We start from the raw sequence: 55,215 nt of genomic DNA, 5'->3' as shown, positions 1-55,215 counted from the left end.
GGGCGGCGGGACCCGGAGTCCGCCGAGGTCCAGCGAGCCGGAGTCGCGGCCGCCGGCCTCGTGCGCGCCGTCGGCGTACGCCGGTTCGGCGTACGCGGGTTCGGCGTACGCGGACTCCGTGTAGGCGGGTTCGGCGTAGCCCTCGACCGGGTAGGACGGGACCGGGGGCACCAGCTGCGGGTCGCTCCAGCTGCCCTGCCCGCTGGGCATCAGCAGCAGTTCGTCCTCGTCCTCGCCGGGGTTGTCCGCGAGGTCCTGGAAGGCGTAGCCGCCCGGTGCCGGGACCGGCGCGGGGATGCCGTGCTGATCCACCATGCCCGCCTCGTCCGGAAGGCCCTCGCCCGGAACCTGGCCGGTGTCGGTCATGCGTACCCCTCGCCCATCGGTTGTGCTTCTCCCTGGCCCGGCGGTGCCGTGCGGCGGCGGGACAGCTCGTGTGCCGCCGCCGACGACAACCACTAAGCATTGTCGCGTCCGTTCGCCTCCGTGGCGGCCATTACCGACCGGGTCAGCTGTGGACTGCGCCACGTCCTCCGCGCCGGGGTTCGGATGGGCCCGGGCAGTACGACGATCGGCCAGCCTACCCCGGGTGGCGGCGTCAGCGGGGCGCGGGGCGCTCGGCGGCGAGCAGGAAGACCACGGAGCGGTCCAGTTCCTCCCAGGTGCGGGTGTCCAGGCCGACGGACTGGAGCAGGGCGCAGTCGACGGTGTAGCCGCGGCCGGCGAGGGTGCGGCCGAGGGCTTCCGCTTCGTCGCGCGTGGAGGCGTGGGTGACGATCCGTTCGGGGCGGCGTTCGGCGCAGGCCTCGACGACCGGGACGCCGCCGCCGGCGACGCGTACGACGTCGGGTTCGGGGAGGTTCTCCAGGACGTGCGGGGCGCGGCCGTGGACGGTCTGGAGCTGTACTCCGCGGTTGCGGGCGGCGGTGGTTGTGCGTTCGCAAGCGCCGGGGTCGGCGTCGACGGCGATGACGGCGGCGCCGAAGGCGGCGGCGTCCGCGGCGAAGGCTCCGGAGCCGGAGCCGATGTCCCAGACGAGGTCGCCGGGGCGGGGGCCGAGCCGGGCCAGCTGGGCGGCGCGGAGCTGCGGGGACTCGCCTTCGCCGGTGCGCGGGCCGGGGTGGGCCCAGCCGCGGGGTGCGCTGCCGGGGGTGCCGCCGAGGAGCCAGCCGGCGTCGGTGGCGGGGTGTCCGGCGCCGCCGATGACGATGACGACGTTGGGGTCGCGCCAGCTGTGGTCGGCGGCCTTGTCGGAGGTGAGGACGGTCACCTGTTCGCGGTCGGTGCCGAGTTCCTCGCAGATGACGAAGGTGCGGTGCACGCCTTCGAGGAGGAGGGCGAGTTCGGCGGGTCCGGCGCCGGGCGAGGTGAGGACGGCGACCTTGGGGTGGGCCCGGCAGACGTTGACGGCGCGGCGCAGGGTTCGGCGCTGGGCGACGACGACCTGGGCGTCGTCCCAGGGCATGCCGGCGCGGGCGAAGGCGGCGGCGACGGAGGACACGGCGGGGACGACTTCCACTTCGAGGCCGTGTTCGGGGGCGCGGAGGGTGCGTACGACGCCGAAGAAGCCGGGGTCGCCGTCGGCGAGGACGACGGCCGTGCCGCGGTGGGCGGCGATGCGGCGGGCGGCCAGGCCGAGGCTGCCGAGGCGGATGCGTTCGGCGGCGGGCGGGATCTCGGGGAGGGCGAGGTGGTGCGCGGCGCCGGCCACCAGGGTGGCGGCGGAGAGGGCGGACCTGGCGGCGGCGGTGAGGGGCGAGCCGTCCCAGCCGATCACCGTGACCCGGTCGGCCATCGTCGTCAGTCTCCAGATCCTGGTGTGGGGGGAGGCGTGGGCAAGTGAGACTACCCGGTGATCGGGTCAGTTCCAGTTCGCGGTGACGGGGTATCCGCCCGCTTGGGCCGGATGGCCGGTCAGGTGGTGGAAGCCGTCGGCGTCTTCCGGGTCGTCGAGGTCCTCGGGGAGCAGGCTCCAGACGATGAGGTCGGTGCGGACCTCGGTCCACTCCCCGTCGGCCGTCTGGGTGCGGACTATCCACGCGTTGCGCAGGACGCCTTCGCTGATGCAACCGATCTTCTGGGCGACCTGCTGGGAGGCGGTGTTGTCGGCGGCGGTGCGCAGTTCCAGCCGTTCGAAGCGCTGGTCGTGGAAGAGCCACTGGGCTACGGCGAGGACGGATTCGCTGGCGTAGCCCTCGCCGCGGGCCCAGGGGGCGGTGACGTAGCCGACCTCGGTGGCGCGTGTGTGCCAGTTGGTGTTGCGGAGGTGGACGATGCCGACGAGGCGCTGGGTGAGGAACTCGGTGACGGCGAAGACGATGCCGCGGCCCTCGGTGCGTTCGGCGTGGGACCGCCGGGTGGCCCAGTCGTGGGCGTCGGCGCGGGTGTAGGGGTGGGGTGCGGAGGTCCAGGCGGTGATGAGCTCGTCGTTCATCATCTCGGTGAGCGCGTCGGCGTCCGCTTCCTCGAAGGGGCGCAGCACCAGCCGGTCCGTGCTGATGGAGACGTCCGGGAAGGTGGTAGTCATGCTCAGCTCCATGCCTGAAGACGGTGGTGCGGGACCGTTTGTGCGGGCCGTAGAGCCACAGCATGCAGCATGATCCGTCCGATGTGCATGGCTGGGCCCCGCACCCCTGGCTCGTGGGGTGCGGGGCCGGTCGCGGGCCCCCGGGGGGCGGTGGGTCAGGCCTGCGGCTTGCCGAAGGCGGGGATGACCGAGCCGTCGTACTTGTCCTCGATGAACTTCTTGACCTCCGGGGAGTTCAGGAGTTCGGCGAGCTTCACGACGCGCGGGTCCTTCTCGTTGCCCTGCTTCACAGCGAGGAAGTTGGCGTAGGGGTTGCCCTCGCCCTTCTCCAGGGCCAGTGCCTGCTCCTTGGGCTTGAGGTCGGCTTCCAGGGCGTAGTTGCCGTTGATCACGGCGGCGTCGACCTCGCCGAGGGCGCGGGGCAGGGTGGCGGCCTCCAGCTCCTTGAACTTCAGGCCCTTGGCGTCGGTGATGTCGGAGAGCTTGGCGGTGGCGCCGACGCCCTCCTTGAGGGTGATGAGGCCGTTGGCGGCGAGGAGGTGGAGGGCGCGGCCCTCGTTGGTGTTGTCGTTGGGGACGGCGATGGTCTGGCCGGCCTTGATGTCCGTGAGCGCCTTGACCTTCTTGGAGTACAGGCCCAGGGGCTCGAGGTGGACGTCGGCGACCGGGACGATGTGGGTGCCGTTCTTGGCGTTGAAGTCGTCGAGGTAGGGCTTGTGCTGGAAGTAGTTGGCGCCGACCTGGCCGTCCTCGGTGGCCTTGTTGGGCAGGACGTAGTCGGTGAACTCCTTGACGTCCAGCTTCAGGCCGGCCTTGGCGGCGAGGTTGTCCTTGACGAACTTCAGGATGTCGGCGTGCGGGGTGGGGGACGCGGCCACGACGAGCGTGGCGTTGGTGTCCGTGGAGCCGTCGGCCTTCTTGGCGGAGGCCGGGTCGGACGAGCTGCCGCAGGCGGTCAGGCCGAGGGCGAGGGCGGCGGAGGTGGCGGCCACTGCGGTGAGCTTGGTGTTCTTGCGCACGAAGAGTGCCTCTTTCTTGGTGGTGCGGACGACGCCCGAGCACGACAAGTGCGGGCTGTTGGGGGGTGAGGTCGGTTCAGGCCGTCCTGCCGCGGCGCGCGAGGAGCCGTACGGCGCCGTCGCCGATCAGCTGGATCGCGGTCACGATGAGGATGAGCAGGACGACGGTGGCGAGCATGAAGTCGCCTTCGAAGCGCTGGTAGCCGTAGGTGATGGCGAGGCTGCCGAGGCCTTCGCCGCCGACGGCCCCGGCGAGCGCCGAGTAGCCGATGAGGGCGATGACGGTGGTGGTGAGGCCGGCGACCAGGGAGGGCAGGGCCTGCGGGAGCAGCACCTTCCACACGATGGTGGGGATGCCGCCGCCCATGGCCTGCGCGGCCTCGACGAGGCCGTGGTCGACCTCGCGCACGGCCGTCTCCACCAGGCGGGCGAAGAAGGGGATGGCACCGATGGACAGCGGCACGATCATGGCGGTGGGCCCGATGTAGGTGGGGATGCCGGTGAAGACGCCGATCACCCACTTGGTGACGGGGATCAGCCAGATCAGCAGGATGATGAAGGGCATCGAGCGGCCGATGTTCACGACGACGCCGAGGGCCTTGTTGAAGGGACGGTTCTGCAGCAGGCCGCCCTTGTCGGTGAGGACCAGGAGCACGCCCAGCGGGAGTCCCCCGAGGACGGTGACCACGGTGGCCCACAGCACCATGTAGAGGGTGTCGTAGGTGCCCTGGGTGAGCAGGGGCTGCATTTCGGTCCAGGTCACCGGGCACCGTCCTTGATGAGTTCGGCCTCGGCGACCGTGGCCGCGGCCGCGGCGTCCTCGTCGACGAAGTCGACCTGGAGGCCCTGTTCGCGGAGGAAGCCGACGGGCACGACGTTGTCCTCGTAGCGGCCGGGGAGCTCGATGCGCATCCGGCCGATCTGCTTGCCGCCGACGGTGTCCATGGCGGCGCCGAGGATCGAGATGTCGATGTTGTACGTGCGGGAGAGCTGGGAGATCACCGGCTGCGTGGCGGACTCTCCGTGGAAGGTCACGTCGACGACGGTGCGCTCGGGGCCCGTGGCGGCGCCGCTGACCGGGAAGAGTTCGGCGGCGAGCTGGGAACCGGGCGTGGCGAGCAGTTCGGCGACGGTGCCGGACTCGACGATCCGGCCCTTCTGCATGAGGGCCGCGGAGTCGCAGATGGTCTTGACGACGTCCATCTCGTGCGTGATGAGGAGGACGGTCAGGCCGAGCTGGCGGTTGAGGTCGCGCAGCAGGGCCAGGATGGAGCGGGTGGTCTCGGGGTCGAGGGCGCTGGTGGCCTCGTCGGAGAGGAGCACCTTGGGGTCGCCGGCCAGGGCGCGGGCGATGCCGACGCGCTGCTTCTGGCCGCCGGAGAGCTGGCCGGGGTAGGCCTTGGCCTTGTCGGCGAGGCCGACGAGGTCGAGGAGTTCGAGGGCCTTGCGGGAGCGTTCGCGGCCACTGACGCCGAGGATCTCCAGGGGGAGCTCGATGTTGGCCTGGACGGTGCGCGAGGAGAGCAGGTTGAAGTGCTGGAAGACCATGCCGATGCGGCTGCGGGCCTCGCGGAGCGCCTTGCCGGCGCGGGGGCCGTTGCCGGCGAGGGCGGTGAGGTCGACGCCGTCCACGGTCACGGTGCCGGAGGTGGGGCGTTCCAGCAGGTTGACGCAGCGGATGAGGGAGGACTTGCCGGCGCCGCTCTGGCCGATGACTCCGTAGACCTCGCCCTCGCGGACGTGGAGGTCGACGCCGTCCAGGGCGGTGACCTCGCGGCCACGGGACTGGTAGACCTTGGTGAGGCCCGATGTGGTGATCACAGGATTTCCGTCGCTGTCGAGTGCGCGGCGCGGACGTACGGCGCGCACGGGGCAAACAGTCTGGGGGGCACGGGCAGGAGCGGTCCGGGACGCGGACGGGCTCGGCCCATGGCTCGCTTCGGGGCGCGAGGAGTGCGGGAGAAGGGGCCCTCAGAAGGCGCACATTCGACACATACAACGAGCACCGGGCGTCATCATCGCCTCGGTCGCAAGGGTGCGGCTGCTCGTCGTGGTCATGGGCCCCAGTAAAGCAGAAGGGTTCCCTCACCGATCAAAGACGTCCGGTATCCGGACACGAGGTGGCCGCATGGCGGACGTCCGGGGCGAGGTCACCCCTCCGCCGCGAGCTCGGTCCCCTCGGCCCCGACCTGCGCGGACAGCGCCGGGAGTCCGTGCCGGAGGGGCCCGCGACGAGGTCCGCGACGGGCTCCCCGGTCGCGTCCGTTGTGGTCAAGACCACGGTCCGCGCAGCGTCCGCCCGTCCCGCCCCCGGGCAGCGGATCCACTCCCCCGGGGACGTCCGCCGGCTCCGGCACGGAGGTCGTCCTGCGGCGGAGCGGGGGTCGAGGGGTGCGCGCACCGGGTCTTCGGGCCCGTAATACCCTCGCTGCATGTTCACCGCCCTGACCGTCGCCATCGGCGCGGCCTCCCTCGCGCTCGCTGCCTGGTGCGGGTTCGCCGCCTTGCGGGACCAGCCCACCAAGGACTGGCACTTCATCGGCATGGCCGTGGTGACCGTGCTGGCACTGGCCCAGCTGGTGATCGGGCTGGTGCGGCTGGCACAGGGTGAGAAGCCGGACGAGGGCGGTGTGATCTTCACCGCCTACCTGGTCGGCGCGTTCGCGGCGGTCCCCGCCGCCGGGCTGCTCTCGCTCAGCGAGCGCACGAAGTGGGGCTCGGTGACGGTGGCCGCGGGCGCGGTCGTCCTGGCCGTCCTCGAAGTGCGCCTGCACGACATCTGGGGAGGCTCCGGTGCCTGACACCACCACGGCCGAGGACGCGGGGGCCGGCCGGAGGCGTCTGGTCTCCGGCCCCGGACTGCTGCTGGTCTGGCTGTACGGGGTGATGGTGGTCGGCGCGGTCTCCCGCTCGGCCTACCAGATCTCCACCGACTTCGGCCGGGCGCCGCTGGCCTACTCGCTGTCCGCCGCGGCCGCCCTGGTCTACGCCTTCATCACGTACTCGCTGGTCCGCGGCGGGGAGACGGCCCGCCGCGCGGCCCTGGTGTGCTGCGCCGCCGAGCTGGCCGGCGTCCTGGTCGTCGGTGCCTGGACCATGGTCGAGCCCGGCGCCTTCCCGGAGGCGACGGTCTGGTCCGACTTCGGCATGGGCTACCTGTTCATCCCCGTCATCCTGCCGGTCACGGGCATGCTCTGGCTCCGCCGCGAGCGCTGACGCGTGCACGCGTGGACACGCGTAGGCGCGGACACGCGGACGCCCGCGCCCGCCCCGTCGGGCGGCGCGGGCGCGGGCGTCCGGGCGGCGGGCGTCAGGCGCTGACGGCGTAGTCGTCGGGGGTCCGGGCGTCCTTCTCCAGGATGACCAGCTCGACGCCGTCCGAGGCGGTGCGGCCGCCGACCGCGGTGTAACCGGCCTTGCGGTACAGGCGCAGGTTCGACTCGCTCTTGCGGCCGGTGTGCAGCCGGTAGCGGGTGGTGGTGCCGTCGGCGAGGGCCTCCTCCACGGCGCGCAGCAGGCGGGCGCCGAGGCCGTGGCCCTGGAGGCGGGGGTGCACGCAGAGTTTGGCGATGCTGCCGGTGCCCTCCTCGTCGGTGGAGCCGCGCACGGTTCCGACCACCTCTTCGCCGAGGCGGGCCACCAGCACCGTGTCCCGGGCGAGTTCCGCCTTGAGGGAGTCGAGGGACTGGGTGAGGGGCTGGATGAGGTAGTTGCCGTAGATCTCGGCCTCGCGTTGGAAGGCCAGGTACTGCAGCTTGAAGATCTGCTCCGCGTCGTCGGCGGTCGCCGACGTGATGGTCACGCTCATGCCCATGTGCGCATGCCTCCCGCAAACCCGTCTAACCCGCTGGTCTACCGCTCCCTTCCCCGACGGGTGGGAGCCGCAACCTCTGTAGCGAGCATTCTGCGCAGACATCCCAGGCAACGGGAACGTACGGGCCCTAAACTTCCTTGTGAGATACCCAACTCTCCTGCGATTTCACGGTAGGTGAGGTCCCGGGGCGAAAGAAGTGCCCGTATCAACTCGGGGCAGCGTCCGGGCAATCGGGCGACCGCCGAACGGAGGGCCCGCTGCTCCTCCCGGGCCACCAGCCCTTCCTCGAAGGCGGATCCGCCGGCTGCGAGGGCGCGGTACGGGACCTCGCGGCGGGCGCGCCGCCGGGCGCGCCGGGCTTCGGCCCGGACCGCGCGGCGCAGCCAGCGGGCGGCGGGTTCGCGGGGGGCGGGGCCGGCCTCCAGCCAGCGCACCCAGACGGCTTGTTCGAGGTCGGCGGGTTCCTCACCGGTGCCGGGGGCCTCCGCGGCGGCCTCCGCCGACAGCAGCGGGGCGAGTTCCGTGAGCAGGTCCATGCCGGGCGGGACGCGGGGTCCGCGCCCGGCGGTTTCGGTGCCGGGCGCGGCCCACCCGTACGGGGTGTCGCGGTGGCCGGTTGACCGTCAGCGGCCGCGGGCCGCGCGGAAGGCCTCGGCGGCCAGCGCCCCGGTGTCGGGGTTGTCGGTGAAGATGCCGTCGATGCCCTGCTCGAAGTACGTGCGGTAGGCGGCGAAGGCGTCGCCGTACGCGGCGGGGTCGGTGCCCTTGCGGAAGTCGGCGGGCAGGAAGGCGTTCTCGTTGCGCGCGGTGTAGGGGTGCAGGACCAGTCCGCGGTCGTGGGCGTCGCGGACCAGGGTGGTGGGGGTCCCGAGCCGGCCCGCGGAGTCCCTCGGGATGACGAGGTCGAGGGTGGGGCCGATGCCCTGGGCGAAGCCGGCGATCCACGCGAGGCCCTCGGGCTTGACGAGGTCGGCGACGGTGCGCGGGTCGCCGGCCTGCTCGAAGTCCCAGGGCCGGGTGTCCGCCGCGGACAGCAGGACGACCCGCGGGCTGGCGACCAGCCGGGACAGCCGCTGGATGCTGGAGGGCTCGAAGGACTGCAGGAAGACGGCGGAGTCGCGGCGGTCGCGGCCGTAGCGGCGCAGCAGCCGGGCCAGGGGCTCCTCCAGGCCGAGGCCGAGGGAGCGGAAGTAACTGGGGTGCTTGGTCTCGGCGTGCAGCCAGATCCGGCGGCCGCGCCGGCGGCCCTCCTGGTCGGCCCAGCGCAGCACCTCCTCGAAGGTGGGCACGGTCCAGCGGCCGTCGTAGAGGGTGTTGCGCTGGCGGACGGCGGGGATGCGTTCCTTGGCCCGCAGGGTCTTGAGCTCGGCGAGGGTGAAGTCCTCGGTGAACCAGCCGGTCATCGACACGCCGTCGACGGACTTGGTGGTGCGGCGGGACGCGAACTCGGGGTGGTCGGCGACGTCGGTGGTGCCGCCGATCTCGTTCTCGTGACGGCAGACCAGGTGCCCGTCCCGGGTGGGGACGAGGTCCTGTTCGACGACGTCGGCTCCGAGGTCGAGGGCCAGCCGGTAGGCCTCGATGGTGTGCTCGGGCCGGTAGCCGCTGGCTCCGCGGTGGCCGATGACGGTCGGCACGGGCAGCTGCCGGTAGCCGCCCCCGCCGTGCCCGCCACCGTGACCGCCCGCTTCGGCCGCGCCGCCGGCCGGGCCGGCCGCGGCGGCCGGGCCCGCGCCGAGTCCGGTCAGCTGGCTGCCGGCGGCCAGTACGGCCGCCCCGAGTACCGTGCGGCGTGCCGCCCCGCCCTGCGTCATGAGTCGCTCTCCCCGTCGTCGGTGGGCGCGGGCGATCCCGGGATCTCCGGGTGCGCGGGCCCGAATCGGCGCAGCGATGGTAGGCAGCGGAACGTTTCACCGGGGCGTTGTCCGGCGGAACATGGCGGAAACGTACGTCAACACGGCGTATCCATCCCGTGAACCCGATGTGCGTCGCGACACGACCCGCGAGTATCGTCCTCACCTGCACCGTGCCGCACCGTCGCCGCGCGGCGCGCACCCGCTTGTCGACGCCGGAGGGCTCACGTTGTTCCGTACCGCGCTCATCAAGGCCACTGTCGGTCCCGTCATGCGCATGATGTTCCGCACGCGCGTGGAGGGCGTCGAGAACATCCCCGGCGACGGCCCGGTGATCCTCGCGGGCAACCACCTCACCTTCATCGACTCCATGATCCTGCCGCTGGTCTGCGACCGCACGGTGCACTTCATCGGCAAGGACGAGTACGTCACCGGCAAGGGCCTCAAGGGCCGGCTGATGGCCTGGTTCTTCACCGGCTCCGGCATGATCCCGGTCGACCGGGACGGCGCCAACGGCGGCGTCGCCGCGCTGATGACCGGACGCCGGGTACTGGAGGAGGGCAAGGTCTTCGGGATCTACCCGGAGGGCACCCGCTCCCCCGACGGCCGCCTCTACCGCGGCCGCACCGGCATCGCCCGGCTGACCCTGATGACGGGCGCGCCGGTGGTCCCCTTCGCCGTGATCGGCACGGACAAGCTGCAGCCGGGCGGCGCGGGCATGCCCCGCCCGGGGCGGGTCACGATCCGCTTCGGCGAGGCCATGGAGTTCTCCCGCTACGAGGGCATGGACCGCGACCGGTACGTGCTGCGCGCCGTCACCGACTCGGTGATGGCCGAGGTCATGCGGCTCTCCGGCCAGGAGTACGTCGACATGTACGCGACCAAGGCGAAGGCGGCCTGAGGACCCCTCGGCCGGACCGTCACACGGCGGGCGCCGGCCGCTCCCCCGCCGCCGGCTACTGCCGGCGCAGGGAGCGGCTGACGCCCGCCGCCGTCGTGGTGGCGAGGACCCAGCCGGTCACGATCAGCAGGTACGAGAGCCACTGCTGCCAGCCGGACGGGGCGAAGGCCTGCTCCTGGCCGAAGCCGATGATCGGCAGCATCAGGTCCAGGGTGTAGAAGACGGGGTTGAAGTCGGGCGCCTCGCCGCGCTTCAGCGGGCGGGGGTTTTCCAGCGCGTACGCGACCGAGCCGGTGAGCAGCAGCGCGAACAGCCAGCCGGCCGCGCGCAGGGGCCGGAAGCCGTAGCCGACGGTGGCGTCCTGGAGCAGGCCCCACAGCCGGGCGCCCGGGGGCAGGGTGCGGCGGTGCCGGCGCAGCTTGGCGAGCTGAACGGTGCGGGCGGCCTCCTCGTCGCCCACGGTCCGGTAGGCCGCGGCGAGCTGCTCGTAGGCGTACGGGAGGTAGCCGTCCTCCTCGCGTTCGAGCAGGGGCAGCCGTTCCGCGGCGGGCAGGGTGGGGTGCAGCACGCGGTAGGTGAGCCCGTCGATGCGCACGACCGGGGGCCAGACCGAGGGTTCGGCGTAGAGCATGTCGAGCTGGCTGCGCCGCAGGTTGACGATGCCGTCGATGGGGTCGCACTTGCGCAGCCAGAACTCGCCCACGGTGGCGCTGCTGACGCGCAGCGCCACGCCGCCGGGGTTGCCCAGGCGGGCGCGGGTGAGCATGAGCTGGCCGGGGATCCGGCAGCCGGTGAGGTTGACGGTGCCCCGGGCTTCGAGGCGGTGTCCGCGCAGGTCGGTGCCGGCGGAGAGGGTCTCGCCGTGCAGGGCGATCCCGCCGGGGTTGAGCAGGCGGGCCCGGTCGAGGCTGATCTGGCCGGCGACGGTGGCGCCGTTGATGCGGAGCTGGCCGTGGACGGTGAGGTCGTTGGCGATGATGTCCGTGCCTATGTCGGCGTGGTTGAGCTGGAGCGGGGGCTCGTCGGCCTCGTCCGGCGCGGTTCCCGGGCGGATCACAGCGCCCTGGAGGAAGAGTCCGCCGGCGATCTTGGCCCCGGCGAGCCGTACCGGCCCGTCGATGCGGCAGCAGGAGAGGCGGAGCACCACCTCGACGCGCACGGTGGCGGCGGTGAGGCCCGGGAGGGTGGAGTCGCCGAGGACGACGGCGCGCAGCTGGGCGCCGTACATCATGGGCTTGCGTTCGAACCAGCAGCCGCGGAGCCGGATGGGGTGGTCGACGACCGCGTACTTGAGGTCGAGCTTGCCGGTGATCCGGGCCCCGTACAGCTTGAGGCCGGGTACCTGGCCGGGCTCGACGGGGCCGCTGACCAGCAGCGCGCGCAGCACTTCGGCGCGCACGGCGCGTTCGGGGCCCCAGGAGGCGCCGTCCTCGGACCTCTCGTCGGGGTGCCGCCGGAAGTCGACGCCCTCGCCGCGCGGGAAGGCCTCCCACACGCGCCGTTCCGCCGGGGTCAGGTCGGTGATCTCCATCGCCGGGATGGTGTCGCGCCGGCGATCATGCTGTCAACTCGGGGCGCGACACCGTGGCCTGGCGGTGCATCAGTGCTCGACGCCGTCCTGGAGCCGCTGGCCGCGGAGCAGGAACCAGGCGGCGGCCGCCGTGGCCAGCAGGACCGCGGCGCCGGCGCCGGCGGCGAACCGGAGCCCGTCCACGAAGGCCTCCTGGGCGGCGGTGACCATGGCGTGGGCGGTCGCCGGGTCCAGGGCGTGCGCGGCTTCGACGGCTCCGCCCAGGGACTCGTGGGCGGCGTCGGCGACCGGGGCCGGGACGCCCGCCGGGGCGGTGAAGCCCTGGTAGACGCCCGTCACGATGGAGCCGAGGAGGGCGATGCCGAGGGCGGCGCCCAGCTCGTACGCCGTCTCGGAGACGGCCGAGGCGGATCCGGCCTGCTCCTTGGGGACGCTGGAGAGGATCACGTCCGCGGTGACGGTGAAGGAGAAACCGGCGCCGAGGCCGACGACCAGCAGGGCGGCGCCGAGCAGCGGGTAGCCGGTCTCCTTGTGCACGAGGGTGATCACGCCGAGCGCGAGGCCGATGGCGGCCAGGCCGCCGGTGACCACGGCCCGGACCGAGTACTTCCGGGCGTACCTGCCGGCGACCAGGCCGGTGACGACGGCGCCGACGGCGGCGGGCAGTTCGGCCAGGCCCGCCTCGAAGGGCTCGCGGCCCTGGACCAGCTGCAGGAACTGGGAGAGGAAGAACACCAGGCCGGAGAGGCCGAACACGGTCAGCAGGTCGGCGAGGACGGCGCCGGAGAAGCCCCGGTGCCGGAACAGCCGCATGTCGAGCAGCGGTGAGTCCAGGGTGAACTGGCGCCGTACGAAGGCGTACAGGGCGGCCGAGCCGATCAGGAGGGCGGCCGCGACGTCCCAGGTGGGGCCGTGGGTGGCGACTTCCTTGATCGCGTAGACGACGCCGATGACACCGACCAGGGACAGGGCCACGCTGAGCAGGTCCCAGGGGCCGGCGACGGGGTTCTTCGACTCGGGCAGCAGCTTGATGCCGACCAGGACCAGGACGGCCATCACCGGCAGGTTGATGAGGAAGACCGAGCCCCAGTAGAAGTGCTGGAGCAGGAACCCGCCGACCACGGGGCCGACGGCGGCACCGGCGGAGGCGGTGGCGCCCCAGATGCCGATGGCCAGGCTGCGTTCCTTGGGGTCGTGGAAGATGTTGCGGATCAGCGCCAGGGTGGACGGCATCAGGGTCGCGCCGGCCACGCCGAGCAGCGCCCGCGCCACGATCATCATCTCGGGGCTGGTCGCGTACGCGTTGAGGACGGAGACCGCGCCGAAGGCGGTGGCACCGGTCAGCAGCAGCTTCTTGCGGCCGATGCGGTCGCCGAGGCTGCCCATGGAGACGAGCAGGCCGGCGATGACGAAGGAGTAGATGTCGCCGATCCACAGCAGCTGGCTGCCGGACGGCTTGAGGTCCTCGGACAGGGAAGGGGTGGCGAGACCGAGTACGGTGGCGTCCACGGCCACCAGCAGGACGGCCAGCACGAGTACGGACAGCGCCAGCCAGCGCCCGGGGCTCTTGACGACCTCCGTTCCCGTCCGCTGGGTCGACTGCTGGGTGCTGGTCATTTCTCCACGCTCCGTCTCGCGCCGCCGAGCATCAGCTCGACGACCATGTACTGGAAGTCCTTCGCGGCCACCCGACCGTCCATGACGGCCCAGGCGCACGCTCCTACGAGGCCGTAGAGGGCCTCGGTCAGCCAGGCGGGGCTGAGGTCGATCCGGATGTCGCCCTCTTCCTGGCCCCGTTTGAACAGGGCGGACACGCGGGCGTCGAGCCGGGTCCAGCCCTCGTTGATCTGGTCGCCCTCGAACAGCTGGTTCTCGGTGACGAGGAAGGCCAGCAGCTGGGCGTCGGGCTCGGATTCGGCGACCAGCCGCTTCAGCGCCTCGACGGCACTGCCCTCGTCCAGCCGCGCCCGGTCGAAGGCGCGCTCGAACTCGCGGATACCGAGGTCTTCGAGCGCGCGGATGAGCGCGTCCCGTCCGGCGAAGTGCCGGTGCAGGGTCGCCCGCCCGATACCGGCGGCCTTCGCCACCTCGTCCATCGTCGCGGTCGACTTGCGGGAGAGCAGGGCGGCGGCAGCGCGCAGCACCTGGTCACGATCCATGGCCATGAGACAACCGTACCTCAAATGAGACATGAATGTCTCACCGAAATATTCGGGTGCCTCCGTGGGCCCGGGGAGCGGAGCATGACCGGATGAAGCCACTGCTGCTCATCGACGTGGACGGCCCGCTGAATCCGTACGCCGCGCAGCCGCAGCGCCGGCCGGCCGGATACACCACCCACCGCATGCGCCCGACCGGCTGGACGGAGGGCAAGCCGCTCCGGGTCTGGCTGAACCCCGGGCACGGCGCGGAGCTGACGGAGCTGTCCCGCTGGTACGAGCTCGTCTGGGCGACGACGTGGAAGGACGAGGCCAACGACTGGATCGGCCCCCACCTCGGGCTCCCCCGGCTGCCGTACGTCGACTGGCCGCAGATGCACGGCCGGGCGCCCCGGGGGACCTTCTGGAAGACCCAGTACGTCCTCGACCACGCCGCCGGCCGGCCCTTCGCCTGGATCGACGACGACATCACCGCCGCGGACCGGGAGTACGTGGAGACGTACCACCCGGGACACGCGCTGCTGCGGTCCGTGGACGCGCGCACCGGTCTGACCGGGGCGGACTTCGACGCGCTGGCCGACTGGGCGGCCGCGCTGGCGTGAGCGGGACGTGGCCGGCCCGCCCCCGGAGGAGGGGCGGGCCGGGCGGTCGGGGCGAGCGGGGTCCGGTCAGGTCAGGGCCTCGGCGAGGGTCCTGGCGGTGTTCGCGACCAGCTCGCTGTCGTTGGGGCCCTTCGGGGTGTCCGGCTTCGTGGTGAGCACCGCCATCACCACCGGGTCGCCGGCCGGGCTCCACACCACGCCGACGTCGTTGGCCACGCCGTACGCGTCACCGCCGCCCGTCTTGTCGGCGAGGGTCCAGCCGGGGAGGCCCTTCTTGAAACGCTGGGTGTTGGTGGTGTTGGCGAGCAGCCAGCCGGTGAGCCGCTCACGGTCCCGGCGGAGCAGCGCGTCGCCGAGGACCAGCCGGGCGTAGGTGCCGGCGACGGCCCGCGGGCTGGTGGTGTCGGTGGTCCGCCAGGGCTCGGCGGAGTTCAGCTCCGGCTCCCACCGGTCGAGCCGGGTGACCCGGTCGCCGAGCGAACGGCAGAAACGGGTGACCGCCGTCGGCCCGCCCAGTTCGCGCAGCAGCAGGTTCCCGGCCAGGTTGTCGCTCTGGCTCACGGCGGCCGCGCACAGCTCCCCGACCGTCATCCCGGTGGCGAGGTGCTCCTTGGTGACCGGGGCGTAGCCCGAGGCCTCGACCTCGGCCTCGGTGTAGTGGATCCGGCGGGCGAGGTGCTCCCCCTCGCGGTCGAGGTCGCGCAGCACGGCCGCGGCGGCCAGCGGCTTGAAGACCGAGCAGATCGGGAAGAGCTCCTGCGCCCGGTGGACCACGGTCCGGCCGGTGGCCAGGTTGCGGGCGTAGACGCCGAGGCGGGCCGCGTGGCGCTGTTCGAGCTCGCGCAGGCGCCTGGTCGCCGACGGGTCGCCGGCGGTGTCGGAGGGGAGGCCGTCGGCGGTGCGGGCGAAGGCCTCACCGGTCGAGCCGAGACCCAGGGCGACCAGGCCGCCGGTCCCCAGGGCGAGTGCGGTCCGCCGGGACGGACGCGTTGCCGCGCGCTTCACATCGTCTCCTCGTCGTCGATGATCATGACGGGAGGAAAAACGCGAAACCGACGCGTTCGGTTCCACGATCCGGACAAGAAGGGACAGGACGGCGGGGGACGCGCCGAGGGGGCGACCGGGGCCCGTCCGCCCCGACCGCCCCCTCGGACGACTCGCTCCCCTCGGCGCTACTGCTTGTGCGCCGCCCAGGCGTGCTGGATCACCAGGTCCGCCTTGAGTTCGGTGAGCTGTACGGCGACCGCCGACGGGGCGGTGCCGCCGCGCCCGTTGCGGGAGGCGAGCGCGCCGGGCACGTCGAGGACCGTGCGGACCTCCGGCGTGAGGTGCTCGGAGATCTTGGCGAACTGCTCGTCGGTGAGCTGGTCCAGCTCGATGCCGTGCGCCTCGCACTCCTTCACGCACTCGCCGGCGACCTCGTGCGCCACCCGGAACGGCACGCCCTGCTTGACCAGCCACTCCGCGATGTCCGTCGCGAGGGAGAAGCCGGCCGGGGCGAGCTCCTCCATGCGCTCCCGGTTGACGGTCAGCGTGGCCATCATCCCGGTGAAGGCGGGGAGCAGCACCTCGAGGGTGTCGCAGGAGTCGAAGACCGGCTCCTTGTCCTCCTGGAGGTCCCGGTTGTAGGCGAGCGGGAGGGCCTTGAGGGTGGCCATCAGGCCGGTCAGGTTGCCGATCAGACGGCCGGACTTGCCCCGCGCCAGCTCGGCGATGTCCGGGTTCTTCTTCTGCGGCATGATCGAGGAGCCGGTCGAGAAGGCGTCGTGCAGGGTGACGAAGGAGAACTCCTTCGTGTTCCAGATGATGACTTCCTCGGCGATCCGGGACAGGTTGACCCCGATCATCGCGGTGATGAAGGCGAACTCGGCGACGAAGTCCCGGGAGGCCGTGCCGTCGATGGAGTTGCCGACGGAGCCGCGCTCGAAGCCCAGGTCGGCGGCGACCGCCTCGGGGTCCAGGCCGAGGGAGGAGCCGGCCAGGGCACCCGAGCCGTACGGGGAGACGGCGGTCCGGGTGTCCCACTGACGCAGCCGTTCGGCGTCCCGGGAGAGGGACTGCACGTGGGCGAGGACGTGGTGGGCGAAGAGCACCGGCTGGGCGTGCTGGAGGTGCGTCCGGCCGGGCATGGCCACGTCGGCGTGCGCCTCGGCCAGGCCCACCAGCGCGTCCTGGAGGTCGGCGATCAGGCCGCCGATGATCCGGGCGTGGTCGCGCAGGTACATCCGGAAGAGGGTGGCCACCTGGTCGTTGCGGGACCGGCCGGCGCGCAGCTTGCCGCCGAGGTCGGGGCCGAGCCGCTCCAGCAGGCCCCGTTCCAGGGCGGTGTGGACGTCCTCGTCGGCGATGGTTCCGGTGAAGGAGCCGTCGGCGACGTCCGCCTCCAGCCGGTCCAGGCCCGCGATCATGCGGTCCAGTTCGTCGGCGGTCAGCAGTCCGGCCTTGTGGAGCACGCGGGCGTGGGCACGGGAGCCGGCGATGTCGTACGGCGCGAGGCGCCAGTCGAAGTGGACCGACGCGGACAGCTTCGCCAGGGCCTCGGCGGGGCCGTCGGCGAACCGGCCGCCCCAGAGCCGGACGTCACCGTTGTTGCTGCTCACTGCTGTACTCCTCGGAGGGGTGGTGTGCGGCCGCCTCCCGACCACGGAGGAACCGGGAGGCGGCTGCTTTCAACGTACGGCTGTTACGCCAGGTCGCGCTTGGCGGCGATCTTCGCGGAGAGGGCGAAGATGTCGATGAAGCCCTGGGCCTTCGACTGGTCGAAGGTGTCGCCGGTGTCGTAGGTCGCGAGGTTGAAGTCGTACAGCGACTCCTCGGACTTCCGGCCGGTGACGACGGCGCGGCCGCCGTGCAGGGTCATCCGGATGTCGCCGGTGACGTGCTGGTTGGCCTCGTCGATGAAGCCGTCCAGGGCGCGCTTGAGCGGGGAGAACCACAGGCCGTCGTAGACGAGCTCGCCCCAGCGCTGCTCGACCTGCCGCTTGTAGCGGGCCAGCTCGCGCTCGACGGTGACGTTCTCCAGCTCCTGGTGGGCGGTGATCAGCGCGATCGCGCCGGGCGCCTCGTAGACCTCGCGGGACTTGATGCCGACGAGGCGGTCCTCGACCATGTCGATCCGGCCGATGCCCTGGGCGCCGGCCCGCTCGTTGAGCTGCTGGATGGCCTGGAGGACGGTGACGGGCTTGCCGTCGATGGCGACGGGCACGCCCTCCTTGAAGGAGATGACCACCTCGTCGGCCTCGCGCGGGAGGGCCGGGTTCGAGGTGTACTCGTAGATGTCCTCGATCGGCGCGTTCCAGATGTCCTCCAGGAAGCCCGTCTCGACGGCCCGCCCGAAGACGTTCTGGTCGATGGAGTACGGGGACTTCTTGGTGGTCGCGATCGGGAGGTTCTTGGCCTCGCAGAAGGCGATCGCCTTGTCCCGGGTCATGGCGTAGTCGCGGACCGGGGCGATGCACTTCAGGTCGGGGCCGAGGGCCTGGATGCCGGCCTCGAAGCGGACCTGGTCGTTGCCCTTGCCGGTGCAGCCGTGGGCGACGATCGAGGCGTCGTGCTTCTTGGCGGCGGCGACGAGGTGCTTGACGATGGCCGGCCGGGAGAGCGCGGAGACCAGCGGGTAGCGGTCCATGTAGAGGGCGTTGGCCTTGATCGCCGGGAGGCAGTACTCGTCGGCGAACTCGTTCCTGGCGTCCGCGACCTCGGCCTCGACGGCACCGCAGGCGAGCGCGCGCTTGCGGATGACGTCCAGGTCCTCGCCGCCCTGGCCGACGTCCACGGCGACGGCGATGACCTCGGCGCCCGTCTCCTCGGCGATCCAGCCGATGGCGACGGAGGTGTCCAGGCCGCCCGAGTAGGCGAGTACGACGCGCTCGGTCACGGGTTTCTCCTTACGGTGCATTCACTGGTGCCATTCACTGGCAGGCATAACTATGCATGACTCCGTATGTTTCGTCAATCGACGCGGGGGCGGGGCACGGGGACAGGCGGGCGGAGGCCTGGCGCGCGGCCGCCCGGGATGGGCGTTTCGCCAGGTGACGGGGGATCCGGGATGACCGGAAAGAGGGAATCGCACGCTGTGGCCGGCCGCGAGGCGGTCCGTCGCGTACCGGCCGGGTGGCCCGGTGCGCCGACTGGGCCGTGCCGGTACGGCGGGCGGCCCGGCGGATCGTCGCGACGGCCCTGGCGGCCGACCCGGTGCCGGCCAGGGCGGGCGGACCCTGCACGCCGAGTGCTTCGGCCGTCGCCGCGTACTGCGAAAGAAGGACCATGTGGGCCAATGCTTGACGGCGCTGCCTGCGCTGCCGCAGCCGCTCCCGCCGCGTACCTTCTGACATGTGATCGGATCAGCCCTGCTCGTCGGCTCACTGCTCGTCACCATGCTTTCGCTGCCCGCGGAACCGTCCGTGGGACCGGCGGCCCCGCCGCTGCCGCTGCCCGCCCTGATGGCGGACACCGGGGGCGGCAGCCAGCTCATCACCGCGGTCGCCCCCTCGGCCGGGTCCACGACGGGCCGCCTGACGTGGTGGGAACGGCGGGGCGGGCGGTGGCACCGGATGGGCGGCGCGGCGGCCCGGTTCGGGGCGAAGGGGCTGGCCGAGGGCGCGGCCCGGCAGCAGGGCACCAGCACCACGCCCACGGGCCTGTACGACCTGCCGTACGCCTTCGGGATCCGGCCCGCCCCGGCCGGCACCCGGTACCGGTACCGGCGGGTGACCTCCGACTCGTGGTGGTGCCAGGACAACGCGTCGGCCGCGTACAACCGCTGGGTGGAACCGTTGCCCGCGGACTGCAGGCCGGGCGAGGCGGAGCACATGGTGACCTACGCGGAGCAGTACGCCCACGGGCTGGTGATCGGGTTCAACTACGCGCGGCCGGTGCGGAACCGGGGGGCCGGGATCTTCCTGCACGCCAACGGCAAGGGGGCGACGGCGGGGTGCGTGTCGGTGCCGGAACGGACGATGCGGGCGATCCTGCGGTGGGCGGACCCGCGGCGCCGCCCGCACATCGCCGTCGGCACGGCCTCCGGCGCGCTGTCCATCACCCGCTACTGACCACCGGGCCCGGCGCCTGAGCGGGGCCCGGCGAAGCCCCCGGGCGCGTGGCGGAGCCGGGCCGCACCATCAAGCCCGAGCGGCGATTGAGCGGGCCCCGGCGCAGCCACAGCCGCACAGCCAACGCTCCCCCCGGACACACGGGGCTCCGCCCCATACCCCGCTCCTCAAACGCCGGAGGGGCTGGACATGCCCGCCCGGCACCGGCCCGCAGGGCCACACCCCCGGCGGACCCCTCCAAGCCCGAGCGGCGATTGAGCGGGGCCCGGCGAAGCCCCCGGCCGCGTGGCGGAGCCGGGGCGCACCACCAAGGCCGGAGGGCTGGAGTGGCCCGCTCGGCGCTTCGAGGACGGGGCGGGGGGTCAGCCCTCCTTCTGGGCCAGGCGGAGGAGGTGGTCGGCCAGGGCCTGGCCGCCCGCGGGGTCGCGGCTGATCAGCATCAGCGTGTCGTCGCCGGCGATCGTGCCCAGGATCGCGTGGAGTTCGGCCTGGTCGATGGCCGAGGCCAGGAACTGGGCCGCGCCCGGCGGTGTGCGCAGGACCACGAGGTTCGCGGAGGCCTCGGCCGAGATCAGCAGCTCCCCCGAGAGGCGCCGCATCCGCTCCTCCTTGGCCGACTCGCCCAGCGGGGCCTGCGGGGTGCGGAAGCCGCCCTCGCTGGGCACCGCGTAGATGAGCTCTCCGCCCGTGTTGCGGATCTTCACCGCGCCCAGCTCGTCGAGGTCGCGGCTGAGGGTCGCCTGGGTGACGCTCAGCCCGTCGTCGGCGAGCAGCTTCGCCAGCTGGCTCTGCGAGCGCACCGGCTGCCGGTTGAGGATGTCCACGATCCGGCGGTGGCGGGCGGTACGGGTCTGGGGAACGGAGGGGCCGCTCTGCTCGTTGTCCTGCGCCTGACTCATCGTCGTCTCATTCTCCGGATCGTCCGTCCCCAAGGCCTGCGTCGAGGATGCCGGGCAGGGCCCGGACGAACGCGTCCACCTCGCCCTCGGAGATCACGTACGGCGGCATCAGCCGTACGACGTCGGGGGCGGGCGCGTTGACCAGGAAGCCGGCTTCCTGAGCCGCCTGCTGCACCTTCGGCGCGAGCGGCTCCGTCAGCACGATACCCAGCAGGAGGCCCGCGCCGCGGACGTGGGAGACCAGCGGGTGCCCCAGACCCTCGACACCGGACCGGAGTTGCTCGCTCCGTTCCTTGACCCGGTCGAGCAGGCCGTCGGCGGCGATGGTGTCGAGGACGGCGAGTCCGGCCGCGCAGGCGACGGGGTTGCCGCCGAAGGTGGTGCCGTGCTGGCCCGGCTGGAGGAGGCCGGCCGCGTCGCCGAAGGCGACCACCGCGCCGATCGGCAGGCCGCCGCCCAGACCCTTCGCGAGCGTGACGACATCGGGTTCGACCCCTTCGTGGGCCTGGTGCTCGAACCACTGGCCGCAGCGGCCGATGCCGGTCTGCACCTCGTCGAGGACCAGCAGGGTGCCGGTGGCCCGGGTGATCTCGCGGGCGGCCTTGAGGTAGCCGGCCGGCGGGACCACGACGCCGTTCTCGCCCTGGATCGGCTCGATGATCACGAAGGCGGTCTCCTCGGTGACCGCGGCCCGCAGGGCCTCGGCGTCGCCGTAGGGGACGTGGGTGACCTCGCCCGGCAGCGGGAGGAACGGCTCCTGCTTCTTCGGCTGACCGGTCAGGGCGAGCGCGCCCATGGTGCGGCCGTGGAAGCCGCCGGAGGTGGCCACGATGCCGGTCCGCCCGGTCAGCCGGCCGATCTTGAAGGCGGCCTCGTTGGCCTCGGCACCGGAGTTGCAGAAGAAAACCCTGCCCTCCCGGCCGAAGAGGGAGAGCAGCCGCTCGCCGAGGGCGACGACCGGCTCGGAGGCGTACAGGTTCGAGACGTGGCCCAGGGTGCCGATCTGCCGGGTGACGGCCTCCACCAGGGCCGGGTGGGCGTGGCCCAGGGCGTTGACGGCGATGCCGCCGACGAAGTCGGTGTACCGGGTGCCGTCCGCGTCCCAGACCTGCGCGCCCTCGCCGCGGACCAGGGCGAGGGAGGGCGTGCCGTAGTTGTTCGTCAGCGCGCCCTGCCAGCGGGCGGCGAACTCCTGGTTGCCGGTGGCGGTCACCGCTTTCCCCCTTGCTGCTCGTCGGGCACGACCATCGTGCCGATTCCCTCGTCCGTGAAGATCTCCAGCAGGATCGAGTGCTGGACCCGGCCGTCGATGACCCTGGCGGTGCGCACCCCGTTGCGCACGGCGTGCAGACAGCCCTCCATCTTGGGCACCATGCCGCTGGACAGCTCGGGCAGCAGCTTCTCCAGCTCGCCGACGGTGAGCCGGCTGATGACCTCGTCGCTGTTGGGCCAGTCCGCGTAGAGGCCCTCGACGTCGGTGAGGACCATCAGCGTCTCGGCGCCCAGCGCGGCGGCGAGCGCGGCGGCCGCGGTGTCCGCGTTGACGTTGTAGACGTGCCCGTCGTCGGCGCTGCGCGCGATGGAGGAGATCACCGGGATCCGGCCGTCCTCCAGCAGGGCCTCGATGGCTCCGGTGTCGATGCCGGTGATCTCGCCGACCCGGCCGATGTCGACCAGTTCCCCGTCGATCTCCGGCTGGTGCCGGACGGCGGAGATGGTGTGGGCGTCCTCGCCGGTCATGCCGACGGCGAACGGGCCGTGCTGGTTGAGCAGTCCGACCAGCTCCCGCTGGACCTGGCCCGCCAGGACCATCCGTACGACGTCCATGGCCTCGGGGGTGGTGACGCGCAGGCCCGCCTTGAACTCGCTGACCAGGCCCTGCTTGTCGAGCTGGGCGCTGATCTGCGGGCCGCCGCCGTGGACCACGACGGGCTTGAGGCCGGCGTGCCGGAGGAAGACCACGTCCTGCGCGAACGCGGCCTTGAGCTCCTCGTTCACCATGGCGTTGCCGCCGAACTTGATCACGATGGTCTTGCCGTGGTGCCGGGTCAGCCACGGCAGGGCCTCGATCAGGATCTGCGCCTTCGGGAGTGCGGTGTGCTTCCGCGCGGGGCCGGTCATGACGAGTACGCGCTGTTCTCGTGGACGTACTCGGCGGTGAGGTCGTTGGTCCAGATGACCGCGGACGCGTCGCCGGCCGCGAGGTCGGCGGTGATGTGCACGTCGCGGTCCTTCATGGAGACCAGGTCGCGGTCCTCGCCGACCGAGCCGTTCTTGCAGACCCAGACGCCGTTGATGGCGACGTTGAGCCGGTCCGGGTCGAAGGTGGCGCTGGTGGTGCCGATGGCGGACAGCACCCGGCCCCAGTTGGGGTCCTCGCCGTGGACGGCGCACTTGAGGAGGTTGTTGCGGGCGATGGTCCGGCCGACGTCGACGGCCTCGTCCTCGGTGGCCGCGTTGACCACCTCGATCCGGATGTCCTTGCTGGCGCCCTCGGCGTCGCCGATCAGCTGGCGGCCGAGGTCGTCGCAGACGGCGCGGACGGCCTCGGCGAACTCCTCGTACCCGGGCTCCACTCCGGAGGCGCCGGAGGCGAGCAGCAGCACGGTGTCGTTGGTGGACATGCAGCCGTCGGAGTCCACCCGGTCGAAGGTGGTGCGGGTGGCGGCGCGCAGGGCCCGGTCGAGGGTGGGGGCGTCCACGTCGGCGTCGGTGGTGAGCACGACCAGCATGGTGGCGAGGCCGGGCGCGAGCATGCCGGCGCCCTTGGCCATGCCGCCGACGGTGAATCCGGCCGTGGTGACCGCGGCGGTCTTGTGCACGGTGTCGGTGGTCTTGATGGCGATCGCGGCGGCCTCGCCGCCGTCCGCGGCGAGCGCGGCGGCGGCCGTCTCGATGCCGGGGAGCAGCTTGTCCATCGGCAGAAGGACGCCGATCAGGCCGGTGGAGGCCACGGCGATCTCGCCGGCGTTGTGCTCGCCGCCGAGGACGGCGGCGGTCTTCTCCGCGGTGGCGTGGGTGTCCTGGAAGCCCTTCGGGCCGGTGCAGGCGTTGGCGCCCCCGGAGTTGAGGACCACGGCGCTGACCGTGCCGCCGCGCAGGACCTGCTCGGACCACAGCACCGGGGCGGCCTTGACGCGGTTGGAGGTGAAGACGCCCGCGGCGGCCAGTCGCGGCCCTTCGTTGACCACGAGGGCCAGGTCCGGGTTGCCGTTCGCCTTGATCCCGGCCGCGATGCCCGCGGCCGTGAATCCCTGTGCTGCCGTGACGCTCACGGTGCCACTCCGATCGTGGAAAGACCCAGGTTCTCGGGGAACCCGAGGGCGATGTTCATGCTCTGGACGGCGCCGCCGGCGGTGCCCTTGGTCAGGTTGTCGATGGCGCTGATGGCGATGATCCGCTGCGCGGCCGCGTCGTACGCGACCTGGACCTGAACGGCGTTGGAACCGTACACGGACGCCGTGGCCGGCCACTGGCCCTCGGGCAGCAGGTGGACGAAGGGCTCGTCGGCGTACGCCTTGGTGTACGCGGCGCGCAGCGCCTCGGCGGTGGTGCCCGGGGCGGCCTTGGCGGAGCAGGTGGCCAGGATGCCGCGGGACATCGGGGCGAGGGTCGGCGTGAAGGAGACGGAGACGGGGCCGCCCGCGACGGCGGAGAGGTTCTGGACCATCTCGGGGGTGTGCCGGTGCCCGCCGCCGACGCCGTAGGGGCTCATGGAGCCCATCACCTCGGAGCCGAGCAGGTGCGGCTTGAGGGCCTTGCCGGCGCCGGAGGTGCCGGTGGCGGCGACGATCACGGCCTCGGGTTCGGCGAGCTGCTCGGCGTAGGCCGGGAACAGGGCCAGGGTGACGGCCGTGGGGTAACAGCCGGGAACCGCGATGCGCTTGGACCCCTCCAGCGCGGCGCGGCCGCCCGGCAGTTCGGGAAGGCCGTACGGCCAGGTGCCGGCGTGCGGGGAGCCGTAGAAGAGCTCCCAGTCGGCCGCGCTGCGCAGCCGGTGGTCGGCCCCCATGTCGACGACCACGACGTCGTCGCCGAGCTGGGCGGCGACGGCGGCGGACTGGCCGTGCGGCAGGGCGAGGAAGACGACGTCGTGACCGGCGAGAACCTCGGCCGTGGTCGCCTCCAGGGTCCGCCCGGCCAGCGGGACGAGGTGGGGCTGGAGGCCCCCGAGGAGCTGTCCGGCGTTGGTGTTGCCGGTCAGCGCGCCGATCTCCACCTCGGGGTGGGCGAGCAGCAGGCGCAGGACCTCGCCCCCCGCGTATCCGCTCGCTCCGGCCACTGCTGCACGTACCACCATCGGACCCTCCTCCTCGATGGCATGACTATACGTAGCTATGTAGTTTTATGCAAAGCCTTTCCGGGGTGGGCGGAAGGCACCCCTCCACTCTTTCCCCGGGCCGGGGCGTGGGGCAAGGGGCGCTCAGCCGTGCAGCGGGTGCCGCACCCAGACGTTCGGCTCGACGTAGACGGCGTAGCCCTGCCCGGGGTCGCAGTGGACCGGCACCAGCGCGCCGGGCACGCGGACGGGGCCGGGCTCGTCGAAAGGCAGGCCGGTCCACTCCCGCCACTCGGCGAGCGATCCGGAGATGGTCATGGACAGCGGCGCCACCGAGTCGACCACTCCGCCCAGGCGCACGTGCACGCGGAGCCAGGGGTCGTGGGGCAGGCCGTCCTCCCGGGTGCGGAAGGCGTACTCGTGGATCGGGGTGTCCGGCTCGGCGGGCTTGCCGTTGGGCCGGACCGGCGCCACCACCTCGGCGAAGCCGCGGGACCGGGCGTTCTCCCGCATGGCGGTGAGCATCCGGCCGGACAGGCCCTCGCCCTGCCGGCCGGCGGCCACGCTGACCTCGATCGCGCTGACCGTGTCGGGTTCGGTACCGCGGCGGCGGTCGGCGAAGGCCCACATCAGGATCTGGTCCCAGCCGCGCGCCGGGAGGGTGCCGCGCCCGGCGGCGCCCAGGGCGAAGGGCAGGCTGAAGGCCCGGGCGACGACGGTGTCGCCCTCGGTGGCGATGAGCACGTACTCGGGGAACTCCGCCACGATCCGCCCGTACAGCAGCCAGGCCAGGGGGTCCTGGACGGCGAACGCGGGCCAGGTGTCCTCCATGTCGAAGAGCCGGTCGGCCAGTTCGGGGCGGTCCGCGATGGTGGTGATCGTTATGCCGGTCATCCCCGCAGGCTAGGGCGGGCCCCGGTGCCGCTCAACCGGATTGCGGGCGGGGCCGGTCAGGCCAGGGCCGCCGCCAGCCGGCGCGCCGCCTCGGTGAGTTCGCCCGGGCCGGCCACGGCGCCGAAGGCCAGGCGCGCGTACGGTCCCGGGGGCTCGGCGGAGAAGTACGGGCGGCCCGGGGCGACCGCCACGCCCGCGCGCAGGGCGGCCGTGACGAACGCGGACTCCTCGACCCCCTCGGGCAGCCGGGCCCACAGCTGGAGGCCGCCGGAGGGCAGGTGCGGCAGGGTGAGCCCGGGCAGCGACCGGCCCAGCGCGCCGGCCAGGGTCTCCCGGCGGTGGCGCAGCTCGGCCGCGACGGACCTGAGGTGGCGGGGCCAGGCCGGGGCGCCCACGAGTTCGAGGGCGGTCTCCTGGAGCGGGCGCGGGACGAAGAAGCTGTCGACCACCTGGATGGCCCGCAGCCGGTCCAGGACCGGGCCGCGCGCGGACACCGCGCCCACGCGCAGGCTGGCCGAGGTGACCTTGGTCAGCGAGCGGACGTGCACCACCACCCCGTCGGGGTCGTCGGCGGCGAGCGGCGCCGGCAGCGGGCCGGCGTCCTCGTGGGCCAGCGAGCGCGCGTAGTCGTCCTCGACGACGAAGGCGCCGGCCGCGCGGGCGATGCGCATCACCTCGGGGCGCCGCCCGGGGGCCAGCACCGCGCCGGTCGGGTTCTGGAACAGCGGCTGGCACACGAACACCCGCGCCCCGGTGGCCTCGAAGGCGGCGGCCAGCAGGTCCGGCCGCACCCCGTCCGCGTCGGCCGGGACCGGCACCGGACGGCAGCCGGAGGCGCGGGCGATGGCGAGCAGTCCGGGGTACGTCGGGGACTCGACCAGGACCGGCGCGCCGGGCGGGGCGAGCGCGCGCAGGGCGGTGGTGAGCGCGGACTGGCCGCCCGCGGTGACGATGACGTCGGCGGCGGTGACGGCGCCGCCGATCTCCCGGGCGAACCAGTCGCGCAGCTCCGGCAGCCCCTCGACCGGGGGCCGCCCCCATGCACCCGGACGGCGGCCGGCCCGGGCCAGGGCGGCGGCCATGGCCCGCTCGGGCTGGAGGGAGGGGTGCAGGTAGCCGCCGTTGAGCTCGATCACGCCGGTCGACGGCGCGGCGAGCGAGACGAGCACGCCCGAGGCGTCGACGGAGCGGGGCACCAGCTCGGCCGCGGCGTCGGCACTGAGGGCGACTTCCTGCCAGGAGGTGTCCCCGGAGGCGGGAGCCGGGGTCCGCGGCCGGGCCCGGAACGCCCCGGCGCCGGGACGGGTGACGACCAGGCCCTCGGCGGCGAGGAGCGTGAGTGCCCGCGACACCGTGACCGGACTGACCCGGAAACGCTCCACCAGGGCGCGGCTCGACGGCAGCTTTCCACCGATCGAGTAGCGGTCGAGCTCCGAGCGGAGGCTTTCCGCGAGTTCCGCCACACTGCTACGCTCATACATGAGAGCTCAGAATAGCGCTATCGGCTCGACCGGGATAGCGGTCAGCGAACCGGCAGAAGGCCGGACGATGGTCTCCGCCGCCGCGTCCGCGACCGCGGCACCCGCCCGCACCCCCGACGCCACGTACTCCGGCACCGCGCGCTCCGGCGCCACGCACTCCGGCACCGCGCGCTCCGGCACCCTGATGGCCGCCCTCGGGGTCACCGCCTTCTCCCTGACCTTCCCCGCCACCGTGTGGGGCCTGGAGAGCTTCGGCCCGTGGACCCTGGTCTCGCTGCGCAGCGTGCTGGCCGCCCTGCTGGCCGGCGCCTTCCTGATCGCCCTGCGGGTACCGCTGCCGCGCCGTGAGCACTGGCTCCCGCTCGGGGTCGTCGCCGGCGGAGTGGTGGTCGGCTTCCCGCTGCTGACCACCCTGGCCCTGCGGACTTCCAGCACCTCGCACGCCGCCGTGGTCGTCGGCCTGCTGCCGCTGACCACCGCCGCGTTCGCCGCCCGCCGCACCGGGATCAGGCCCTCCCGCACCTTCTGGGCGGCCGCCGTCGCCGGAGCGGCCGTGGTGCTCGGCTTCACCCTGGCCCAGAGCGGCGGCACCCCCTCCGCCGGGGACGGCTTCCTCTTCGCCGCCCTGCTGGTGTGTGCCGCCGGCTACACCGAGGGCGGCCGGCTGGCCCGGGTCATGCCCGGCTGGCAGGTCATCGGCTGGGCGCTGGTGCTGTGCCTGCCGCTCAGCCTGGCCGGTTCCGCGGCCGGCCTCGCGTACGAGCCGGTCACCCTGAACGCGCACGGGGTGGTCGGCCTGGTCTGGGCGGCGGCCGGCTCCACCTTCCTGGGCCTGTACGTCTGGTACCGCGGCATGGCCCGGATCGGACCCGCCCGGGCCAGCCAGCTCCAGCTCGCCCAGCCACTGCTCACCCTGGTCTGGGCGGTGGCCCTGCTGGGCGAGCCGATGAGCCCCGCGGCGCCGCTCACCGCCTGCGCGGTACTGCTGTGCATCGCCGTCACCCAGCGGGCCTGATCGCGACAAACCGCCGTAAACTGACGTCACCGGATCGGACCGGCACCGAGGGAGGTCCCACATGCGAGCGACCGAGGGCGACCAGCTGGTGCAGCACGGCAGGATCGTGGGCCAGCACGACCGGGTGGGCGAGATCGTCCAGGTACTGGGCGAGAACGGCTCACCCCCCTACCGCGTCCACTTCCAGGACGGCCACGAGGCCGTCATGTCCCCCGGACCCGACTGCGTGGTGCGCCACCCGGCCGAGTCCGGACACAAGGGACGTCCCCCGGCCGACGAGTTCCGCTGACCGGCACGCGGCGGCACACCGGATCAGCGCGGCGGCACCGCCGCGCCGTAGTGGTCGGCGACGACCCTGGCCATGGCACCGTTGGGGTCCGCGGCCACGTGCTTCGCGGAGAAGTACGCATGGCCGCGGACCCCGGCGTGCCTCCGGGCCAGGGTGAGGTGCCGTGACAGCTCGGCGGGGTCCCGCCAGGCGGCCGTCGGACTGTTCCGGTCACAGCGGTACAGGGCCTCGCCGATGTACAGGTCCACCCCGGTACCGGCGACCGTCCGCGACCACCAGGGCACCAGCACCCCGTAGTCGGCGCTGCCGTGGCCGATGTGCCAGTAGCACTGCGGGGCGATGTAGTCGAGCCATCCCTCCGTCACCCACTTCCGGGTGTCCGCGTACAGGTCGTCGTACGTCCCCAGCCCCGCCCGGGTCGCCGAGCCGCCCGGGTCCCGGTCCTGGTTGCGCCAGACCGCGAACGGGCTGACCCCGAACCGGGTGCCCGGCCGGACCCGCGCGATCCGCTCCGACATCTCCCGCACCAGGGCGTCGGTGTTGTGCCGCCGCCACGCGGCGCGCGAGGCGAACCCCGCGCCGTGCTCCTCGAAGGCCGCGTCGTCGTCGAAGCGGGCGCCGGCGACCGGGTACGGGTAGAAGTAGTCGTCCCAGTGCACGGCGTCGACCGGGTAGCGGGAGACCGCGTCCAGCATCGCGTCCTGCACGAAGGCCCGCACCTGTGGCAGCCCCGGGTTGTAGTACAGCTTCCCGCCGTACGGGACCGTCCACTCCGGCCGGATCCGGGCCGGGTGGCCCGCGGAGAGCCGGGACGGGTCGGAGTGGTCGTTCGCCACCCGGTACGGGTTGAACCAGGCGTGCAGCTCCAGGCCGCGGGCGTGTGCCTCGGCCACCGCCGTCCCCAGCGGGTCCCAGCCCGGGTCCCGCCCCTGCACCCCGGTCAGCCACTGCGACCAGGGCTCCAGCGGTGAGGGCCACAGCGCGTCGGCGGCCGGGCGCACCTGGAGCACGACCGCGTTCAGCCGGCGCCGGACCGCCGCGTCCAGCAGGGCGAGCAGTTCCCGCCGCTGGACGGCGGCGCCCAGGCCCGCCCGGGAGGGCCAGTCCACGTTCTGCACCGTGGCGATCCACATCCCGCGGAACTCCGGCCCCGCCCGCCGCGCCGGGGCGGCGGGCTCCTCACCCGCCGCCGTGCCCGCCGCGGCCGATGCCGACGCCGACGCCGATTGCGCTGCGGTTGCCGCTGCCGCCGTTCCCGTGACCGAGGCGAACGCCCCCGCGGCTCCGGCGAACAGCTCCCTCCGACCGATGTACGACATGTGATGATCCCCTCGCACAGAGTGACAATCCGGTGTGTCCGCACAGCATGCCCGCCCCGGCCCACCGCGCCGCGCAAGCCCGGGAGTAACGTCGGGGGGCGTGGCGGGCGCCGGAACCGTACGGGGGACCCGCCGACGGATGATCAGCGAAAGGCACCAAGTGACTGACCTCCCTTCCGACATCACACGCGTCGGCGTAGTGGGCTGTGGCCAGATGGGCGCGGGCATCGCCGAGGTGTGCGCCCGCAGCGGCCTTGAGGTCAAGGTCGCCGAGACCACCGGCGAAGCCCTGGAGATCGGACGTACCCGCCTCACCAACTCCCTGACCAAGGCCGCCGAACGCGGCAAGATCACGGAGGAGGAGCGCGACTCCACCCTGGCCCGCCTCAGCTTCACCACCGACCTCGGCGAGTTCGCGGACCGTGACCTGGTCATCGAGGCCGTCGTCGAGAACGAGCAGGTCAAGACCGAGATCTTCCAGGTCCTCGACCAGGTGGTCACCCGGCCGGACGCCATCCTCGCGTCCAACACCTCCTCCATCCCGCTGGTGAAGCTGGCCGTGGCGACCTCCCGCCCCGACCAGGTCATCGGCATCCACTTCTTCAACCCCGCCCCGGTGCAGAAGCTCGTCGAGCTGATCCCGGCGCTGACCACGGGCGAGGAGACCGTCAAGCGGTCCGAGGCCCTGGTGCGGGACGTGCTCGGCAAGCACGCCATCCGCGCCCAGGACCGTTCCGGCTTCGTGGTCAACGCCCTGCTGGTGCCGTACCTGCTGTCCGCGATCCGGATGTTCGAGTCCGGCATCGCGAGCCGCGAGGACATCGACAACGGCATGGAGTTCGGCTGCGCCCACCCGATGGGTCCGCTGAAGCTCTCGGACCTGATCGGCCTGGACACCATCGCCTCGATCGCCGACTCGATGTACGCGGAGTACAAGGAGCCCCTGTACGCCGCTCCCCCGCTGCTCCAGCGGATGGTCGACGCCGGCCGCCTCGGCCGCAAGACCGGCTCGGGCTTCTACCCGTACGGCTGACCGGCCGGGACGGGCGGCACCCGGGCCGGACGGCACCGGGCCAGCCCGCACCGGGGCGGACGGCACCGGCGCCGGACCCGCCCCTCTAGCCGAGCCGGAGATGGTGCAGCAGCAGGAGGCCGGCCGCCGTGTTGGCGGCCGGGACCTCCCCCCGCGCGATCATGTCGGGCACGAGTTTGAGCGGGACCCACTCCCGCCGCGAGGACTCGTACGCGTCCTGCGGCGGTCCCGTGTACGTCGCCCCGTCCGCCCAGAACAGGTGGTGCCGGGCGTCGGTCAGCCCGTTGGCCGGCTCGACGGTCATCAGGTGGTGCAGCGGGCCGGGCCGCCACCCCGACTCCTCCTCCATCTCGCGCGCCGCCGCGGAGGCGAGGTCCTCGCCCTCCTCCACCACCCCGGCGGGCAGCTCCCACCCCCAGCTGTCGGTGATGAAGCGGTGCCGCCACAGCAGCAGCACCTCGTTGGCGTCGTTGACGGCCGTGGCGGCGGCGACCGGCCGGAGCCGGATGACGAAGTGGTCCAGGTGCCGGCCGTCGGGGAGTTCCACATCGGCGAGGTTCACGTCGAACCAGCGGTTCGCGTACACGCTCTGCTCACTCAAGTTCGTCCACTGCACGGTTCTGCCACCTTTCGTTCGAATGGGTGGCAACATGGCAGCAGCTGATGTGGTCACAGTGGAACGCGCAGAGCCCCGTCGATGAGCTGCGCGGTCTCCTCGGCCCCGGCGCACCCGCTGCCCAGCAGCTGTTCCCGGACGGCCCTGAGCCGGTCGCGCAGCCGCAGCGACTCCATCCCCCGCGCCCGCTCGGCCATCTCGGCGGCCGACACCACGGCCCGGTCCGCCTCCCCCTGCCGCAGCTGGATCTCGCACATCATGGCCAGCCGGTGCACCCGCCCCCGGTCGTGCGCGGGGTTCCCGACGGCGGCCGCGGCCTGCTCGTGGGCCGCGTCGAGGTCCCCCAGACTGAGCAGCGCCTCGGCGACCTGGACGTTGACCAGGCCCGGCTGCACGTAGGCCGTCTCGTCCGGCTCGCTGCCCGGGCGGATCCGCTCGGCCGCCGCCTCCGCCCGCCGGATGCAGCCCAGGGCCGCACCGGTGTCGCCGAGCTGGGCGTAGGCCTTGGCCTGCATCGCGTACAGGTCGGCGGTCAGCGCCGGGGTGGTGTGCCGGCCGGCGGCCCGCAGCGCCGCCTCGGCGAAGGCGACCGCCTGCCGGTACTCCCGCAGGAACAGCGACTGGTTGACTATCAGCGCGATCACGTACGCCCCCAGCCCCCGGTCCCCGCTCGCCTTGGCCAGCCGCAGCGCCTGGTGGAAGTAGCGCTGCGCCATGCCGTGCGCGTCGGAGTCGTACGCGCAGATGCCCGCCACGGCCACCAGCGAGCCCGACGCGCGGTGCAGCATCCGGCCCAGCCCGTCGGGGTAACTGCCGCGCAGCATGGGCGCGGTCTCGCTGCCCAGGAAGCGGACGATCCGCGCCCGGGTGGCCAGGCCGCCGGCCCGGCGGTACATCAGCTCGTAATGGACCCTGGCCGCGCGCAGGACCTCGATGTGCTCGGGCCCGATCCGCAGCGGACCGTCCCGCGAGACGTCGGTGTCCTCCGGCGGGTTCTCCCACTCCCACACGGGTATCACGGCGGGCGTGCCGGTCACCGCGGCCGTGCGGGACGCCAGTTCGCGGCCCCGTTCGTCCGCCCGCCACAGGGCGGTGGCCCGGTCCACGAAGCCACCCAGGCCGAGGACGGGGTCCTGCGGTCCGCCGGCGGGCGGGCCGGGCAGGCCGAGGCCGACGTCGTCCAGGCTGACCGCGCGGCGGAGCCGCTGTCCGAGCACCTCGCAGATCAGGTCGGGCACCTGGCCGCGCGGCCGCTGCCCCTTCAACCAGCGCGCCACCGCCGTGTGTTCGTAGCGCAGCGCGAGTCCGCGGGTCCGGCCCGCCTGGTTGACCTGTGCGGCGAGTCCCGCATGGGACATGCCCGCCTCGGCGAGGAGGGCGTCGAGCAGGGCGTTGGGCTGCATGGGCGGCTCCGAGGGCTCGTCGCTCCCAGGCTAGTGGGTGCGGGATTCACACGGGGTGTGAACCGAGTACGCGCATAAATGCGCCTCGCACGCTGCCGCGTGGGGCGCGGGGACGGTTGACTTGGTGCTCTCGCCTCCTCAGGAGGCAGCCCGGGCCGTCGGCTCCCCCTCGTACAGTGCGACGGCCCGCACCCCGCGCCGTCCGTCCTGCTGTCTGCCCGACACTCCATGGCAGGCGGGCGGCGCGGCTCCGCTCCGCGCGGGGCCGGTTGGTCGCCGGCCCCGGCGGACCGGGTACGGCCCCGCCCACCCGGGCCGGCCCGAGCGGCTCCGCCGGTTCCGCGCGGCCTCCCTCGGCCCCGCCGGAACCGGCGGACGCCGGCGGCATCCGGCACCGGCTCAGCGGCGCAGCGCCAACAGGGCGGCATCGTCGAGGAGTTCGCCGCCCGTGTGGTGCAACAGCGCGGCGTGGACGGCCGCCACGAGGCCGGCGGGCCCCACGGAGAGCGCAGCCCCGGTGAGCGCCGGCGCCAGCGGGAACTCCGCACCACTGTCGTCGCGGGCCTCGGTGACCCCGTCCGTGTAGAGGAACAGGCTTTCGCCCGGGGCGAGTTCATCGCACACGCGGGCTTCCAGGCGGGCCGGCAGCGGCAGCACCCCGAGCGGCGGCAGGGCCTCCCCGCGCAGCTGGACCGGCCCTGGGGAAGGCCCGGCCGGCCCCGCGCAGGACCCGGCCGGCACGGGGGCCGCGGGCAGGCGGTAGGGCCACGGGTGGCCGCAGTTGAGGGCGTGGACGGCGCCCTCGGCGGTGATCTGCAGAAGCAGCACCGTCACGAACTCCTCCGCGGGCTGCTGCTCCGGCCCGGCCGCGGCGAGGTGCCGGGCCAGGGCGGCTTCCATGCGGCGCAGCACGTCCGCCGGGGCGGGTTCCTCGTGCGCCGCCTCCCTGAAGGCGGCGAGGACGGCGCCGGCCGCGCCCAGGGCCGGCAGGCCGTGACCACGGGCGTCGCCGATGACCACCCGGACCCCGTAGGCCGTGGCCACCGCCTCGTAGAGGTCCCCACCCGCGCCGGGGGTGTGCCGGGCGGCCACCTCCAGCCCGTCGAGGCGCGGCGGGAGCGGCCGCAACGGGCCGCGGTGGAGGGCCGGCACCTCCCCGCCGAGCAGCCGCTGCCGCAGGTGCAGCGCGTAGCCGGCCAGCAGCAGGAACGCGGCGCAGGTGGCCAGGGCGGGCCCCAGCGGGCCCGGGGAGGACAGTTCCCAGGACACCGCGGCGCCGCCCGTGGCGACGGCGCATGCCCAGCGCACCCGGGGCATCTCCCCGTGCGTGGTCATCTCGTACCGGCCTCCCCTCGGCCGGGAACGATTGTGGCCAGTGCGCGGCGCGTCGGACACGGGTCGCCGGGCATCTCACCCGAACGAGTGAGGGCCGCATCCGGTGACCCGGGTGCGGCCCTCGACCCCGTGGGGCTGTCCGGCGTCACGCGCCGCGCAGCACCGCCCCGGTCCGCTCGGCGGCCAGCGCCACCGCCGCGTCACGCGCGGCCGTGGACTCCTCGGCGGTCAGCGTGCGGTCCGCCGCGCGGAAGCGCAGCGCGTACGCCAGGGACTTCTTGCCCGCGCCCAGCTGCTCGCCGGTGAACACGTCGAACAGCCGCAGCGATTCGAGGAGTTCGCCCGCGCCCTTGCGGAGGGCGGCCTCCACCGCGGCCGCCGGGACGGACTCGTCGACGACCAGCGCGACGTCCTGGGTGGCGACCGGGAAGGAGGAGATCCGCGGCGCGGTCTCGACCTGCCCGCCGGCCGCGTGCAGGCGGTCCAGGTCGAGCTCCATGGCGCAGGTGCGGGCGGGCAGCCCCATCGCCTTGGTGACGCGCGGGTGCAGCTCTCCGGCGTGGCCGATCACGGTCTCCACGCCGTCCAGGCTGACGACGAGCTCGGCGCACCGGCCCGGGTGCCAGGGGCCGTACTGGCCCTTGCGGACGACCAGCTCGGCGCGGGCCTCGCGGGCCAGGGAGCGGGCGGCCTCGACGGCGTCCGCCCAGTCGGACGGGCGGCCCTTGCCCCACCAGCCGGCCTGCTCGCGGGCGCCGGCCAGCACGACGGCGGCGTACCGCGGCTGCGCCGGGAGCGCGGCGTCGAGCGAGGCGATCTCCTCGTCGGTGGGCCGGCGGTCGACGGGCAGCCGCACCGCGACGCCCGCCTCGGCGCCCGCCCGGAAGACCGAGCCGGTCTCGAACAGGGCCAGGTCGTGGCTGCCGCGGCTCTCGTTGCGGCGCAGCGCGCCGAGGAGGCCGGGCAGCAGCGTGGTGCGCAGTGCCGGCTCCTCGTCGGAGAGCGGGTTGACCAGCTTGACCACCCGCCGGGCGGCGTCGTGCTCGGGCAGCTGGAGCTGGTCGAAGACCTGCTCGCCGATGAACGGGTAGCTGAGCGCCTCCACGTAGCCGGCGCCGGCGAGGGCGCGGCCCACGCGGCGGTGCAGCACCTGGCGCGGGGTCAGCCCGCGGCCGGAGGGCACCTGCGGCAGGGTGGAGGGCAGGTTGCCGTAGCCCTCCAGCCGGATGACCTCCTCGGCGAGGTCGTTGGGCTCGGCGAGGTCGGGGCGCCACGAGGGCACGGTCACCACGAGCTCGTCCTGGCCGTAGACGTCGCAGCCGATCTCCTGGAGGCGGCGGACGACGGTCTCGCGGCCGTACGCCATGCCCGCGACCCGGTCCGGGTGGTCGGCGCGCATCGCGACGGTGCGCGGGGCGACCGGGGCGGTGAGCTCGGTGACGCCCGCGTCGGCGGTGGCTCCGGCGAGCAGCACCAGCAGGTCGACGGTGCGCTGCGCGGCGGCGGCGGCGGCCTGCGGGTCGACGCCGCGCTCGAAGCGCTTGGAGGCCTCGGAGGACAGCTTCATCCGGCGGGCGGTCCGGGAGATCGACACGGCGTCGAAGTGGGCCGCCTCGATCACCACGTCGGTGGTGCCGGTGACGGCGCCGGTCTCCGGGTCGGTGAGGGAGTCGGCGATCTCGGTGTTGGCGCCGCCCATGACCCCGGCGAGGCCGATGGGCCCGTTGTCGTCGGTGATCACGAGGTCCTCGGCGTCGAGGGTGCGCACGACGCCGTCGAGGGTGGTGAGCTTCTCGCCCTGCTCGGCGCGGCGGACGCCGATGGCGCCGGTGAGCCGGGACCGGTCGTAGGCGTGCAGCGGCTGGCCGAGCTCCAGCATCACGTAGTTGGTGATGTCGACGGCCAGCGAGATCGGGCGCATGCCGGCCTTCTGCAGGCGGCGCTTGAGCCAGATCGGGGACCGGGCGTCGGGGTCGAGGCCGGTCACGGTGCGGGCGGTGAAGCGGTCGCAGCCGGCCGGGTCCTCGACCTTGACCAGGTAGCCGTAGGAGTTGGGGGCGGGCACGTCGAGCAGCGCCGGGTCGCGCAGCGGCAGGCCGTAGGCGGTGGCGACCTCGCGGGCGATGCCGCGCAGGGACATGCAGTAGCCGCGGTCGGGGGTGACGTCGATGTGCAGGACCTCGTCGACGAGCTCCAGGAGCTCGATCGCGTCGGTGCCCACCTCGTGCTCCGGCGGCAGCACGATGATGCCGCCCGAGCCGTCGTCGCCCATGCCCAGCTCGTCGCCGGAGCAGATCATGCCGTGGGAGGTCTTGCCGTACGTCTTGCGCGAGGCGATCGCGAAGTCGCCGGGCAGGACGGCGCCGGGCAGGACCACGACGACCTTGTCGCCCTGTGTGAAGTTGCGGGCGCCGCAGACGATCTCCTGCGGTTCTCCGGTGCCGTTGGCCTGGCCGACGTCGACGGTGCAGAAGCGGATCGGCTTCTTGAAGCCCTCCAGCTCCTCGATGGTGAGGACCTTGCCGACGACGAGGGGGCCCTTGAGGCCGGCGCCGAGCTGCTCGACGGTCTCGACCTCGAGGCCGGCGTCGACCAGCTTGGCGGCCACGTCGCGACCGGTGGTGCCGGCGGGGAGGTCGACGTACTCCCGCAGCCAGGAAAGCGGGACCCGCATCAGATCTCCATCCCGAACGGCCGGGTGAACCGGATGTCACCCTCGACCATGTCTCGCATGTCTTCGACGTTGTGGCGGAACATCAGCATCCGCTCGATTCCGAACCCGAAGGCGAACCCGCTGTAGACCTCGGGGTCCACACCGCAGGCGGTGAGCACCTTGGGGTTGACCATGCCGCAGCCGCCGAGCTCGATCCAGCCCTCGCTGGAGCAGGTGCGGCACGGGCGGTCCGGGTTGCCCACCGACTCGCCGCGGCACACGTAGCACTGCATGTCCATCTCGGCGGACGGCTCGGTGAACGGGAAGAAGTGGGGGCGCAGCCGGGTGGTGGTGCCCTCGCCGAACAGCTCGGCGACCATGTGGTCCATGGTGCCCTTGAGGTCGGCCATGGTCAGGCCCTTGTCCACGGCGAGCAGCTCGACCTGGTGGAACACCGGGGTGTGCGTCGCGTCCAGCTCGTCGGTCCGGTACACGCGGCCGGGGCAGACGATGTAGACGGGCGGCTCCCGGTCGAGCAGGGAGCGGGCCTGCACCGGGGAGGTGTGGGTGCGCAGCACGACACCGGACTCGTCGCCTTCGACGCCCTCGGGGCCGCGGACGAAGAAGGTGTCCTGCATCTGGCGCGCCGGGTGGTCGGGCGTGAAGTTGAGGGCGTCGAAGTTGAACCACTCCGCCTCGACCTCGGGGCCCTCGGCGACCTCGTAGCCCATGGCGACGAAGATGTCCGCGATGCGGTCCATCAGCGTGGTCAGGGGGTGGCGGGCGCCGGCGGCGACGCGGTCGTACGGCAGCGTGACGTCCACCGCCTCCTCGACCAGCACCCGCTCGTCGCGCTCGGCCTCGAGCTGCGCGAGGCGCTCCGCGTACGCCTTGTTGACCGCGCCGCGTGCCTGGCCGACCCGCTTGCCGGCCTCGGCCTTGGCCTGCGGCGGCAGCGCGCCGATCTCGCGGTTGGCGAGGGCCAGCGGCGAGGTGCCGCCGGTGTGGGCGGTCTTCTCGTGCGCCAGTGCGTCGAGGTCGCCGGCGGCCGCGAAGGCGGCGAGCGCCTCGTCCCGCATGCGCTCGATCTCTTCCGGTTTCAGTGCCTCGACCTCGACAGGGTCGTACGACTTGTTCGGTGCCGACATCTCTTCCCGTACTTCCGATGGCTGGCTGGTGGTCCGTGCTCGACCCGGGGCTCGACACAAGGACACAAAGGTGCCAAAGGACGAGTCTAAGGGCCGCTGGGGGTGGAGGGGCCCGTGGGCCGCCCGGCGAGACGCTCCGCAGGTGTCACTGCGTGAGGTAGGCCGGCGCGCCGACGGGCAGGATAAATCGGAACTCGGCGCCGCCGCCGGGGCCGCGGCCGACCGTGATGGTGCCGCCGTGGGCCTCCACGATGCCCTTGACGATGTACAGGCCCAGCCCGGTGCCGCCGCGCTTGCTCCCCCGCCAGAAGCGGGTGAAGACGCGGCCCATGGACTCCTCGGGGATGCCGGGGCCTTCGTCGGTCACGGTGACGGCTGTTCCCTTCTCGTGCGGGCTGACATCGATGGTGACCGTTCCGTCGCCGTGCCGCACCGCATTTTCGAGCAGGTTGCCGAGGATCTGGTCGATCTTGTCGGGGTCGGCCCACAGGTCGGGCAGCGGCCGGGAGACGCGGACCAGGAACCGCTCGGGCTCCTGGCCGTTGGCGGTGAGCGCCTGGACGTGCCGGCCGACGGCGGTGGCGAGGTCCACCGGCTGGCGGCGCACCTCCAGCCGCCCGGAGTCGATCCGGGAGATGTCCAGCAGCTCGGCGATGAGCCGGGTGACGCGGTTGGCGTCGGCGTCCACGGTTTCCAGCATCAGCCGCTTCTGGTCGTCGGTGAACCGCTCCCACTTGGCCAGCAGGGTGGCCGTGAACCCCTTGACGGAGGTGAGCGGGGAGCGCAGCTCGTGCGCCACGGTGGCGATCAGTTCGGCGTGGCTGCGTTCGGTGCGGCGGCGGGCCTCGGTGCCGCGCAGGCTGATCACGAGCCGGTGCACCGGGCCGGCCGGGCGGGCCCGTACGTACCGGGCGGAGACCAGCACCTCGCGGCCGCCGGGCAGCAGCAGGTTCCGCTCGGGCTGACCGCGGCGGGTGGCGAGGCCGCCGTACGGGTCGGTCAGCGTCCACCAGCGGCGGCCCTCGAGGTCCTCCAGGGGCAGGGCCCGCTCGATCCGGGCGCCGATGGCGTCGCCGGGACGGATGGCGGTGATCCGGGCGGCGGCCCGGTTGAACCCGACGACGTGCCCGGTCTCGTCGGCGACGACCAGCCCGTCGGGCAGTTCGTCGGGGTCGAGCCCGAACCAGAGGTCCTCCGGCGCCCCGGCGGGCCCCGCGGGCCGCGGAGCGCTGTTCGTACCGACGGTCATGTCCCCGTACCCCACATCTCCTCGGGGACGCAGTGGGCCCCGGGCCGCCACCCTACTAGCTGGGGGTCACGGAGCGGCACCCTCCGGACGCCCGCTGTGCACGCGCGGAGGCGTACAGGCAGACGGCGGCGGCGGTGGCCAGGTTGAGGCTCTCGGCCTTGCCGTGGATCGGCACCCGGACGACGGCGTCGGCGAGCGCCCTGGTCTCCTCCGGCAGGCCCCAGGCCTCGTTGCCGAAGACCCAGGCGGACGGGCCGCCCATGGTGCCGGCGTCCAGCTCGGCGTCGAGGTCGTGCTCGCCCGCCCCGTCGGCGGCGAGGATCCGGACGCCGGCCGCGCGCAGGCCCTCGACGGCGCGTTCCACGGGCACCCCGACGGCCACCGGCAGGTGGAAGAGGGAGCCGACGGAGGCCCGTACCGACTTGGGGTTGTAGAGGTCCACGGAGGCGTCGGTGAGGATGACGGCGTCGGCGCCGGCCGCGTCGGCGCAGCGCAGTACGGTGCCGGCGTTCCCGGGGTCGCGGACGTGTGCGAGCACGGCGACCAGGCGGGGCCGGGCCGCCAGGATCTCCTCGAACGGGGAGTCGAGGAAGTGGCAGACGCCGACCAGGCCCTGCGGGGTGACCGTCTGGGAGACCTCGGCGAGCACCTCGTCGGAGGCGTGGTGGACGCGGGCCCCGGCGGCGCGTGCGGCGGCGACGATGTCGGCGTACCGCTCGGCGGCCTCGACGGTGGCGAACAGCTCGATCAGGGTCGGCCCGGCCGTGCCGCGGTGCTCCACGGCCTCGCGCACCGCCTGGGGACCCTCGGCGATGAACCGGCGCTCCTTGGTGCGGAAGTTGCGCCGCGCCAGGCGCCGGGCGGCGGCCACCCGGGGGGATCGCGGGGAGATCGGCTCGGCGGGGGTACCCATGGGTTCCTTCGGTGCTCAGGGAGGGGTGAAAGCACTCGGACCCGCAGGCGGATCGCCTGCGGGTCCGAGGGGCCGGCCGCGCTGGGCGGCCGGCGAGGCCTTACGCGGCGGCCTTCGGGGCGTTGACGTCGGCCGGGAGGGCCTTCTGCGCGACCTCGACGAGGGCGGCGAACGCGTTGGCGTCGTTCACGGCCAGCTCGGCCAGCATCTTGCGGTCCACCTCGATGTTGGCGGCCTTCAGACCCTGGATGAGGCGGTTGTACGTCATGCCGTTCTGGCGGGCAGCGGCGTTGATGCGCTGGATCCACAGCTGACGGAAGTCGCCCTTGCGCTTCTTGCGGTCGTTGTAGTTGTAGACCAGCGAGTGGGTGACCTGCTCCTTGGCCTTGCGGTACAGGCGCGAACGCTGACCGCGGTAGCCGGAGGCCGCCTCGAGGATCGCCCGGCGCTTCTTGTGGGCGTTTACTGCCCGCTTGACGCGTGCCACTTGTTAACTCCTTGTAGCGGGGCCGTGGTTGTGTTCACACGGCCCGAAAACGATTGGGTCCCGGTCCAGAGGTCTCGCCCCGCTCCCGTCTCGGGGGAGCGGAGGGACCTCACTTGCCGAGAAGCTTCTTGATCTTCGCGGCGTCGCCCGGGGCCATCTCGGCGTTGCCGGTGAGGCGACGCGTCAGCTTGGACGACTTGTGCTCGAGCAGGTGGCGCTTGCCGGCGCGCTCACGGAGCACCTTGCCGGAGCCGGTGATCTTGAAGCGCTTCTTGGAACCGCTGTGGGTCTTGTTCTTCGGCATAGCGCCGTTATCTCCTCGTCGGTGGCGCTCCCGCCGGCCCGTTTCCGGACCGGCGCACGGGAGCGTCAGTTGTGTCGGTTGATACGGGACGGGCTGCCCCGGTATCAGGCCTCGGCAGGCGTCTCGGGAGCCGCACCCTCGGCGGGGGCGTCGTCCGCGGACAGGCCCTGGCGCTCGGCCTTGCGGGCGGCCTGCGCCTCGCGGGCCTCGGCCATCGCCTCGGTCTTCTTCTTGTGCGGACCCAGGACCATGATCATGTTGCGGCCGTCCTGCTTCGGGTTCGACTCGACGAAACCGAGGTCCTGGACGTCCTCCGCCAGACGCTGCAGCAGTCGGTAGCCGAGCTCCGGCCGGGACTGCTCGCGACCACGGAACATGATCGTGATCTTGACCTTGTCGCCCTGCTTGAGGAACCGGACGACGTGACCCTTCTTGGTGTCGTAGTCGTGCGGGTCGATCTTCGGCCGGAGCTTCATCTCCTTGATGACCGTGTGCGCCTGGTTCTTGCGCGCCTCACGGGCCTTCATGGCCGATTCGTACTTGAACTTGCCGTAGTCCATGAGCTTGCAGACGGGCGGACGGGCGTTCGCCGCCACCTCGACCAGGTCGAGGTCGTACTCCTGCGCAAGCTCCAGGGCCTTGGCAAGCGGAACAATCCCGACCTGCTCGCCGCTGGGACCGACAAGTCGCACCTCGGGAACGCGAATCCGGTCGTTGATGCGGGGCTCGGCGCTGATGGATCCTCCTAGGTAGCACCACACGGCTGCCTGGCAGACAGTCGTGCAACGTCTGTTTCGTACGGACCACCGCACCGGAACGCAAAAACGCCCCGGACGGGACACAGGCGGGAGCTCCAAACACAACCGGAGCACCGCCGCGTCGACCGCGGGGCGCAGACTCGGGCGGCTTTCCATCGTCCGTACGGAACGATGGATACCGCCTGACCGGATGACCTGCCGTCCCGGAGGGCGGTCAGGTGGGAGTTCGGAGCCTCCACTTGTGGGCCGGGGACATACGTCTCCGGCCGGTCGTCACACAAGGCTAGCACCCATGCCCCGGGGAGGCTAATCCGCGCCACCGCTTAAGGTGAGTGGCATGACTGACGCGACGCCCCCCACCCCCGCCGAGGCCGACGTGGCCCCCGACTACGACACCCTGACCCGCGACATCGCCGAGGTGCCCGCGGTCGAGGTGATCACCACGGTGGCGGTGCACCTGCTGAGCGCCGCCGCGGTCAACCTGGGCCTGGACAAGCCGGACTCCGAGCACAAGGACCTGGACGAGGCCCGCAAGCTGATCACCGCGCTGGCCGGCCTGGTCACCGCGAGCGCGACCGAGATCAGCTCCTTCCACGCCGCGCCGCTGCGCGACGGCCTGAAGTCGCTCCAGCTGGCCTTCCGCGAGGCCTCGATCGTGCCCGACGAGCCGGGCCAGGGCCCGGGCGAGAAGTTCACCGGCCCGGTCTTCGCCTGACCGTCCGCCGCACCACCCTGCGCGAAGGGCCCGGGAACGCTCCGCTCCGTTCCCGGGCCCTTCGCCGTTCCGCGGACCGCGGGGCTCCGCGGCCTCAGCGCGTGAAGAGGGGTTCCCCCGGGGGCGCGGGGGCGGTCGCCGGCAGCAGGGCCAGCTCCAGGCCGCGGACCAGCCGGGCCCGCAGGGTCTCGTCCGCCGCCAGCGCCCGGGCCACGCCGGCGCCGCCCGCCGCAGGGTCGGCGCCGTCGGCCAGGACCACGGCGAGGACCCCGTCGGCCGAGGCGCCGCCGGGCAGCAGGTGGGCGCGCGTCACGGTCGGCTCGGCGGCCACGGCGGCCCGTACGGCTTCCCGTACGGCCGGGTCGGCCAGCGGGTCGGTGTCGGTGCGGCCCTCCGCGAGGGCGAGCAGGGCGCGGCCGGTCAGCGGGTAGGCCACCGGACCGGCCAGGTCGATCACCAGGGTGTCGGCCTTCTCGTGCGCGGCGGCGCGCAGGGCCTGGTGCAGCGGGACGGCGACCGGCCGGGCGGCGGGGTCCCAGCGGGCCAGCGTGCCGAGCGAGGTGAAGGCGGGCAGGGCGCGCCGGTCGCCGGCGACGAGGGTGGGCACGGCCATGTCGCTGGTCTTCTCGCGCTTCAGACCGGTCTCGGGGTCGGTCTCGACCTCGCCGAGCACGGCGACCACCGGGACCAGCAGCCGGGCGTCCCTGAGGGCGGCCAGCACCTCGGGTTCCCTGGTCCGGTCCTCCGCCCAGGCGGCCAGGGCCGCGCTCAGGCGGGGGTCGGCGGAGCCGTCGTCGTCGGAGAAACCGGGGTCCGGGATGTTCTTGTTCGCCACAGTTACCCGACCCTATCCGGTCCGGCGGCGGCCCAGTACGGCCGCCAGGGCGAGCAGCACGGCTCCCCCGCCGGCGGCGGCCGCGGCGGGCAGGACGTACCGCGGCTCCCGGCCGTGCACCGGCTCCGGGCCGGGTCCGAAGTGCTGGGCGCGGTACCCGGCGGGGGTGGGCAGCGGCGCGGCCGGGGTCATGGACCGGGCCGCCTGGAGGGCGGCGACCGGGTCGACCCAGCCGTGGCCGCGGGCGTCGTCGCGGCCGGCGGCCGGTCCGTAGGTGGCGGTCTCCTCCAGCAGCTTCTTGACCTGGGCGGGCGAGAGGCCGGGGTGGGCGGAGCGGACCAGTGCGACCGCGCCGGAGACGAAGGCGGCGGCGGCGCTGGTGCCGAAGCTCTCGTAGTACTTGCGGCTGGGGTCGGCGATGACGATGTCGAGACCGGGGGCGGAGACGGTGGCGTACCAGTTGCGGGTGGAGAAGTAGGGCCGGCGGCCGCGGCGGTCCACGGCCGTGACGGCGATCACGCCGGGGTAGGCGGCCGGGTAGGACACCGGGTTGCCGCGGTGGCCGCCGTTGCCGGCCGACGCGACGACCACCACGCCCTTGGCGAGGGCGTACTGGATGGCCTCGTCCTCGGCGGCCTCGTGGTGGGCGGACTCGCTGTCGTCGCCGAGGGAGAGGTTGATGACGTGGGCGCCGTGGTCGGTGGCCCACCGGATGCCCTCGGCGAGGGCGCCGCCCTTGGTCTGCCGGGCCTTGTCGCGGCCCGGGTCGCCCTCCTCCAGGATCACGCGGACGGGCAGGATCCGGGCGGCGGGGGCGAGGCCCATCACACCGCTGCGGCGGTTGGTGCCGTGCCCGTGGCCGGCGATGATCCCGGCCATGGCGGTGCCGTGCTTGGCCCAGCGGGCGTCCCCGGGGCCGGCTCCCATGCCGACGAGGTCGACGCCGTCGAGCACCTGCCCTTCGAGGTCGGGATGGCCGGCGTCCACGCCGGTGTCGAGCACGGCGACGGTGACGCCCTCGCCCCGGGTGGTGCCCCAGGCCTCCTCGGCGCGCAGCGCTCGCAGCGCCCACTGGCGGTCGCGGATCCCGTCGGCGCCGGCCGGCGGGGCGGTCGGGGCGGACGGCGCGGCCGGGGCGGCGGCAGCGACCGGGGCGGCGGCAGCGGCCGGGGCTGCCGACAGCAGGACGGCCGCGCCGAGGGCGCCGGCCACCCGGGCGCGGGTGCGGGCACCGGCGCGGGCGGTCCGGGGGGTCCGGGCGGCACGCGGCGGCGGCGCGTCCGCGGCCGGACGTGCTGCGGGTGGGGTCATGGGCGGTGCTCCGGGGATGCGGGGGCGGCCTCGGCGGCGAGGGCTGCTTCGAGCCGGTCGGCGACGGACTGGGCGGCGTGGCCCAGCCCGGCCAGCGCGGGCGGGCTCTGGTCGGCGGGCTTCATCGCGTCCCGGGCGGGGCGGGCCTGGGGCACCACCCGGCCGTCCGCGAAGGCGGACACCGTGTACACGACGACGGGGGCTTCCTTGGCCACGGCCACCGCCCAGGCGGCGCGCTGGCCGTCTGTGAGCCCGTATCCGCTGGGCACCGGCAGCTTGCCGCGCAGGGCGTCCACGGCCCCGGCGTCGGGCGGGAGGAAGACCAGACCGGCCGAGACAAGGGCGCTGCGGGTGGCGTCGGTGTACGTGGCGCGCAGGACGCGGGTGCAGCCGGCCGGGGACAGCGCCCGCTGCCATTCCGGGGAGAGGGCGTCGGGGCATCCGGCGTCGGGGGCGACGGCGACGCGGGTCCAGACCCGGTCGGACCCGCCGGGTCCGGCGCCGGCCGCCCGCACGACCGGGGGGAAGAGGGTGTCGACGGGGGCCTGGTGCCAGAGCGAGCCGGCCGCCCGGTAGAGCTCCGCCGGGGAGGGCGGACGGTTCGCCTCCTGCCAGTCGCGCCAGGCCACGAGGCCGCCGGTGGCGAGCAGGGCGGTGCCGAGCAGGGCGCACAGGAGCGCGCCGAGGGGGCTGCGGCGCCGGGGGAGGGCGGGTCCGGCGCCGGTGCCGGGGTACGCGGTGGGCGTGCCGGTGGGCAGGGAGGGGACGGGGGCCGGGACGGGTCCGGCGCCGGGGCAGGCGGTGGGCCGGCTGGGGACGGGGGCCGGGAGCGGCCCGGCGCCGGCGGGGGTGTGGCCGGTGGCGGCCGTTCCGGTGGTGGCCGCGGGTCCCGTCTCCTGCGGCTCGGGCGCCCAGGGGCCGGGCAGCGGCGCGGAGTGTGGGTCGGTCGTCGTCATGCTGCGGCTCCGCCCCCCGTTCCGTACCGCGGCTGCCTGCCCGTACTCTACGGCGCCCGGCGGCCGGCCGGGTCCGGGGATGTGGAGGAAGGCGGTCCGCGATCACCCCTACCCACTGGTAGGCCGGTCTGGCAAGCTGCGCCCATGACTTCGGCCTCGCACTCCCCCGCTGCCGACCGGGCCCGCTACGACCGGGCCACCGCCCATCTGGACGCGCCGCTGGCCGTCGTGGACCTGGAGGCGTTCGACGCGAACGCGGCGGACCTGGTGCGGCGGGCGGGCGGGAAGCCGGTGCGGGTGGCCAGCAAGTCGGTGCGCTGCCGGGCGCTGCTGGAGCGGGTGCTGGCGCGTCCCGGGTTCGCGGGGATCATGTCGTACACCCTCGCGGAGTCGCTGTGGCTGGCCCGGTCGGGGTTCGAGGACGTGCTGCTGGCTTATCCGTCCGCCGACCGCGGGGGTTTCGCGGAGCTGGCCTCGGACGCGAAGCTGGCGGGCGCGGTGACGGTGATGGTCGACGACCCGGCGCAGCTGGAGCTGATCGACGGGGCCCGGGACGGCGGCGGTGAGGAGATCCGCGTCTGCCTGGAGCTGGACACGGCGCTGCGGCTGTTCGGCGGCCGGGTCCGGGTCGGTGCCCGCCGGTCCCCGCTGCGCGAGCCGGCGGAGCTGGCGGCGCTGGCGCGGGCGGTGGGCCGCCGGGGTGGTTTCCGGGTGGTCGGGCTGATGGCGTACGAGGGGCACGTCGCGGGGGTCGGGGACGCGCCGGCGGGACGGCCGCTTCGGTCGCGGGCGATCCGGGCGATGCAGGGGGCCGCGCGCCGCGAGCTGGCGGTGCGGCGGGCCGCGGTGGTGGCGGCGGTCCGGGAGGTGGTCCCGGACCTGGAGTTCGTCAACGGCGGCGGGACCGGGAGCGTGCAGCACACCGCGGCGGAGGCGGCGGTGACGGAGATCGCCGCCGGTTCGGGGCTGTACCTGCCGCGTCTGTTCGACAACTACACCTCGTTCCGGGGGCGTCCGGCGGCGCTGTTCGCGCAGCCGGTGGTGCGCCGCCCGGGGGTGGGCGTGGTGACGGTGCTGGGCGGCGGTTATCCGGCGTCGGGTGCGGCGGGCCGGGACCGGCTGCCGGAGCCGTACCTGCCGCGGGGGCTGCGGTACGACCCGCAGGAGGGGGCGGGCGAGGTGCAGACGCCGCTGCTGGGCGCTCCGGCCGACGACCTGCGGATCGGCGACCGGGTCTGGTTCCGGCACGCGAAGGCCGGGGAGCTGTGCGAGCGGTTCGACGAGCTGCACCTGGTCGAGGGAGACCGGGTGACGGCGACCGTCCCGACGTACCGGGGCGAGGGCCGCACGTTCCTCTAGGCGCGCGGCCCCGGACGGCCGGGCTCCTCGCGGGGCCCGGCCGTCCCCGTGCGGGGTGCGGTCTACAGGGGTGTGACGTACGCGCCGGAGATGCCGCCGTCGACGAGGAAGTCGGTGGCGTTGACGAACGAGGAGTCGTCGCTGGCGAGGAAGGCGACGGCGGCGGCGATCTCCTCCGCCTCGGCGAACCGGCCGACGGGGATGTGCACGAGGCGGCGCGCGGCCCGCTCCGGGTCCTTGGCGAACAGCTCCTGGAGCAGCGGGGTGTTGACGGGGCCGGGGCAGAGCGCGTTGACGCGGATGCCCTCGCGGGCGAACTGCACGCCGAGCTCCCGCGACATGGCGAGGACCCCGCCCTTGGAGGCGGTGTAGGAGATCTGGGAGGTGGCGGCGCCCATGATCGCCACGAAGGAGGCGGTGTTGATGATGGAGCCGCGTCCCTGGCGCCGCATGTAGGGCAGGGCCGCCTTGCAGCAGAGGTAGACGGAGGTGAGGTTGACGTCCTGGACGCGCTTCCAGGCCTCCAGGCCGGTGGTGAGGATGGAGTCGTCGTCGGGCGGGCTGATGCCGGCGTTGTTGAAGGCGATGTCGACGGAGCCGTAGGTCTCGAAGGCGGTCCGGAAGAGCGCCTCCACCTCTTCCGGGTCGGTGACGTCGACCTTGACGAAGGTGCCGCCCACTTCCTCGGCGGCGGCCTTGCCGGCCGTCTCGTCGATGTCGCCGCAGACGACGCGGGCGCCTTCGGAGGCGAGTCGGCGGGCGGTGGCGAGGCCGATGCCGCTGCCGGCTCCGGTGATGACGGCGGTGCGGCCGACCAGGCGTCGGCAGACGGTCTCTTCGGTGCGGTCGGTCATGTGGTTCAGGCCTCCGTGCTGATGAAGACGTTCTTGGTCTCGGTGAACGCGGTGAGGGCGTCGGGGCCGAGCTCGCGGCCGAGTCCCGACTGCTTGTAGCCCCCGAAGGGGGTCCAGTAGCGGACGCTGCTGTGGGAGTTGACGGACAGGTTGCCCGCGGCGACGGCGCGGGAGACGCGCAGCGCCCGGCCGACGTCGCGGGTCCAGACGGAGCCGGAGAGTCCGTAGTCGGTGGCGTTGGCCAGCCGTACGGCCTCCTCCTCGTCGTCGAAGGGCAGGACGACGGCGACGGGGCCGAAGACCTCCTCGGTGGCGGCGGGCGCGGTGGGGTCGAGGCCGGTGAGGACGGTCGGCGGGTACCAGAAGCCGGGGCCGTCGGGGGCGGTGCCGCGGATGGCGGTGGCGTCGTCGGGGACGTAGGACCGTACGCGGTCGAGCTGGGCGGCCGAGATGAGCGGGCCCATCTGCGTCTTCTCGTCCATCGGGTCGCCGACCACGACACCGCGGACGCCGTCGGCGAGGAGTTCGAGGAAGCGGTCGTGGACGGAGCGCTGGACGAGGATGCGGGTGCGGGCGCAGCAGTCCTGGCCGGTGTTGTCGAGGAAGGACATGGGTGCGGCCGCGGCGGCGGCGTCCACGTCGGAGTCGGCGAAGACGATGTTGGGGCTCTTCCCGCCGAGTTCGAGGGTGACGCGCTTCACCCGGTCCGCGCACTTGGCCATGATCTGCTTGCCGACCCGGGTGGAGCCGGTGAAGACGATCTTCGCGACGCCGGGGTGTTCCACGAGGGCGTCGCCGGCGACCGGTCCCTCGCCGGGGAGCACCTGGAAGAGGTGCTCGGGGATCCCGGCTTCGAGGGCGAGTTCGGCGAGCCGCAGCGCGGTGAGGGGGGTGGTCTCGGCGGGCTTGAGGAGGACGGCGTTGCCGGCGGCGAGGGCGGGGGCGAACCCCCAGGCCGCGATGGGCATGGGGAAGTTCCAGGGGGCGATGACCCCGATGACGCCGAGGGGTTCGAGGAAGGTGACGTCCAGGCCCCCGGGGACGGGGATCTGGCGGCCGGAGAGCCGTTCGACGCCGCCGGCCGCGAAGTCGAGGAGGTCGCGGACGTTGCCGGCCTCCCAGCGGGCGTTGCCGATGGTGTGCCCGGCCTGGCGGACCTCCAGGCGGGCGAGTTCCTCGATGTGGTCGTCGACCACGGAGGCGAAGCGGCGGAGCAGGCGGGCGCGGTCGGCGGGGGCGGCCGCGGCCCAGGAGCGCTGGGCCCGGGTGGCCCGTGCGACGGCGGTGTCGACGTCGTCCCGTGTGGCGGCCGGGACGAGGGCGACGGTTTCACCGGTGGCCGGATTGACGACTTCCAGCGCGTCGGACAAGGGGTTCCTCACAGTCGTTCGAAGGAGCGGCGCAGTTCCCAGTCGGTCACCGCGGAGTCGTATGCGTCGAGTTCGACGCGGGCCATGTTCTGGTAGTGGGCGACCACTTCGGGGCCGAAGGCGGCCTTGGCGATCTCGCTGTTCTCCCAGAGTTCGGCGGCGTCCCGGAGGGTGGCGGGGACGTGCTCGTAGTCGCCGGCGTAGGCGTTGCCGGGGCAGGGCTCGGGGAGTTCCAGTCGGTTCTCGATGCCGTACAGGCCGGCCGCGACGAGGCCGGCGACGGCCAGGTAGGGGTTGACGTCGCCGCCGGGGAGGCGGTTCTCGAAGCGCATGGAGCGGCCGTGGCCGACCACCCGGAGTGCGCAGGTGCGGTTGTCGGCTCCCCAGGCGACGGCGGTGGGGGCGAAGGATCCGGGGCGGAAACGCTTGTACGAGTTGATGTTCGGGGCGTAGAGAAGGGAGAAGTCGCGCAGCGCGGCGAGCTGGCCGGCCAGGAAGTGGCGCATCACCTGCGACATGCCTCCGGGGCCGTCCCCCGCCATGACGTTGCGGCCGTCGGCGTCGGTGAGCGAGAGGTGGATGTGGCAGGAGTTGCCTTCGCGCTGGTCGAACTTGGCCATGAAGGTGAGGGAGAGGCCCTCCTGGGCGGCGATCTCCTTGGCGCCGGTCTTGTAGACGGAGTGCTGGTCGCAGGTGACGAGGGCCTCGTCGTAGCGGAAGGCGATCTCGTGCTGCCCGAGGTTGCACTCGCCCTTGGCGGATTCGACGGTGAGGCCGGCGGTCCGCATCTCGTTGCGGATGCGGCGCAGCAGCGGTTCGACGCGGCCGGTGCCGAGGACGGAGTAGTCGGTGTTGTACTGGTTGGCGGGGGTCAGGTGGCGGTAGCCGGAGTCCCAGGCCTGCTCGTAGGTGTCGCGGAACACCATGAACTCCAGCTCGGTGCCGACCTGGGCGGTGTAGCCGAGTTCGGCGAGGCGTTCCAGCTGGCGGCGCAGGATCTGGCGGGGGGCGGCGGCGACGGGCGTGCCGTCGTGCCAGGCGAGGTCGGCGAGGACCATCGCGGTGGCCTCGTTCCAGGGGGTGCGGCGCAGGGTGGCGAGGTCGGCGTGCATGGCGAAGTCGCCGTAACCGCGGTCCCAGGACGACATCTCGTACCCGTCGACGGTGTTCATCTCGGTGTCGACGGCGAGGAGGTAGTTGCAGCCCTCGGTGCCGTGCTCCATGACCTCGTCGAGGAAGAACTGGGCGGCGAACCGCTTGCCCTGGAGCCGTCCCTGCATGTCGGGGAAGGCCAGGACGACGGTGTCGATCTCGCCGTCCGCCACGAGGGCACGGAGCTCCTCGGGGGCGAGCGGCGGCTTGCGGTCTACCACGGGATTCTCTCCTTCGGTGAGCCGAGAGCGCCTAAGGTATTGAAAAGAACCATTGCTTGGGAAGGGGATGGGCCGAGATGACACGGACGGCGGGCGGGGACGACGCGGTCGGCAGGCTGAACCCGGTCCTGCGCCAGGTCCGGGCGGGCAACGGTTTCGAGGAGGCCCTCGAACAGATCCTGCAGGTGGTCCGGCTGGGGCTGGTGCCCGCCGGGGAACGGCTGCCGCCGGAACGCGAGTTGGCCGAACGGATGGGCATCAGCCGGGTCACGCTCCGCGAGGTGCTGAAGGTACTCCAGGACCAGGGCCTGGTGGAGGCACGGCGCGGCCGGTACGGCGGCACGTTCGTCCGCGCCCGGCCCGACACCCCCGCCGGCGGCGCCGAGGAGGAGCTGCGGCGCCGGGTCTCCGCCGTGGACCTGGCCGACGTCCTGCGGTTCCGGGAGGTCCTGGAGGTGGGCGCGGCCGGACTGTGCGCCTCGCAGGGGCTGACCGCCCCGGAGGCCGACCGGCTGCGCGCGGCGCTGGCGGCCACCCACGACGCGCAGCTCGCCGACTACCGCCGCCAGGACACCCTCTTCCACCTCGCCCTGTGCGAACTCGCCGGTTCCGCCACCCTGACGGCCCAGTACGCGGCGGTCCGGGCCACCGTCAACGACCTGCTGGACTGCATCCCCCTGCTGGTGCGCAACCTGGAGCACTCGCAGCAGCAGCACACCGCGCTGGTGGCGGCGGTCCTGGACCAGGACGCGGCGGCCGCGCGGGAGGTCATGCGCGAGCACTGCTGCGGCACGGCGGCGCTGCTGCGCGGCTTCCTCGGTGCGCGGACTTCGTAACCCGCCTTTTACGCACGGGTCTTGCGCACCCCGCACTCCTCCGGCAAAGGTACGCTGCAAAACCATTGCCCTGAGGCAGGAGCGCACATGGCCGAAGACACCGCACCCCCGCCATCCGTACCCACGGCCCCCTCCCCCGAATCCGCCTACCTGGAGCGCCGCACCCTGCGGCGCGGCAGCGCCGGCTGGCTGCTGCTCACCGGCCTCGGCGTCGCGTACGTGGTGTCCGGCGACTTCTCCGGCTGGAACATCGGCCTGGCCGAGGGCGGCTTCGGCGGCCTGGCCATCGCCACGGTCCTCATGGGCACCATGTACGCCTGCCTGGTCTTCGCCCTCGCCGAACTCTCGGCGATCCTGCCCACCGCCGGCGGCGGCTACGGCTTCGCCCGGCGCGCGCTCGGCCCCTGGGGCGGCTTCCTGACCGGCACGGCCATCCTCATCGAGTACGTCCTGGCCCCCGCGGCCATCGTCATCTTCATCGGCGACTACGTCGAATCCCTGGGCCTGTTCGGGCTGACCTCCGGCTGGCCGGTCTACCTCGCCTGCTTCGCGGTCTTCATCGGCATCCACCTCTGGGGCGTCGGCGAGGCCCTGCGGTTCTCCCTGGTCGTGACGGCCATCGCGGTGGCCGCCCTGATCATCTTCGCGGTGGGCGCGCTCACCGATTTCAGCGTCACCCGTCTGGACGACGTCCCGGTGGACCCCACCGCCTTCGGCTCCTCCTCCTGGCTGCCCTTCGGCCTGCTCGGCATCTGGGCCGCCTTCCCGTTCGCCATGTGGTTCTTCCTCGGCGTCGAGGGCGTCCCGCTGGCCGCCGAGGAGGCCAAGGACCCGGTCCGCTCCCTCCCCAGGGCACTCGCGACCGCCATGGCCGTCCTGACGCTCCTCGCCCTCGTCACCTTCCTGGCCGCGACCGGGGCCCAGGGCTCCGACGCGGTCAAGGCCGCCGGCAACCCCCTGGTCGTCGCCCTCGAAGGGGACGGCGGCCCCACCGCCCTCAGCCGCTTCGTCAACTACGCGGGCCTGGCCGGCCTGGTGGCCTCCTTCTTCTCCCTGATCTACGCGGGCTCCCGCCAGCTCTTCGCCCTGTCCCGCGCCGGCTACCTGCCCCGCTTCCTCTCCCTGACCTCGCGCCGCAAGGCGCCCTACCTGGGGCTGGTCATCCCGGGCGTGATCGGTTTCGCCCTGGCGGCGGCCACCGGCGACGGCGCCCGGATGCTGAACATCGCCGTCTTCGGCGCGACCATCTCGTACGCGCTGATGGCCCTCTCCCACATCGTCCTGCGGCGCCGGGAACCCGGCCTGCCCCGCCCGTACCGCACGCCCGGCGGCGTGGCCACCTCTTCGGTGGCGTTCGTGCTCGCCCTGTCGGCCCTGGTCGCCACCTTCCTGGTGGACAGGGACGCGGCATTCATCGCACTCGCCGTGTACGCGGCGGCCCTCGCCTATTTCGCGTTCTACAGTCGGCACCACCTGGTGGCCTCGGCTCCCGAGGAGGAGTTCGCGGCGCTGGCGGCGGCCGAGGCGGAACTCACCCGCGACTGACACCCCACCCCGACGGAGGCAACCACCGTGCCCAGGCCGCTCATCGGCATCACCACCTACGTGGAGGCGTCCACCCGCTACGGCGTGTGGGACGTACCCACGGTCCTCACCCCCACCGGCTACCACCGCCTGGTCCAGGCGTCCGGGGGCGCGGCGGTCCTGCTGCCGCCGGACGAACCGGAGGCGGCCGGCGAGGTGCTGAGCCGGGTGGACGGCCTGGTCATCGCGGGCGGCCCCGACGTGGACCCGGCGCACTACGGGGCCGCCCGCGACCCCCGCACGGGCCCGGCCGCAACGGAGCGCGACGCCTGGGAGCTGGCGCTGATCCGGGCGGCGCTGGAGTCCGGCACACCGCTGCTCGGCATCTGCCGGGGCATGCAGGCGCTGAACGTGGCGCTGGGCGGCACGCTCATCCAGCACATCGACGGGCACTCGGCGGGGCCGGGCATCATGTCCCACCACCCGGTCCGGCCGGTACCGGGAACGCGGTACGCGGCGCTGGTCCCGGAGGAGTCGCAGGTGCCGACCTACCACCACCAGGCGGTGGACCGCCTCGGCCGGGGGCTCGTGGCGTCCGCGCACGCGGTGGACGGCACGGTGGAGGCGGTCGAGCTGCCCGGCGCCGCCTGGGTGCTCGGCGTCCAGTGGCACCCGGAGCGGGGCGTCGACACCCGCGTCATGTCAGCCCTCGTCACCGCCGCGTCCCCCGTCCCCACCCCAGTCGGCTGACCCGCCCCCAGGCCCCGGGGCCCCGCCCAACCCGCCGGAGCTCCGCCCACCACCCCACACCTCAACCACTGGCGTCGCTGGTGGCCCCACGCGGGCCTGCGGTCCTTGCAGGTATGGGGGCCCCAGGCGTCGGCTCCATCCCCGCGTGCGCGGGGAGCAGTGGACCGCTACGGCCCCCGAGACCTCGTCCGCGGGGTCATCCCCGCGTGCGCGGGGAGCAGGCCGCCGGCGCCCTGCTGTTCGGTGGCGTGTGGGGGTCATCCCCGCGTTGCGCTGGGAGCAGCGGTAGGTGACGTCCCCGCGGTACAGCTCGGGGTCATCCCCGCGAGCGCGGGGAGCAGACGCCGATGATCTGCGCGGAGTGCTCGCGCCGGGGGTCATCCCCGCGTGCACGGGGAGCAGATGCGGCGATTCTGGATCGCCTCGACCACCCAGGGGTCATCCCCGCGTGCGCGGGGAGCAGATCCCCCCTTTCCGGTTCGTACAGGAAGAGGGGGGTCATCCCCGCGTGCGCGGGGAGCAGGCTACGACTTGGACTGCGGCACCTTGCGGCCGGGGGTCATCCCCGCGTGCGCGGGGAGCAGTAACCGTCGCGCCCGGACCCGCACCGAAGTACAGGGGTCATCCCCGCGTGCGCGGGGAGCAGCCCGTGATGGGGCTGATGAACGGGATCCCCGCGGGGTCATCCCCGCGTGCGCGGGGAGCAGTTCTAGCCCGTGGAGCACGGGACAGACCCGAGGGGGTCATCCCCGCGTGCGCGGGGAGCAGTAGGCGGCAGCCGCCTCACGCTCCGGCGCCGGGGGGTCATCCCCGCGTGCGCGGGGAGCAGCCGGTGAGATGCGCTTCTACCTCGCGCCCACCGGGGTCATCCCCGCGTGCGCGGGGAGCAGCTGTGGTGCGAGCCGCCGGGAGGGCGGCAGCAGGGGTCATCCCCGCGTGCGCGGGGAGCAGCCGGCCGGCCGCAGGTACGGAATGGCCAGGTGGGGGGTCATCCCCGCGTGCGCGGGGAGCAGCCCTTCAGCTTGCGCTGCACATCCTGGTAGCTGGGGTCATCCCCGCGTGCGCGGGGAGCAGTCGTCTCGCGGCGTCAGGGGGATGCCGTCGCGGGGGTCATCCCCGCGTGCGCGGGGAGCAGGCTTCGAACTGGCCGGGGAGCAGAGCGTGGTTGGGGTCATCCCCGCGTGCGCGGGGAGCAGCTGGAGGCGGCCCGCCGGCAGCTGCCGGATTCGGGGTCATCCCCGCGTGCGCGGGGAGCAGACTGCGTGACCTGCGATTTTACTGGCTGCTGGGTCCCTTCCGCTTCACTTTCACGGACTCGGGCATTCTGCGCATCTCTTCCACTGCCCCTCGGTCGACTGGGCTTCCCGCCGTGGATGCCCACGACATTCACTGCCCGGCCGAAACCCGCGGGCACCTGCGCATACATCTGATCGCAGGAACCGGGTCGCCCCATCACCGAGAGCTCCCGTGCGGCGGACGCTCTGGTGTGCCGACAACGAGTAGGCGGGTGCCGAACGTCCACGGCTGCTTGATCGGTGTCGGGACGGCAGACAGTTCGTGGGGCGTGTGGGAGTCCCGTCGCCCAGCCGGCCGCTGTCGGCCCGACTCGTCGGCCTGTTGCTACTCGAAGCCAGGGCCCTGGCCCGGCAACCGCACGGGTGCTTGGGTTCGCCCCCCGGCTGGGGAGGGGTGGGTACGGCGGGAGGGGGGTGGGGGTGGAGGGTCGGGGTGTGCGGGACGTAAAGCGTGATTTGTGGCGCTGCCGCCAGACCCCCCGCCTCCGCCAGCGCGGCGTCCAGC

At 73.4% G+C, this 55,215-nt stretch carries 52 protein-coding genes and 1 CRISPR repeat array (1 of these 53 only partly in view); of the genes, 13 read left to right on the top strand and 39 right to left on the bottom strand.

The window, feature by feature from the left end:
• The 6 genes from cobT to ACFY61_RS16995 form a co-directional block, all read right to left on the bottom strand.
• Positions 1 to 366 carry the beginning of a nicotinate-nucleotide--dimethylbenzimidazole phosphoribosyltransferase gene (cobT, locus tag ACFY61_RS17020; RefSeq protein ID WP_389472575.1) on the bottom strand. It extends 2,898 nt beyond the left edge of the window, so the window shows 366 of its 3,264 coding nt (coding positions 1–366); its start codon is at positions 364 to 366; its stop codon lies beyond the left edge, outside the window.
• A 232-nt stretch (positions 367 to 598) separates the two neighbouring features.
• Complete coding sequence (gene cbiE / locus ACFY61_RS17015; protein WP_389472572.1) at positions 599 to 1,795, bottom strand: precorrin-6y C5,15-methyltransferase (decarboxylating) subunit CbiE; 1,197 nt, start codon at positions 1,793 to 1,795, stop codon at positions 599 to 601.
• A gap of 66 nt (positions 1,796 to 1,861) precedes the next feature.
• The gene (locus ACFY61_RS17010) at positions 1,862 to 2,527 is read right to left on the bottom strand and encodes a GNAT family N-acetyltransferase (RefSeq protein ID WP_389472570.1); all 666 of its coding nucleotides are present in this window, start codon (positions 2,525 to 2,527) and stop codon (positions 1,862 to 1,864) included.
• Positions 2,528 to 2,682: 155 nt separating this feature from the next.
• Positions 2,683 to 3,546, bottom strand: a complete 864-nt coding sequence (locus ACFY61_RS17005) for a MetQ/NlpA family ABC transporter substrate-binding protein (RefSeq protein WP_389472567.1) — start codon at positions 3,544 to 3,546, stop codon at positions 2,683 to 2,685.
• A gap of 76 nt (positions 3,547 to 3,622) precedes the next feature.
• Positions 3,623 to 4,309: a methionine ABC transporter permease gene (locus ACFY61_RS17000; protein ID WP_389472565.1), complete on the bottom strand. Its 687-nt coding sequence runs from the start codon at positions 4,307 to 4,309 to the stop codon at positions 3,623 to 3,625.
• Complete coding sequence (locus ACFY61_RS16995) at positions 4,306 to 5,367, bottom strand: methionine ABC transporter ATP-binding protein (protein ID WP_389472562.1); 1,062 nt, start codon at positions 5,365 to 5,367, stop codon at positions 4,306 to 4,308. Before ACFY61_RS16995 ends, ACFY61_RS17000 begins: the two co-directional genes overlap by 4 nt.
• Before the next feature lie 611 nt (positions 5,368 to 5,978).
• Between ACFY61_RS16995 and ACFY61_RS16990 the strand changes: the two genes are divergently transcribed.
• Together ACFY61_RS16990 and ACFY61_RS16985 are read left to right on the top strand one after the other, a co-directional pair.
• Positions 5,979 to 6,347 (top strand): hypothetical protein, encoded by a 369-nt coding sequence (locus tag ACFY61_RS16990; protein WP_389472558.1) that lies wholly within the window; start codon positions 5,979 to 5,981, stop codon positions 6,345 to 6,347.
• Positions 6,340 to 6,762 carry a hypothetical protein gene (locus ACFY61_RS16985; RefSeq protein ID WP_389472555.1) on the top strand — a complete coding sequence of 141 codons (423 nt, stop codon included), beginning with the start codon at positions 6,340 to 6,342 and terminating at the stop codon, positions 6,760 to 6,762. Before ACFY61_RS16990 ends, ACFY61_RS16985 begins: the two co-directional genes overlap by 8 nt.
• A 94-nt stretch (positions 6,763 to 6,856) precedes the next feature.
• On the opposite strand, the gene ACFY61_RS16980 is transcribed toward ACFY61_RS16985, so the two are convergent.
• From ACFY61_RS16980 to ACFY61_RS16970, 3 genes are all read right to left on the bottom strand, one after another.
• Positions 6,857 to 7,360, bottom strand: a complete 504-nt coding sequence (locus tag ACFY61_RS16980) for a GNAT family N-acetyltransferase (RefSeq protein WP_389472553.1) — start codon at positions 7,358 to 7,360, stop codon at positions 6,857 to 6,859.
• A gap of 38 nt (positions 7,361 to 7,398) precedes the next feature.
• Positions 7,399 to 7,896, bottom strand: a complete 498-nt coding sequence (locus ACFY61_RS16975; protein ID WP_389472551.1) for a sigma-70 family RNA polymerase sigma factor — start codon at positions 7,894 to 7,896, stop codon at positions 7,399 to 7,401.
• Between the two features lie 87 nt (positions 7,897 to 7,983).
• On the bottom strand, positions 7,984 to 9,174 hold the full coding sequence (locus ACFY61_RS16970; protein ID WP_389472548.1) for a glycerophosphodiester phosphodiesterase: 1,191 nt from the start codon (positions 9,172 to 9,174) through the stop codon (positions 7,984 to 7,986).
• A gap of 310 nt (positions 9,175 to 9,484) precedes the next feature.
• Between ACFY61_RS16970 and ACFY61_RS16965 the strand changes: the two genes are divergently transcribed.
• Positions 9,485 to 10,114 (top strand): lysophospholipid acyltransferase family protein, encoded by a 630-nt coding sequence (locus ACFY61_RS16965; RefSeq protein ID WP_389472545.1) that lies wholly within the window; start codon positions 9,485 to 9,487, stop codon positions 10,112 to 10,114.
• A gap of 55 nt (positions 10,115 to 10,169) precedes the next feature.
• Here ACFY61_RS16965 and ACFY61_RS16960 read toward each other — a convergent pair whose 3' ends face one another.
• The 3 genes from ACFY61_RS16960 to ACFY61_RS16950 all read right to left on the bottom strand — a co-directional run bounded on the left by ACFY61_RS16960 (position 10,170) and on the right by ACFY61_RS16950 (position 13,810).
• The gene (locus ACFY61_RS16960; RefSeq protein WP_389472544.1) at positions 10,170 to 11,645 is read right to left on the bottom strand and encodes a membrane-associated oxidoreductase; all 1,476 of its coding nucleotides are present in this window, start codon (positions 11,643 to 11,645) and stop codon (positions 10,170 to 10,172) included.
• A gap of 69 nt (positions 11,646 to 11,714) precedes the next feature.
• The gene (locus ACFY61_RS16955; protein ID WP_389472542.1) at positions 11,715 to 13,262 is read right to left on the bottom strand and encodes an MFS transporter; all 1,548 of its coding nucleotides are present in this window, start codon (positions 13,260 to 13,262) and stop codon (positions 11,715 to 11,717) included.
• Positions 13,259 to 13,810 (bottom strand): TetR/AcrR family transcriptional regulator, encoded by a 552-nt coding sequence (locus ACFY61_RS16950; RefSeq protein WP_389472539.1) that lies wholly within the window; start codon positions 13,808 to 13,810, stop codon positions 13,259 to 13,261. Before ACFY61_RS16950 ends, ACFY61_RS16955 begins: the two co-directional genes overlap by 4 nt.
• Positions 13,811 to 13,896: 86 nt before the next feature.
• Between ACFY61_RS16950 and ACFY61_RS16945 the strand changes: the two genes are divergently transcribed.
• The gene (locus ACFY61_RS16945) at positions 13,897 to 14,406 is read left to right on the top strand and encodes a hypothetical protein (protein ID WP_389472536.1); all 510 of its coding nucleotides are present in this window, start codon (positions 13,897 to 13,899) and stop codon (positions 14,404 to 14,406) included.
• 66 nt (positions 14,407 to 14,472) lie between these two features.
• On the opposite strand, the gene bla is transcribed toward ACFY61_RS16945, so the two are convergent.
• The 3 genes from bla to ACFY61_RS16930 form a co-directional block, all read right to left on the bottom strand.
• A complete protein-coding gene (bla, locus tag ACFY61_RS16940; protein WP_389472534.1) occupies positions 14,473 to 15,411 on the bottom strand; it encodes a class A beta-lactamase in 939 nt (312 codons plus the stop codon).
• Between the two features lie 167 nt (positions 15,412 to 15,578).
• The gene (gene argH / locus ACFY61_RS16935; RefSeq protein ID WP_389472531.1) at positions 15,579 to 17,006 is read right to left on the bottom strand and encodes an argininosuccinate lyase; all 1,428 of its coding nucleotides are present in this window, start codon (positions 17,004 to 17,006) and stop codon (positions 15,579 to 15,581) included.
• 83 nt (positions 17,007 to 17,089) lie between these two features.
• On the bottom strand, positions 17,090 to 18,283 hold the full coding sequence (locus ACFY61_RS16930) for an argininosuccinate synthase (protein ID WP_389472529.1): 1,194 nt from the start codon (positions 18,281 to 18,283) through the stop codon (positions 17,090 to 17,092).
• Between the two features lie 499 nt (positions 18,284 to 18,782).
• Here ACFY61_RS16930 and ACFY61_RS16925 point away from each other — a divergent pair, with 499 nt between their 5' ends.
• Positions 18,783 to 19,457 (top strand): L,D-transpeptidase, encoded by a 675-nt coding sequence (locus ACFY61_RS16925; RefSeq protein ID WP_389472738.1) that lies wholly within the window; start codon positions 18,783 to 18,785, stop codon positions 19,455 to 19,457.
• Between the two features lie 362 nt (positions 19,458 to 19,819).
• On the opposite strand, the gene ACFY61_RS16920 is transcribed toward ACFY61_RS16925, so the two are convergent.
• The 7 genes from ACFY61_RS16920 to ACFY61_RS16890 all read right to left on the bottom strand — a co-directional run bounded on the left by ACFY61_RS16920 (position 19,820) and on the right by ACFY61_RS16890 (position 27,010).
• Positions 19,820 to 20,356, bottom strand: coding sequence for an arginine repressor (locus ACFY61_RS16920; RefSeq protein WP_389472527.1), 537 nt, complete (start codon positions 20,354 to 20,356; stop codon positions 19,820 to 19,822).
• Between the two features lie 7 nt (positions 20,357 to 20,363).
• Positions 20,364 to 21,569 carry an acetylornithine transaminase gene (locus tag ACFY61_RS16915; protein ID WP_389472524.1) on the bottom strand — a complete coding sequence of 402 codons (1,206 nt, stop codon included), beginning with the start codon at positions 21,567 to 21,569 and terminating at the stop codon, positions 20,364 to 20,366.
• Entirely contained in the window at positions 21,566 to 22,477 is a 912-nt protein-coding gene (gene argB, locus ACFY61_RS16910) for an acetylglutamate kinase (RefSeq protein ID WP_389472523.1), read from the bottom strand. Before argB ends, ACFY61_RS16915 begins: the two co-directional genes overlap by 4 nt.
• Complete coding sequence (argJ, locus tag ACFY61_RS16905) at positions 22,474 to 23,631, bottom strand: bifunctional glutamate N-acetyltransferase/amino-acid acetyltransferase ArgJ (RefSeq protein ID WP_389472520.1); 1,158 nt, start codon at positions 23,629 to 23,631, stop codon at positions 22,474 to 22,476. The genes argB and argJ overlap by 4 nt, the downstream gene beginning before the upstream one ends.
• Positions 23,628 to 24,656, bottom strand: a complete 1,029-nt coding sequence (gene argC, locus ACFY61_RS16900) for an N-acetyl-gamma-glutamyl-phosphate reductase (protein ID WP_389472519.1) — start codon at positions 24,654 to 24,656, stop codon at positions 23,628 to 23,630. The genes argJ and argC overlap by 4 nt, the downstream gene beginning before the upstream one ends.
• Before the next feature lie 123 nt (positions 24,657 to 24,779).
• Positions 24,780 to 25,529, bottom strand: coding sequence for an N-acetyltransferase (locus ACFY61_RS16895; protein ID WP_389472516.1), 750 nt, complete (start codon positions 25,527 to 25,529; stop codon positions 24,780 to 24,782).
• A gap of 56 nt (positions 25,530 to 25,585) precedes the next feature.
• The gene (locus ACFY61_RS16890) at positions 25,586 to 27,010 is read right to left on the bottom strand and encodes a PLP-dependent aminotransferase family protein (protein WP_389472514.1); all 1,425 of its coding nucleotides are present in this window, start codon (positions 27,008 to 27,010) and stop codon (positions 25,586 to 25,588) included.
• On the opposite strand from ACFY61_RS16890, the gene ACFY61_RS16885 reads away from it, so the two are divergent.
• Positions 27,009 to 28,025 carry a DMT family transporter gene (locus ACFY61_RS16885; RefSeq protein WP_389472512.1) on the top strand — a complete coding sequence of 339 codons (1,017 nt, stop codon included), beginning with the start codon at positions 27,009 to 27,011 and terminating at the stop codon, positions 28,023 to 28,025. The genes ACFY61_RS16890 and ACFY61_RS16885 overlap by 2 nt on opposite strands.
• 61 nt (positions 28,026 to 28,086) lie before the next feature.
• Entirely contained in the window at positions 28,087 to 28,314 is a 228-nt protein-coding gene (locus ACFY61_RS16880) for a DUF1918 domain-containing protein (protein WP_389472509.1), read from the top strand.
• Between the two features lie 23 nt (positions 28,315 to 28,337).
• Here the strand turns inward: ACFY61_RS16880 and ACFY61_RS16875 are convergent, their stop codons facing one another.
• On the bottom strand, positions 28,338 to 29,633 hold the full coding sequence (locus tag ACFY61_RS16875; protein ID WP_389472507.1) for a glycoside hydrolase family 10 protein: 1,296 nt from the start codon (positions 29,631 to 29,633) through the stop codon (positions 28,338 to 28,340).
• Positions 29,634 to 29,772: 139 nt separating this feature from the next.
• On the opposite strand from ACFY61_RS16875, the gene ACFY61_RS16870 reads away from it, so the two are divergent.
• Complete coding sequence (locus ACFY61_RS16870) at positions 29,773 to 30,666, top strand: 3-hydroxybutyryl-CoA dehydrogenase (RefSeq protein WP_389472505.1); 894 nt, start codon at positions 29,773 to 29,775, stop codon at positions 30,664 to 30,666.
• An 85-nt stretch (positions 30,667 to 30,751) separates the two neighbouring features.
• Here ACFY61_RS16870 and ACFY61_RS16865 read toward each other — a convergent pair whose 3' ends face one another.
• The 10 genes from ACFY61_RS16865 to infC all read right to left on the bottom strand — a co-directional run bounded on the left by ACFY61_RS16865 (position 30,752) and on the right by infC (position 41,535).
• The gene (locus ACFY61_RS16865; RefSeq protein ID WP_389472503.1) at positions 30,752 to 31,282 is read right to left on the bottom strand and encodes an NUDIX hydrolase; all 531 of its coding nucleotides are present in this window, start codon (positions 31,280 to 31,282) and stop codon (positions 30,752 to 30,754) included.
• Positions 31,283 to 31,335: 53 nt separating this feature from the next.
• Positions 31,336 to 32,685, bottom strand: a complete 1,350-nt coding sequence (locus ACFY61_RS16860) for a transcriptional regulator (RefSeq protein ID WP_389472501.1) — start codon at positions 32,683 to 32,685, stop codon at positions 31,336 to 31,338.
• Between the two features lie 399 nt (positions 32,686 to 33,084).
• Positions 33,085 to 34,020, bottom strand: a complete 936-nt coding sequence (locus ACFY61_RS16855) for a PP2C family protein-serine/threonine phosphatase (protein WP_389472500.1) — start codon at positions 34,018 to 34,020, stop codon at positions 33,085 to 33,087.
• Between the two features lie 145 nt (positions 34,021 to 34,165).
• Complete coding sequence (pheT, locus tag ACFY61_RS16850; protein ID WP_389472498.1) at positions 34,166 to 36,694, bottom strand: phenylalanine--tRNA ligase subunit beta; 2,529 nt, start codon at positions 36,692 to 36,694, stop codon at positions 34,166 to 34,168.
• A complete protein-coding gene (gene pheS / locus ACFY61_RS16845) occupies positions 36,694 to 37,821 on the bottom strand; it encodes a phenylalanine--tRNA ligase subunit alpha (RefSeq protein ID WP_389472496.1) in 1,128 nt (375 codons plus the stop codon). Before pheS ends, pheT begins: the two co-directional genes overlap by 1 nt.
• Positions 37,822 to 37,966: 145 nt before the next feature.
• Positions 37,967 to 39,070 (bottom strand): ATP-binding protein, encoded by a 1,104-nt coding sequence (locus ACFY61_RS16840; RefSeq protein WP_389472493.1) that lies wholly within the window; start codon positions 39,068 to 39,070, stop codon positions 37,967 to 37,969.
• Between the two features lie 55 nt (positions 39,071 to 39,125).
• A complete protein-coding gene (locus ACFY61_RS16835; RefSeq protein WP_389472490.1) occupies positions 39,126 to 39,983 on the bottom strand; it encodes a TrmH family RNA methyltransferase in 858 nt (285 codons plus the stop codon).
• Positions 39,984 to 40,083: 100 nt separating this feature from the next.
• Positions 40,084 to 40,470, bottom strand: a complete 387-nt coding sequence (gene rplT, locus ACFY61_RS16830) for a 50S ribosomal protein L20 (protein WP_226729448.1) — start codon at positions 40,468 to 40,470, stop codon at positions 40,084 to 40,086.
• A 109-nt stretch (positions 40,471 to 40,579) separates the two neighbouring features.
• Complete coding sequence (gene rpmI, locus ACFY61_RS16825; RefSeq protein WP_030192941.1) at positions 40,580 to 40,774, bottom strand: 50S ribosomal protein L35; 195 nt, start codon at positions 40,772 to 40,774, stop codon at positions 40,580 to 40,582.
• A 104-nt stretch (positions 40,775 to 40,878) separates the two neighbouring features.
• Positions 40,879 to 41,535, bottom strand: a complete 657-nt coding sequence (infC, locus tag ACFY61_RS16820; protein ID WP_389472486.1) for a translation initiation factor IF-3 — start codon at positions 41,533 to 41,535, stop codon at positions 40,879 to 40,881.
• A gap of 334 nt (positions 41,536 to 41,869) precedes the next feature.
• Between infC and ACFY61_RS16815 the strand changes: the two genes are divergently transcribed.
• Positions 41,870 to 42,247 carry a DUF1844 domain-containing protein gene (locus ACFY61_RS16815; protein WP_389472483.1) on the top strand — a complete coding sequence of 126 codons (378 nt, stop codon included), beginning with the start codon at positions 41,870 to 41,872 and terminating at the stop codon, positions 42,245 to 42,247.
• A gap of 94 nt (positions 42,248 to 42,341) precedes the next feature.
• Here the strand turns inward: ACFY61_RS16815 and ACFY61_RS16810 are convergent, their stop codons facing one another.
• The 3 genes from ACFY61_RS16810 to ACFY61_RS16800 are packed head-to-tail and all read right to left on the bottom strand — an operon-like array spanning position 42,342 to position 45,349.
• Positions 42,342 to 43,082 (bottom strand): SseB family protein, encoded by a 741-nt coding sequence (locus tag ACFY61_RS16810; protein WP_389472480.1) that lies wholly within the window; start codon positions 43,080 to 43,082, stop codon positions 42,342 to 42,344.
• 12 nt (positions 43,083 to 43,094) lie between these two features.
• Positions 43,095 to 44,393 carry a type VII secretion-associated serine protease mycosin gene (gene mycP / locus ACFY61_RS16805; RefSeq protein ID WP_389472478.1) on the bottom strand — a complete coding sequence of 433 codons (1,299 nt, stop codon included), beginning with the start codon at positions 44,391 to 44,393 and terminating at the stop codon, positions 43,095 to 43,097.
• The gene (locus tag ACFY61_RS16800; protein WP_389472476.1) at positions 44,390 to 45,349 is read right to left on the bottom strand and encodes a hypothetical protein; all 960 of its coding nucleotides are present in this window, start codon (positions 45,347 to 45,349) and stop codon (positions 44,390 to 44,392) included. Before ACFY61_RS16800 ends, mycP begins: the two co-directional genes overlap by 4 nt.
• A 144-nt stretch (positions 45,350 to 45,493) precedes the next feature.
• On the opposite strand from ACFY61_RS16800, the gene ACFY61_RS16795 reads away from it, so the two are divergent.
• On the top strand, positions 45,494 to 46,708 hold the full coding sequence (locus ACFY61_RS16795) for an amino acid deaminase/aldolase (RefSeq protein ID WP_389472473.1): 1,215 nt from the start codon (positions 45,494 to 45,496) through the stop codon (positions 46,706 to 46,708).
• A gap of 62 nt (positions 46,709 to 46,770) precedes the next feature.
• Here ACFY61_RS16795 and ACFY61_RS16790 read toward each other — a convergent pair whose 3' ends face one another.
• From ACFY61_RS16790 to ACFY61_RS16780, 3 genes are read right to left on the bottom strand one after another with little or no spacing between them, the layout of a single operon-like run.
• Positions 46,771 to 47,562 carry a 3-oxoacyl-ACP reductase gene (locus tag ACFY61_RS16790; protein ID WP_389472472.1) on the bottom strand — a complete coding sequence of 264 codons (792 nt, stop codon included), beginning with the start codon at positions 47,560 to 47,562 and terminating at the stop codon, positions 46,771 to 46,773.
• A gap of 5 nt (positions 47,563 to 47,567) precedes the next feature.
• Complete coding sequence (locus ACFY61_RS16785; RefSeq protein ID WP_389472470.1) at positions 47,568 to 48,932, bottom strand: aldehyde dehydrogenase family protein; 1,365 nt, start codon at positions 48,930 to 48,932, stop codon at positions 47,568 to 47,570.
• An 8-nt stretch (positions 48,933 to 48,940) separates the two neighbouring features.
• Complete coding sequence (locus ACFY61_RS16780) at positions 48,941 to 50,305, bottom strand: glutamine synthetase family protein (RefSeq protein ID WP_389472467.1); 1,365 nt, start codon at positions 50,303 to 50,305, stop codon at positions 48,941 to 48,943.
• Between the two features lie 77 nt (positions 50,306 to 50,382).
• Here ACFY61_RS16780 and ACFY61_RS16775 point away from each other — a divergent pair, with 77 nt between their 5' ends.
• From ACFY61_RS16775 to ACFY61_RS16765, 3 genes are all read left to right on the top strand, one after another.
• Complete coding sequence (locus ACFY61_RS16775; protein ID WP_389472464.1) at positions 50,383 to 51,141, top strand: FadR/GntR family transcriptional regulator; 759 nt, start codon at positions 50,383 to 50,385, stop codon at positions 51,139 to 51,141.
• An 87-nt stretch (positions 51,142 to 51,228) separates the two neighbouring features.
• Positions 51,229 to 52,686, top strand: a complete 1,458-nt coding sequence (eat, locus tag ACFY61_RS16770) for an ethanolamine permease (protein ID WP_389472462.1) — start codon at positions 51,229 to 51,231, stop codon at positions 52,684 to 52,686.
• 27 nt (positions 52,687 to 52,713) lie between these two features.
• Complete coding sequence (locus ACFY61_RS16765) at positions 52,714 to 53,415, top strand: gamma-glutamyl-gamma-aminobutyrate hydrolase family protein (protein WP_389472460.1); 702 nt, start codon at positions 52,714 to 52,716, stop codon at positions 53,413 to 53,415.
• Between the two features lie 131 nt (positions 53,416 to 53,546).
• A CRISPR array of direct repeats spans positions 53,547 to 54,672; the repeat unit is 29 nt; unit sequence GGGGTCATCCCCGCGTGCGCGGGGAGCAG.
• Positions 54,673 to 55,215 lie beyond the last annotated feature (543 nt).

The organism is Streptomyces sp. NPDC012888, assembly GCF_042900645.1.
GTDB lineage: Bacteria > Actinomycetota > Actinomycetes > Streptomycetales > Streptomycetaceae > Streptomyces.
The sequence above is the reverse complement of the archived record's forward strand: the minus strand, read 5'-3'. Positions and strand labels throughout refer to the sequence as shown.

Coding starts and splice junctions, on each gene's coding strand:
- cbiE (WP_389472572.1), bottom strand. CDS start 1,795: ATGGCCGACCGGGTCACGGTGATCGGCTGGGACGGCTCGCCCCTCACC.
- ACFY61_RS17010 (WP_389472570.1), bottom strand. CDS start 2,527: ATGACTACCACCTTCCCGGACGTCTCCATCAGCACGGACCGGCTGGTG.
- ACFY61_RS16990 (WP_389472558.1), top strand. CDS start 5,979: ATGTTCACCGCCCTGACCGTCGCCATCGGCGCGGCCTCCCTCGCGCTC.
- ACFY61_RS16980 (WP_389472553.1), bottom strand. CDS start 7,360: ATGGGCATGAGCGTGACCATCACGTCGGCGACCGCCGACGACGCGGAG.
- ACFY61_RS16975 (WP_389472551.1), bottom strand. CDS start 7,896: ATGGACCTGCTCACGGAACTCGCCCCGCTGCTGTCGGCGGAGGCCGCC.
- ACFY61_RS16970 (WP_389472548.1), bottom strand. CDS start 9,174: ATGACGCAGGGCGGGGCGGCACGCCGCACGGTACTCGGGGCGGCCGTA.
- ACFY61_RS16965 (WP_389472545.1), top strand. CDS start 9,485: ATGCGCATGATGTTCCGCACGCGCGTGGAGGGCGTCGAGAACATCCCC.
- ACFY61_RS16960 (WP_389472544.1), bottom strand. CDS start 11,645: ATGGAGATCACCGACCTGACCCCGGCGGAACGGCGCGTGTGGGAGGCC.
- ACFY61_RS16955 (WP_389472542.1), bottom strand. CDS start 13,262: ATGACCAGCACCCAGCAGTCGACCCAGCGGACGGGAACGGAGGTCGTC.
- ACFY61_RS16950 (WP_389472539.1), bottom strand. CDS start 13,810: ATGGCCATGGATCGTGACCAGGTGCTGCGCGCTGCCGCCGCCCTGCTC.
- ACFY61_RS16945 (WP_389472536.1), top strand. CDS start 13,897: ATGAAGCCACTGCTGCTCATCGACGTGGACGGCCCGCTGAATCCGTAC.
- ACFY61_RS16925 (WP_389472738.1), top strand. CDS start 18,783: ATGCTTTCGCTGCCCGCGGAACCGTCCGTGGGACCGGCGGCCCCGCCG.
- ACFY61_RS16920 (WP_389472527.1), bottom strand. CDS start 20,356: ATGAGTCAGGCGCAGGACAACGAGCAGAGCGGCCCCTCCGTTCCCCAG.
- argB (WP_389472523.1), bottom strand. CDS start 22,477: ATGACCGGCCCCGCGCGGAAGCACACCGCACTCCCGAAGGCGCAGATC.
- argC (WP_389472519.1), bottom strand. CDS start 24,656: ATGGTGGTACGTGCAGCAGTGGCCGGAGCGAGCGGATACGCGGGGGGC.
- ACFY61_RS16895 (WP_389472516.1), bottom strand. CDS start 25,529: ATGACCGGCATAACGATCACCACCATCGCGGACCGCCCCGAACTGGCC.
- ACFY61_RS16885 (WP_389472512.1), top strand. CDS start 27,009: ATGAGAGCTCAGAATAGCGCTATCGGCTCGACCGGGATAGCGGTCAGC.
- ACFY61_RS16890 (WP_389472514.1), bottom strand. CDS start 27,010: ATGTATGAGCGTAGCAGTGTGGCGGAACTCGCGGAAAGCCTCCGCTCG.
- ACFY61_RS16880 (WP_389472509.1), top strand. CDS start 28,087: ATGCGAGCGACCGAGGGCGACCAGCTGGTGCAGCACGGCAGGATCGTG.
- ACFY61_RS16875 (WP_389472507.1), bottom strand. CDS start 29,633: ATGTCGTACATCGGTCGGAGGGAGCTGTTCGCCGGAGCCGCGGGGGCG.
- ACFY61_RS16870 (WP_389472505.1), top strand. CDS start 29,773: ATGATCAGCGAAAGGCACCAAGTGACTGACCTCCCTTCCGACATCACA.
- ACFY61_RS16860 (WP_389472501.1), bottom strand. CDS start 32,685: ATGCAGCCCAACGCCCTGCTCGACGCCCTCCTCGCCGAGGCGGGCATG.
- ACFY61_RS16855 (WP_389472500.1), bottom strand. CDS start 34,020: ATGACCACGCACGGGGAGATGCCCCGGGTGCGCTGGGCATGCGCCGTC.
- pheT (WP_389472498.1), bottom strand. CDS start 36,694: ATGCGGGTCCCGCTTTCCTGGCTGCGGGAGTACGTCGACCTCCCCGCC.
- pheS (WP_389472496.1), bottom strand. CDS start 37,821: ATGTCGGCACCGAACAAGTCGTACGACCCTGTCGAGGTCGAGGCACTG.
- ACFY61_RS16840 (WP_389472493.1), bottom strand. CDS start 39,070: ATGACCGTCGGTACGAACAGCGCTCCGCGGCCCGCGGGGCCCGCCGGG.
- ACFY61_RS16835 (WP_389472490.1), bottom strand. CDS start 39,983: ATGGGTACCCCCGCCGAGCCGATCTCCCCGCGATCCCCCCGGGTGGCC.
- rpmI (WP_030192941.1), bottom strand. CDS start 40,774: ATGCCGAAGAACAAGACCCACAGCGGTTCCAAGAAGCGCTTCAAGATC.
- ACFY61_RS16815 (WP_389472483.1), top strand. CDS start 41,870: ATGACTGACGCGACGCCCCCCACCCCCGCCGAGGCCGACGTGGCCCCC.
- mycP (WP_389472478.1), bottom strand. CDS start 44,393: ATGACCCCACCCGCAGCACGTCCGGCCGCGGACGCGCCGCCGCCGCGT.
- ACFY61_RS16800 (WP_389472476.1), bottom strand. CDS start 45,349: ATGACGACGACCGACCCACACTCCGCGCCGCTGCCCGGCCCCTGGGCG.
- ACFY61_RS16795 (WP_389472473.1), top strand. CDS start 45,494: ATGACTTCGGCCTCGCACTCCCCCGCTGCCGACCGGGCCCGCTACGAC.
- ACFY61_RS16790 (WP_389472472.1), bottom strand. CDS start 47,562: ATGACCGACCGCACCGAAGAGACCGTCTGCCGACGCCTGGTCGGCCGC.
- ACFY61_RS16775 (WP_389472464.1), top strand. CDS start 50,383: ATGACACGGACGGCGGGCGGGGACGACGCGGTCGGCAGGCTGAACCCG.
- eat (WP_389472462.1), top strand. CDS start 51,229: ATGGCCGAAGACACCGCACCCCCGCCATCCGTACCCACGGCCCCCTCC.